This is a genomic window from Leisingera sp. JC11 (assembly GCF_040704725.1).
GTDB lineage: Bacteria > Pseudomonadota > Alphaproteobacteria > Rhodobacterales > Rhodobacteraceae > Leisingera.
Map to the genome: position 1 here is coordinate 54,678 of NZ_JBFCVS010000015.1, position 53,099 is coordinate 107,776.

The following is a 53,099-nucleotide window of genomic DNA, read 5'->3' on the forward strand; positions in this document are numbered from 1 at the left end:
GTTCGAGGCGGTTTCCCGCAAGTAACCCCGGATCGCGCGCTCCACCCGCGCAACCAGGGCGGCCCCGCCTTCCTCGCCGTTCAGGGCTGCGGCGTTGATCATGCCCTTGGCAATGGCCACCACGTCGCGCGCCTCCTGCGGCCCGGCGGCGGGGGCAAGCCGCCGGATGGTTTCCAGCACGATCTGCGCCATCTCCTGCGCCAGCGCCGCGGTCTCCGGCGCCAGTTGCAAGTGCTGTTCGGCATATTCCGCCTCCATCGCCAGCCGCGGCCGTTCGAATTGGTGCCGCATCCCGGCCTCCAGCAGCGCCCGCAGGGCCGCCGCCGGCGGCGCCTCCCGGCAACGCTCCGCGGCATCCCGCATCCAGCCCTGCAACTCCGCCCGTTTGCCGCGAAGCACGGCGGCCAGCACCGCCTCCTTGTTGGGGAAATACTGGTACAGAGAGCCGATGCTGACGCCGGCCCGCTCGGCAATCGCATTGGTGGTCAAGCCCTCCCGTCCCGCAGTCTCCAAAATGCGAGCGGCGGCCTCCACAATTGCCTCCTGCGTGGCGCGCGAGCGGGCCTGAAGCGGCTGTTTTCTTGGGTTGTGCATGGCAGCTCCGTGCCTTCCGGGAATGCGAGTTGCGAATATGAGCAATCCTTCACATTCTTTTGGGCAAAGGCAACATCCCGGAGATTTTCCGATGAGAATGACCATCTTCCTGCTGCTCAACGCCTCCCCGGGCTGGTTGCGCCTGGGTCGAAAAGAACGCAGCCGCCTGGCCGCTGACGGGCTGAAGCCCTTTGTCCGCAATGGCCTCTCGCTGCGCCATTTCGATGCCGAAGCCTTCCATGCGGATTACAGCGATGTTGCGATGATCGAGGCGGAAACGCCTGAGGCCTATTACTTCGCCATCGAGCAGCTCAGGGATACTGCGCTGATCACCGAGGGCTACTTCTCGGTGGCCGGGATCATCCCGTCTTATGAAAACGGCTTCCGCACCTATGAGGCCGCCCATGCGGTTTGACGGCAAACGGGTACTCGTCACCGGCGCCTCGCGCGGGATCGGGGGGGCGCTGGCATTGCAGCTGGCGGCAGAAGGGGCTGAGGTTCTGGCGCTGGCCCGCTCCACTGAGGCGATGGAGGGTCTGCCAGAGGGTGTGGAAAGGCTGGCCTGCGACCTGGCAGACAGCCGCGCACGGGCGGCGCTGATTGCCGGTCTGCAGGGGCAGCGGCTGGACGGTGTGATCAACAACGCGGGTATTCAGATCGCCGCCGATTTCGTCGAAGGCGGGGCCGATCCGCAGGATATCGAGCAGGAGCTGTCAGTGAACCTGACAGCGCCCATGCATCTCGCCGCCGGGCTGCTGCCGGTTCTGGCGCAAACGCCAGGCAGCTTCCTGGTCAATGTGACCTCCGGCCTTGCCCTGGCCCCGAAACGGCAGGCGCCGGTCTACTGCGCCTCCAAGGCGGGCCTGCGCAATTTCACCCGCGCCCTGCGCTATCAGGCTGAGGACGCAGGCCTGCCGGTGCGTATCTTCGACTGCGTGATGGCCCTGGCCGCGACGCAAATGACCGCCGGGCGGGGCCGCGGCAAGATCAGCCCCAACGCGGCAGCCGCCGCCTTGCTCGGCGGGATTGCTGCGGGCAAAAGCGAAATCTGGGTGGGGCAGATGAAGCTCTTGCGGCTGATCCATCGCCTCTCCCCGGCGCTGGCGGCCGGCATCCTGCGCGGCTGAGGTTTTGCAAACAACTTTGAAATCCAGCGCTTTCCCGCTACGCTTTCCGGCAGGGAGGGCGCGATATGGAACGCAGGCTGGCCGCCGTGCTGGCGGCGGATATGGTTGGCTACAGCCGCCTGATGGACGTCGATGAGCAGGGCACCCTGGCCCGTCTTCGCACCCACCGGATCGAACTGATCGACCCTGCAATCGCCAAGAACCGCGGCTCCATCATCAAGACCACCGGCGACGGGATGCTGGTCGAGTTCCCCAGCGTCTGCGATGCGGTGGCCTGCGCCGCCGAGGTGCAGGACCGGATGCGCCGCCGCAATGCCGATGTGGCGCCGGATAAACGCATCCAGTTCCGGGTCGGGGTGAATCTCGGCGATATCATCTTTGACGATGGCGACATCTACGGCAGCGGCGTGAATGTGGCGGCCCGGCTGGAACAGTTTGCCGGCACCGGGGACGTCTGCGTCTCTGCCGCCGTTTACGATCAGGTCCGCCGCATGGGCGAGCTGCAGTTTGAGGATCTGGGGCCGCAGCATCTCAAGAACATTGCAGAACCGGTGCAGGTTTACCGGCTGATTCTGGAGGGGGAGGCTGCCGGTGCGGGGCCGGACCAGGATGACAGCGCGGCTGAGCCTGTTGCCGTGGTCAAACCCTCCATCGCGGTGCTGCCCTTTGCCAACATGAGCGGCGACCCGGAGCAGGAGTTTTTTGCTGACGGGCTGACTGAGGACATCCTGACCGAACTTAGCCGCCGCCATGAGTTGTTTGTGATCTCCCGCAACTCGTCCTTTGTCTACAAGGGGCAAGCGGTGAACATCCGCGAAGTGGCGGAAAAGCTGGGCGCCCGCTACATCGTCGAGGGCAGCGTGCGCAAAGCGGGCAACAGGCTGCGGGTCACCGTGCAGCTGATCGACAGCTGCAACGATTCCCATATCTGGGCGGAGAAATACGACCGCACCCTCGACGACATATTCGAGATCCAGGATGAGGTGACCTCGGCCATTGTCGCCACCCTCCCCGGGCGGATCGAGGCAGCGCAGCAGGATGAGGTCTCGCGCAAGAAACCCTCCAGCCTGGCGGCCTATGAATGTGTGCTGGCCGCGAAGGTCCTGCACCACCGCAGCACCCGCGAGGACAACGCAGCGGCGATGAAGCTCATCGACCGGGCCGTGGAGCTGGACCCGGAGTTCGCCCATGCCCACGCATGGCGCGGCTGTATCCGCGGCCAGGCCTGGGGTTACGGCTGGTGCGATGATGTCGAGGCAATGCTCGAGCTGGCGCTGGCGTCGATCCAGAAAGCCGCGTCGATGGATGACAACGATGCTGACGTGCACCGGCTTATGGCTGCGGTTTCCATCCTGCAGGACAATCTGGATCAGGCGCAGTACCATCAGGAACGCGCTCTGTCGCTGAACCCGAACTACGATCTGGTGGTGGTGCAGATGGGTGAGCTCTTGACCTGGCAGGGCAGGCCGGAGGAAGGCGCGGAATGGATCGAGAAGGCGATGCGTCTCAATCCGCATTTCCCGGTCCGCTTCTGGAGCCACCTCGGCAAAGCGCATTTCACCGCCCGCCTGTATGAGGAGGCGCTGACGGATTTCAAACGCCTGCCTGTATTGGACGCGGTGCAAACCGCGCTGGTGGCGGCCTGCCACAGCTGGCTGGGCAACGCGGAACAGGCGCAGGACTGTGTGGCGCAGATCCGGGCGATGCAGCCGGACGCCACGGCAGAGGCTTTGCTGGCCGGGCTGCACTACGGCCGCAGCGAGGACAAGGAGCATTTCACCGAAGGGCTGCGCAAAGCCGGTCTGGACTAGGCAGCAACGAAAAAGGGCGCCGCAGCAGGCGCCCTTTCCCGTTGAATGGAGCTAGGCTCAGGCCAGGTCCTTATAGGAAATTTCCTTGGTGTCGGCGCCTTCGCCAACCCGGCCGCGGCGCACGATCAGCCGGTTCAGCGCGTTCACATAGGCTTTGGCCGAGGCCACAACCGTATCGGTGTTGGCGCTTTCGCCGGTGGCGATGTTGCCATCCTCTTCCAGGCGTACCGAAACCGTCGCCTGCGCGTCGGTGCCTTCGGTCACCGCATGCACCTGATAAAGCTGCAGGCGGGCGGTGTTCGGGTAAATCTTGCGGATCGCCTTGAAGGTGGCATCCACCGGCCCGTCGCCCTCAGCGGTTTCTGTGACGTCCTTGCCGTCGATCTCCATCTCTACGGTGGATTCCGCCGGGCCGCCGGTGCCGCAGACCACTTTCATCGAGACGATCTTGAGATGATCATTCTCCGCGTCAGTGCCAATGCGCATCAGCGCGATGAGGTCGTCGTCGAACACCTCTTTCTTGCGGTCGGCCAGCTCCTTGAAGCGGACAAAGACGTCCTTCAGCTGGTTGTCGCCCACGTCATAGCCGAGGTGCTCCAGCTTGTCGCGCAGCGCCGCGCGGCCGGAGTGTTTGCCCAGGGGCAGCGAGGTGCCGGAAAGGCCGATGTCCTCGGGGCGCATGATCTCGAAGTTCTCGCGGTTCTTCAGCATGCCGTCCTGGTGGATGCCGCTTTCATGGGCAAAGGCGTTCTTGCCGACAATCGCCTTGTTCGGCTGCACCACAAAGCCGGACACGGTCGAGACCCGGCGCGAGATGTGCATGATCTTGGTAGTGTCGATGCCGGTGTGCCAGGGCATGATGTCATTGCGCGTCTTCAGCGCCATCACCACCTCTTCCAGCGCGGTGTTGCCCGCACGCTCGCCGAGGCCGTTGATGGTGCATTCGATCTGGCGCGCGCCGCCGGCCACCGCGGCCAGCGCGTTGGCGGTCGCCATGCCGAGGTCGTTGTGGCAGTGGGTGGCAAAAACCACCTCGTCGGCGCCCGGCACGGTCTCGATCAGGCGCTTGATCAGGTCGGCGCTTTCCGCAGGGGCGGTGTAACCCACGGTGTCGGGGATGTTGATGGTGGTGGCGCCGGCCTTGATGGCGATCTCGATCACCCGGCACAGGTAATCCCATTCGGTCCGGGTTGCATCCATCGGCGACCACTGCACGTTGTCCACCAGGTTGCGGGCGTGGGTCACGGTCTCGTGGATCTTGTCGGCCATCTCGTCCATGGTGAGGTTCGGGATGGCGCGGTGCAGCGGCGAGGTGCCGATAAAGGTGTGGATGCGCGGCTGCGCGGCCTTACGCACCGCTTCGGCACAGCGGTCGATGTCTTTGAAGTTTGCACGCGCCAAGCCGCAGATCATCGCGTTCTTCGAGCGTTCCGCAATCTCGGACACGGCCGCAAAGTCGCCTTCGGAGGCAATCGGGAAGCCCGCCTCGATGATGTCCACACCCATCTCGTCCAGAAGCTCGGCAATCTCCAGCTTCTCGTCGTGGGTCATGGTGGCGCCGGGGCTCTGCTCGCCGTCGCGCAGGGTGGTATCGAAAATCAATACACGGGATTTGTCGCCGGAAATCGGGGATGCGTTTGTCATTTTGGTATCTCTTGTCTCTGTCCTAGGCCCTCAGGGGCAACATAAGCCTTCAATGGCGCGCGTGCGGCAATCCTCTGAGCGGGCGCGCCGGAAGGGCACGCTCAGAGGCGGGCTAGGATCAGTAGGGCGCGCAGAGCGGCACCGCGGGGGGCGGTGGCTGCAATTGTGATATCTGCGCAAATGGTCATGGCAGGGATTTATACAGAGGTGCTGCCGAATGGAAAGAGGGATTCTGCCCGCCGCGGTTGCCGCAGTTGCCGTTGCGGCACGGCACCGCTGCGGCGGGCAGCATTCGGCGGTTCGCGGCAAGTGCAAGACAGTATTGAAAAAGGCATATAGTATAAGTTAGGGCCTGCCGCAGTTTCAATGCGGCAGTTTGTCCGCACTGCGCCTTTTTTAAAGGCAGGAACGGCAATGGGTCTTGCGCTGGCAGGTTTTCCGGCGTTGACACCCCGGATCCGGCGCTCTCGTTGAGAAATGCGCCATCGATAGGAGGAAAAAGTGTCGAATAAAATTGTCCTTGGATATGACGACAGCGAGGCCGCCAAATCGGCGCTTGCTTTTGCCGTCAGCCTTGCCAAAGCACAAGGGGCAGAGCTGGTGATCGCGCATGTGCTGGAATGGTCGCCCTATTCTTTCCTCACCCCGGAGGAGATCGAGCAGCGCCACAAGCGCCGCGAGGATGAACTGAAGCGCGCAGAGGATGCTTTGCTGGCACCAGTGCGCAAAAGCCTGGAAGACAGCGGTGTCACCGTTTCCACCGAGCTGAAGTACGGCCATATCGCGGAAACCCTGATCGATGTGATCAAAGAGAGCGGCGCCAGCCACCTGATCATCGGCCGCACCGGCCATTCGGCGCTGTCGTCGCGGCTGTTCGGCTCCGTTGCGGGCAGCCTGGCACAGGCGGCACCGGTTCCGGTCACCATCGTTCCCTAAAGATAAACTCAGAGGACAGTCATGAGGAAATCAATCAAGGCGGCAGCCCTGTCTGCACCGCTGCTGCTGGCGGCAACCGCGCCGGCGATGGCACAATCCGTCGATGAGCGCGTCAATGAGCTGTTTGCCAGCTCCACCGGCTGGTTCGTCAACCTGATCTTCAGCCCGTTCCCCGGCACCAGCTTCCCCTGGATCGTGGCCTGGCTGGTGATCGCGGCAACCGTGTTCACCATCTACTTCGGCCTGATCCAGTTCCGCGCCTTCCCGCATTCCATTGCGCTGGTCAAAGGCGACTACGCCGACCCCAATGACGCGGGCGAGGTCAGCCACTTCCAGGCGCTTGCAACCGCGCTGTCGGGCACCGTCGGCCTCGGCAATATCGCCGGCGTTGCGGTGGCAGTCGGCATCGGCGGTCCCGGTGCAACCTTCTGGATGATCCTGGCCGGCCTGATGGGCATGGCTTCGAAATTCACCGAATGCACCCTGGGCGTCAAATACCGCAACGAGTTCGCAGACGGCCACGTCTCCGGCGGCCCGATGTATTATATGACCAAGGGCTTTGCCGAACGCGGCCTGCCGATGGGCAAGTTTCTGGCGGTCATGTTCTCGGTGTTCTGTATCCTTGGCGCCCTGGGCGGCGGCAACATGTTCCAGGCCAACCAGGCGCACGCGCAGATTTCCGGCGTCGTGGGCGCGTATCCGGGCTGGATCACCGGTGTGGTGTTCGCTGCGGTGGTGTTCGCCGTGATCGTGGGCGGCCTGAAATCCATCGCCCGCGTGACCGAAAAAGTGGTTCCTTTCATGGGTGTCATGTATGTCGCGGCCGCGATCGTGATCCTGGCGATGAACGCGGACCAGATCGGCTGGGCCTTCGGCCAGATCTTCGAAGGCGCCTTCACCGGCCTCGGCATCGCCGGCGGCATGGTCGGCGCGCTGATCCAGGGCTTCAAGCGGGCGGCCTTCTCGAACGAGGCCGGCGTCGGCTCGGCAGCCATCGCCCACTCCGCCGTGCGCACCAAGGAACCGATCACCGAAGGCTTCGTGTCGCTGCTGGAACCCTTCATCGACACCGTGGTGATCTGCACCATGACCGCGCTGGTGATCATCATCACCGGTCAGCTGATCCAAGACCCGAACACCGGCCTGTACCTGCTGGACGAAGGCGCAAGCACCATCCAGACCATCGACGGCAACAAAGGCGTGGCGCTGACTTCGGCGGCCTTCTCCTCGGCCTTCGGCTGGTTCAAGTACGTGCTGGCGCTGGCAGTGATCCTGTTCGCCTTCTCCACCATGATCAGCTGGTCCTACTACGGCCTCAAGGCCTGGACCTTCCTGTTCGGCGAAGGTGAGACCACCGAACTGGTGTTCAAGGTGATCTTCTGCATCTTCGTGGTGATCGGCGCAGCCGCAAACCTCGGCCCGGTGATCGACTTCTCCGACGCGGCAATCTTTGCCATGGCGGTGGTCAACATCATCGCGCTCTACTTCCTGATGCCGATCGTCAAGAAAGAGCTGAACAGCTACATGTCGCGCCTGAAGTCGGGTGAGATCAAGAAGTTCAGCTGACAGGCCCATGCGTGATCAAAGCTGAGAAATTCAGGCCTTCCCGGGCATCCGGGGAGGTCTTTTCTTTGGCCCGGCTCTAAATGCCGTCCTCCACGAACCGGCGCAAGCCCGCGATCTGGCCGGGCAGTTCCTCGGCTTGCGACTGGCAGAACCCGATCAGCAGCCCCTGTGCTGCGCCATCCGGGTCATGCGGCGTCAGCGGCCGGACGCCATAGCCCGCCACGGCTGCGCGGCGGCAGATGTCCGCGTCCTTCCGGGGCCCCTTCAGGTGAAAGGCGATCTGCATGCCGGCATTGTGACGGTGGAAGGATCCCAGCGCCTCCGGCCACTCCGCCAGTGCCTCCGACGCCGCGGCATAACGCTCGGCATAGAGCCTCCGGGCGCGGCGGATGTGGCGGTCGTACTGGCCCGACGCCATGAACTCTGCCAGCGGCCGCTGCGCGGTGATGGCAGCGCCAGCGCTGGGGTGGATGAACTGCGTCCGGAACTGCGGCACCAGCGCCGGCGGCAGGATCGCATACCCCAGCCGAAGCGCATGAGAGAACGTCTTGGAAAAGGTTCCCACGTAGATGCAGCGCCCCTCCCGGTCGAGCGCAGCCATGGCAGGCACCGGCTGGCCGCCATAGCGGAATTCGCTGTCGAAATCATCCTCGATGATCCATCCGCCGCGCGCCTTGGCGGCTTGCAGAAAGGCTTGCCGCTGCGGTACCGGCAGGGTGCCGCCCAGCGGAAACTGATGCGACGGAGTCAGCAGCGTGACCTTGGCCATCTGCCGCGGCACCTCAGCGCCGCGCGTGCCCGCCTTCAGCCAGCGCACCGTCCAGCCGCGCGACAAGGCAAAGCGCCGGGTGGGGGTGAAACCGGGGGCTTCCAGCGCGATATCCTCGCCCTCCACCAGAAACTCCATCGCAAGCTCCAGCGCCTCCCGCGCGCCGCTGGTCACCAGCACCTGCTCGGCACTGCACCCGATGCCCCGCCAGCGCGCGGCATAGGCCGCGATTTCTTTGCGCAGCTCCGGGTCGCCAAAGCCGTCCTCCTGGTGGCTCAGGCTCAGCGGGTCCATCCTTGCCACACGTGAAACACAGCGCGCCCAGGGCCGGGCCGGGAACACCTCCGGGTCAGGCGCGCCCGGCACCAGCATTCCGGGCGCGGGCGGCGGCGCCGCTGCAATCGGCTTGGCCGGAACCTGCGGCGGCCGGATCGGCGCCACGTCGCAGACAAACACCCCTGCACCCTGCCGGGTTTCGGCAAAGCCTTCCGCCACCAGCTGGTCATAGGCCGTCACAACGGTGGAGCGCGCCACCCCCAGATCCTGCGCCAGCGCCCGCGAGGACGGCAGCCGGGTGCCGAGCCCCAAGCTCCCCTCGCTGATCCGGCTGCGCAGTGCTTCGACGATCTGCAGATACAGCGGCTCAGCTTTGCTGTCAGAAATCATGCCGGAGAGGTCAATCATACTGGACTGTTCTTTTTGCTAGAAACTGGAAGTTAATCTCAAACCAGTTTGCGCGTAGCTGTTACGGGAAACAACAAGAAACATGAGGTCAGCCGATGCGCCAGCCCGAAGACGAAACCGCCCTGAAATCCGGCCGCAGCCGCCTGCGCCGCGCTCATGAGCGCGGTCATTACGACCGTGAGAGCCTGTATCAGGTGCTCGACGCCATGCCGCTGGCCCATATCGGTTACCAGATCGACGGCGCCACCTCGGTGCTGCCTACCCTGCAATGGCGCGAGGGCGACCACGTCTACTGGCACGGTTCCGCTGCCAGCCGGGCGATCCGCGCGATGGAGCGGGCAGAGGTCTGTCTTACCGTCACCTGCATGGACGGCTACGTGCTGGCGCGTTCGGCCTTCCACCACTCTGTCAACTTCCGCTCCGCGATGCTGTTCGGTGTGGCAGAGAAGATCACGGATGAGGACGCCAAGGCGGCTAGCCTCAAGGCGATGGTGGATCATATCTTCCCCGGCCGCTGGGAGACCCTGCGCCCGATGAATGCGCAGGAGCTGAAGGCAACCGCGGTGCTGCGCATGCCGATTGAGGAGGGCGCCGCCAAGATCCGGTCCGGCCCGCCCAAGGATGACGAGGAGGACTACGCCCTGCCGATCTGGGCCGGCGTGGTGCCGATGGCAATGGAGCTGAAGCCGCCGCAGCCCGATCCGGCCAATTTGGAGGGCGTCGCGATGCCCGACCACCTGAGCCGCATCCGTATCGGCTGAAACGATAAGGCGCGCCGCCCTGGCGCGCCTTCTGATCTTTCCGGCTTACTCGGTCTGGCTGGTGTCCCCGGTTCCTTTGCTGACCAGCGCGCCGTTTTCCCAGGTGCCGTCCGCCTGCTGGCCGCTGGCGTATTTCATCGTGCCAGGCCCCTGCCGCTTGCCGTTGACAAAGCTGCCCTCGTAGACATCGCCATTGGCATAGGTCGCCACGCCCTGACCGTAGATCTTGCCTTCCTGCCATTCGCCCTCATAGGTGAAGCCGTCGGGCATCACGATCTTGCCCTGCCCGTGGCGCTGGCTGTTGGCGAACTGGCCGGTGTAAACAGAGCCGTCGGCATAGGTCACCGTGGCCTCGCCGTGGCGCTGCCCGTCCTGCCAGCCGCCCTCGTAGCGGTAGCCGTCGGCGTAGGTCATCACCCCCTGGCCGTGGTTCTTGGCGTTCTTGAAACCGCCGGTATAGGTGATGCCGCTGGGATAGGCGGCGGTGCCTTCGCCTTCGATCACCCCGGCCACCCACGCGCCTTCATAGGTGGAGCCATCGGGGTATGTGATCTTGCCCTGGCCCTCGGCCAGATCATCGCGGAAATCACCCTCATAGACCGAACCGTCGGGGTAGACTGCCTTGCCCTTGCCCTCGATCTGGCCCTTCACCCATTCACCGGTATAGCTGTAGCCGTCCTTTTCGGTGAAGGTGCCGGTGCCGTGGCGCTGGTCATCGCGGAAATCGCCCGCGTAGACATCACCATTGCCATAGGTCTGCGTGCCGGTGCCATGGCGGCGGCCTTTTTGCAGCTCGCCTTCGTAGATGTCGCCGTTGGGCTGCGACAGCCTGCCGGTGCCGTGCATCTGGCTGGCCTGCCATTCGCCCTCGTAGACCAGCCCGTCGGAGGTCTCCAGCTTGCCCTGGCCCTGCAGCTGGCCATCGGCAACGGCCCCCTCGTAAACGGTACCTTCGGCATAGGTGATCCTGGCAAGGCCCTGCTGGCGGCCCTCGACCCAGTCGCCGTCATAGGTATAGCCGTCGGGGGAGGACATCACCCCCTGTCCGTGCCGCTTGCCATCGGCAAAACTGCCCTGGTAGCGCACGCCGCTGGCATAAACAGAGGTGCCGTCGCCGTGGATCTGCCCGTCCTGCCAGCCGCCCTCATAGGTGCTGCCGTCGGCGCGGGTCAGCTTGCCCAGCCCGTGCGGCTTGCCTTGCGCAAATTCGCCTTCATAGACCGAACCGTCGGGGAACCGCGCCACCCCCTGGCCGCGCACTTCGCCTTCGACCCACTCGCCGGTGTATTGATAGCCGTTCGGCAGCGTATAGGTGCCGGTGCCATGCTGCAGCCCGCCCTTGAAAGTGCCTTCATAGACACCGCCGATCTCGTCCTGGGTGGTGATGACCTCGCCTTCCTGCGCCAGCGCGGGGGCGGCCAGTGCCAGGATGGTGGAAAGCGCGAATGCGGTGCCGAAACGGGTCATTGAAAACCTCTGCCTGCCCAGGGATTACGGTGCTGCTGCCATATTGGGTTGCTCGCCCGGAAACTAAGCTACCGCAACACTGGCCGCAATGTCTTTTCCCGGGCTTCAGCCCCTTGCCCTTCCCCTTGGCCGTCAATCTGGTAAATGGCTGAGGAAGGATATTTGCAAAGGGCCCAAGCAGCATGGCAGACCGTTTCCGCGTGACACTGGCGCAGCTGAACCCCACCGTCGGCGACCTGGCGGGCAACGCCGCCAAGGCACGTGCCGCCTGGGAGGAGGGGCGCAAGGCCGGCGCCGACCTGGTGGCGCTGCCGGAAATGTTCATCACCGGCTACAACACTCAGGACCTGGTGATGAAGCCGGCCTTCCACACCGCCGCAATTGCCGAGGTGGAGAAACTGGCGGCCGACTGCGCAGACGGCCCGGCGCTGGCCATCGGCAGCCCCTGGGTTGAGGGCGCACAGCTGTATAATGCCTACCTGATCCTGAAAGGCGGCAAGATCGCCTCCCGCAGCCTCAAGCACCACCTGCCGAACGAGACCGTGTTCGACGAGGTGCGGATCTTCAATGCCGGCCCGTTGGGCGGCCCCTACGCGGTCGGCAATACCCGCATCGGATCCCCCATCTGCGAGGACGGCTGGCACGAGGATGTCTCCGAGACGCTTGCCGAGACCGGCGCCGAGTTCCTGCTGATCCCCAACGGTTCACCCTATTTCCGCGACAAGATGGAGGTGCGCTTCAACCACATGGTGGCTCGCTCCGTCGAAACCCATCTGCCGGTGATCTACCTCAACATGGTGGGCGGCCAGGACGACCAGGTCTTTGATGGCGGCTCCTTTGTGCTGAACCCCGGCGGCGCCCTGGCATTGCAGATGCCGGTGTTCGACGAGGCCTATGCCCATCTCGATCTGGAACGCACCGACGACGGCTGGCGCGCGGCAGAGGGCGAAAAGGCGCATCTGCCCGACGCCTGGGAGCAGGACTACCGGGTGATGGTGGAATCCCTGCGCGACTACATGGGCAAGACCGGTTTCAAAAAGGTGCTGCTTGGGCTGTCGGGCGGCGTCGACTCGGCCATCGTGGCGGCCATTGCGGTGGATGCGCTGGGTGCAGAAAACGTCCGCTGCGTGATGCTGCCGTCCGAGTACACCAGCCGGGAATCGCTCGACGATGCCGAGGCCGTGGCCAAGGCGCTGGGCGTGCATTACGACTATGTCCCGATCTCCGAAGGCCGGGCCGCGATTACCAATACCCTTGCTCCGCTGTTTGCCGGCCGTGATGCCGATATCACCGAGGAAAACATCCAGTCCCGCTTGCGCGGCCTGCTGCTGATGGCGATGTCCAACAAGTTCGGGGAAATGCTGCTGACCACCGGCAACAAGTCCGAGGTCGCGGTCGGCTATGCCACCATCTACGGCGACATGAACGGCGGCTATAACCCGATCAAGGATCTCTACAAGACCCGCGTGTTCGAAACCTGCCGCTGGCGCAACGCCAACCACCGCCCCTGGATGAAGGGGCCGGAAGGTGAGGTGATCCGTCCCAATGTGATCGACAAGCCGCCCAGTGCCGAGCTGCGCGAGGACCAGAAGGACAGCGACAGCCTGCCGGATTATCCGGTGCTGGATGCAATTCTGGACATTCTGATTGATCAGGATGGCTCAATCTCAGATTGCGTCGCGGCAGGATATGACCGCGATACGGCCAAGCGGGTGGAGCATCTGGTTTATATCAGCGAATACAAGCGCTTCCAGTCCGCGCCCGGCGCCCGCCTGACCCGGCGCGCGTTCTGGCTGGACCGCCGCTACCCGATCGTGAACCGCTGGCGCGACCCGTCCTGAAGGTCGTATTAACCCTTTGAAGCCACAGGTTTTTATGCCCCTTCAGCAGCGTGTCTCACGCCATATCGGTGCCGGTAACGCCCTGATATGCGGCGGAAAAAACACATTGGCGGAATGCGGCGCAACCGGTGTCGCATGCACGCTGGACCAGCGGTTTTGCACCGGGCATAGATGCCTTCATGCCCGGACCCAGACTGCCTCATTTCCAACCTGATCTTGCCTTGCCCAAGGCCGTCGACGCCGTGGTGATCGGCGGCGGAATCATTGGCGCCAGCACCGCGCTGGAACTGGCCGAACGCGGCCATTCCGTGCTGCTCTGCGAAAAGGGGCAGATCGCGGGGGAGCAAAGCTCGCGCAACTGGGGGTGGGTGCGGATCGCTTGCCGCGACCCGCGGGAACTCCCGCTGATGGCAGAGTCGCTGCGCCTGTGGGAGGGGCTGGCGGAACGCACCGGGCATGAAACCGGATTCACCCGATCCGGTATCCTCTACACGGCCGAGACCGCCAAGCGGGAAGCCCAGCTGGAACGCTGGCTGCGTAATCTCGACGGCTGGGGGCAGGGCGCCCGCATGGTCCGCGGCGAACAGCTGGCCCTGCTGATGCCGGGGCATCAGACGGCGGCTCGCGCGGCGCTGCACACGCCGCTGGACGGCCGGGCCGAACCGCAGCTGGCGACCCACGCAATCGCTTCCGCCGCCCGTGCGGCCGGGACGAAAGTGATGACCGACTGCGCCGTGCGCAGCGTCGAGACCTCCGCGGGCCGCATCAGCGGCGTGATGACCGAACGCGGCCGGGTGGCCTGTTCCGCGGTTGTCACCGCCGGCGGCGCCTGGTCGCGGCTGTTCCTGGGCAATGCGGGCGTGAACCTGCCGCAGCTCATGGTGCTGAACTCGGTCCTGCGCACTTCACCGGTGCAAGGCGGGCCGGAAACCGCGGTGCGCAGCGGCAACCTCGGCCTGCGCAAGCGGGCAGACGGCGGCTACACGGTCTCGGACGCGATGGAGAATGTGGTGGACATTGTCCCTGACAGTTTCCGCCTCGGCTGGAAATACCTGGCCAGCCTGCGCCAGGAATGGCGGGCGCTGCAGTTCCGCGTGTCCGGCCGCTGGGCAGAGGAGGCAGCGCAGCCCCGCCGCTGGGGCCCGCAGGACACCACGCCGTTCGAACAGTGCCGCGTTCTGGACCCGGCGCCCTCGCAAAAGGCGCTGAAATGCGGCTGGGCCGCCGCGCAAAAGGCTTTCCCGGTGCTGCAGAACGCCGACGTGGTGCAAAGCTGGGCCGGGCTGATGGATGTGACCCCGGATGCGATCCCGGTCATCTCGCAGGTGGACAGCCTGCCGGGGCTGTTCATTGCCACCGGTTTTTCCGGCCACGGCTTCGGCATCGGCCCCGCCGCAGGACGGCTGACCGCCGATCTGGTCACCGGCAGCACCCCGGTCGTGGACCCGCGCGCCTTCCGCTTGTCCCGGTTCACCGACGGCAGCAAATACGGGCCGCAAACCGGCTATTGAGCGATCCGTCCGGCAGGCGGCCCGGGCTGTCAGAGCGCAGGCTGTGCACTATCATTACGGCAGGAGGGCTGGCGGATGAGCCGGAACAAGACAGCCCCGACGGGCGCAAGCGTCGAAGAGTTTCTGCAAGCGGTGGAACCGGAGCGCAAATCGGTCGAGGCGCAGGAGCTGGACCGGCTGTTCCGCGAGGTGACCGGTTTCCAGCCGCAGATGTGGGGCCCGTCCATCATCGGATACGGCCGCTACCGTTACCGCTATGCGACGGGCCGCGAAGGGGAATTCCTGGCCACCGGATTCGCCCCGCGCCGGGCGCGCCATTCAATTTACATCATGCCGGGCTATCAGGATTACAGCGCCATCCTGTCCCGCCTGGGCAAGCACAAGCTGGGCAAAAGCTGCCTCTATGTGAACAAGCTCGCCGATGTCGATCTGGAGGTTCTGGGGGAACTGGTCAAAGCGGGTCTCAAAGACCTGAACGCGATCTGGCCGGTGCAGCCGGAGTAATTGCCGGGCTTTCATCTTTCCCGAAATACTCGCGCCGCAGGCCCGCGCCGAAGGCGCGTTAACACTGCCGAAACTGGACAATCCGGCGCCCATGTGACAAGGGGCAGGGCAACAGGAGACTCGTGATGACCACCACCCGTTTTGCCCCGTCGCCGACCGGCTATATCCACGTCGGCAACCTGCGCACCGCGCTGATGAACTACCTGATCGCCCGCAAGGCCGGCGGCACCTTCATTCTGCGCATCGACGACACCGACCCGGAGCGGTCCAAGGAAGAATACGTCGATGCCATCAAGCAGGACCTGGAATGGCTGGGCCTCACCTGGGACAAGGTGGAGCGCCAGTCCGAGCGGCTCGACCGTTACGTTGCTGCTGCCGACAAGCTGCGCGAAATCGGCCGCTTCTACGAGGCTTTCGAAACCCCGACCGAGCTGGACCTGAAGCGCAAGAAGCAGCTGAACATGGGCAAGCCGCCGGTCTATGACCGTGCCGCGCTGAACCTGTCCGAGGACGAGAAAGCCGCCCTGCGCGCTGAGCGCGGCGACGGCGTCTGGCGCTTCAAGCTGGACCATCAGCGCATCGAGTGGACCGACGGCATCCTGGGCGACATCTCCATCGACGCGGCCTCGGTCTCCGACCCGGTGTTGATCCGCGGCGACGGCCAGTTCCTTTACACCCTGGCCTCGGTGGTCGATGACACCGAAATGGGCGTGACCCATGTGGTGCGCGGCTCCGACCACGTCACCAACACCGCCACCCAGATCCAGATCATCGAGGCGCTGGGCGGCTCCGTGCCCTCCTTCGCGCACCACTCGCTGCTGACCGGACCGCAGGGCGAGGCGCTGTCCAAGCGCCTGGGCACCCTGGCGCTGCGCGACCTGCGCGAGGCCGGTGTGCAGCCGATGGCGCTCCTCAGCCTGATGGCGCGTCTGGGCTCCTCCGACCCGGTTGAACTGCGTACGGAGCTGGCAGAGCTGATCGACGGCTTCGACATCAACCGCTTTGGCGCCGCGCCGACCAAGTTCGATGTCGAGGATCTCTATCCGCTGACCGCCCGCCACCTGCAGTCGCTGCCGCTGGAGTCGGTGCAAAGCCATGTGGACGCACTGGGTGTTCCGGCAGACAAACAGGCCGCCTTCTGGGATATGGCCAAGGAAAACATCACCACGCTCAAGGATCTGGCGGGCTGGTGGGAGCTGTGCCGCGACGGGGCTGAGCCGCTGGTCGCGGATGAAGACAAAGAGTTCATCGCTGAGGCGATGGCGCTGCTGCCCGAAGGCCCCTATGACAGCGAAAGCTGGGGCAAGTGGACCGCTGCGGTGAAAGAGGCGACGGGCCGCAAGGGCAAGGGCCTGTTCATGCCGCTGCGCAAGGCCGTGACCGGCATGGAGCGCGGCCCCGACATGTCCGCCCTGCTGGCGCTGATGGAAACCGTGCGCGCCCGCGGCTGACACCTGAGACATCCTGTTGCAAAAGGCGGTGCCTCCGGGTGCCGCCTTTTCCGTTTCCGGACGGTCTCTATCAACCCCAGTTGCCGTCCCGCACGTCCTGGCACATCTCCCTGGCGGCCTTGGCCATATCCGGGTTCGGATGTTCGCCAAGCGCATTCAGCGACTTTTCCATCCAGCGCATCACCGATGGCGAGTCGCTGCCGCAGCGGGCAATCGGCGGGAAGGTGCAGTGCAGCAGATGCCGCGCTGTGACCGGCGGGACATTCACCTTCGGGTATTCGGCCCCGCGGGCGTCGCTGCTTTCGTCCTCCGGGGTGTTCTCCCACAGCAGCCGCTCCAGCCGCCCCATCACTTCCACTGCGGTGCCGGGATCATTGACGCCGGGTGACAGCGCCCGCTGCGCGGTCTCCGCCAGCAGGGTCAGGCCAAAGGAGGGGTCCTGATCGAAGCTGCGCACGTCGCCGATGTCGATCGCGGCAGACGCCGCCTTGCAGAAATCCTCGTCCCCGCCCGTAGCCCAGGCCACCGGCTGGCCGCGCAGGATGTACTCCCCCGGCGCCCGCGCCAGGGTGATCTCGGTGCCGGCCTCATCCGCCAGCTCGCTCAGCCGCGCCAGCCCGGCATAGCGGACAAAACCGCTCTTGGCGGCGGGAATATCCACGGCGTCCGCGGGTTTGGCGTCTTCGCGCGCGCACAGGCCCCCAAGGCAGGGTTTTTCCATCCGCGCCCGCAGGCTGGCGCGGCTGCGGTTCTCGATCAGCCGCAGGGTGTGGTCCATGCTTCCCAAGCCCGACAAATGATCGATCCAGCGCAGGATGGCGCCGACAATCAGAACCACCACGATGACGGTCAGGCCGAAAACGACAAACGCGCCTTCCGGCGTGAAATAGCCCGCGCGGAACAGGATCACCGCGCTCAGCGAATAGATGAAGCCGCTGACGAATGTCGCCAGCACCCGGTGGGTGACGGTGTCCTCCAGCAGCAGCCGGTAGACCCGCGGTGTCGCCATCGAGGCGGCGGTGCGGTAGGCGCTGACCATGACGTTGAGCGAAAAGGTGGTGACCGCCAGCATGCCCGACGCCAGGATCGTCAGCACCGGCAGCACCGCCTCGCGCCCGAAATCCTCGCTCAGGTTGTCGGGCAGCCAGGGTTTTGCCAGCGGTGCCAGCAGCAGTGCCAGCACAGAAATCAGGGAAATCAGAACAACCCTGAACCAGAGCTGCCGCGCAATCCGGCCCAGGTGCAGCAATATCTTTTCGATCATGCCTTCCAGACTATGCGGCGGGCGCCGGTGCTGTCGATCAGATCGTCAAAGATTTTGCGCTCGGCTGCGGTGATCGCCTGATGGCGCGGGTAACGCGGCGCCGCGTGGTCGTCCAGAATGGGCGACTCCCAGCCGTCGGTGGTCTCCACGAACCCCTTCAGGCCCTCGGCGCCGAACACCTGCAGGTAGCCCTGTAAAACCACATCCAGATAGCTCAGCAGGATCGGGTGCCGTTCGCTGACGCCGTTCTGCTTGTCCGCCGCTACGGCATAGACGGAGATTTCAGGGCTGCCCGCCAGACTGTGCTGCACCCGGTCCGAGGCCGGCAGCCGCTCATAGGCGAACTCCCGTTCGTCCAGCGCGGCCCAGTCGGCGCCCGGCACCTCCGCAATCAGCCCGTCGATTTCGCTGTTTTCGCAGGGCACCGCCGACAGGAACGCCACCTCGCGCAAGGAAGTATGCACCCAGGCGCGCCGCCAGCCGCTGAGCCGGGCAGGTGCCGCACCGCCATAGGCATGGGTCGCAGTGTTCACCAGGCTGCCGTAGCCAAAGAAGTAAGGAGCCGTCATCTGTGCGCCCTTCTGCCGCATGTTCTCTTATTGATGTATGTCAAACCGCTTTTTCCGCTCTTGTGCAATAAGCGATGCACCATAGCTGCGGGAGCTGACCCATGCGCATTACCAAAAGGACCAACATTGCCGTGCGGCTGCTGATGTATTGCGCCGCGCATGAAGACCGCCTGGTGACCAAGGCCGAGATCGCAGAGTGCTGTAATATCTCGGAAAACCACCTGGCGCAGGTGATCAACCAGCTGAGCCAGCTGGGCTACCTCGCCACCCAGCGCGGCCGTAACGGCGGCATGAACCTGGGCAAGCCCGCGGCGGAGATTCGCATCGGCGATGTGTTCCGCGATGTCGAGGGCAACCTGCCGATGGTGGAATGCTTTGCCGACGCGGACAACACCTGCCCGCTGTCCGATGCCTGCCGGCTCAAGGTGGCGCTGGCGGATGCGGCACAGGCCTTCTATGCCTCGCTGGACGATATCACGCTGGAATCCCTGGTCTGCGACAACCATGACCTGATGCGCCTCTTGCAGCCGGTCTCCTGCGGCGCCCGCTAAGCCAGGCCGCCGCAGGCCAGGTCATTCGCGCGCGCGCAGGATGCGGGCGGGCTTGGCGGCCAGCGGCCGCAGCGCAAATGCCAGCCCCGCCAGCAGCGTCGTCAGCACCCCGCCGGAAATCACCATCACCGCATTGGGCCAGATCACCGCATAGCTGGTCTCAAACACATAGGCGTTGATCGCCCAGGCCCCGGCAATGCCGGCCGCCAAGGCAACCATCCCTGCCGCCGCGCCCAACAGCGCAGAGCGCAGCGCAAAGCTTGCCAGGATCTGCTTGCGCGGGGCGCCCAGGGTTTTCAGCAGCGCCGCCTCATACCGCCGCGCAGGCTCGCCCGCAGCCGCGGTGCCCAGCAGCACCAGGAACCCGGTCAGCAGTGTCGCCGCGGCGCCATAGGCAGTGGCCGCCGCCAGCTGCCGCAGAATGTCCGACACCCGGTCGATGGCATCGCGCATCCGGATCGCGGTGATATTCGGCATCTCCCGCGCCAGATCGCGCAGGATCGCCGCCTCCGCCTGTTCCTCGGCATAGACGGTGGCGATGAAGCTGTGCGGCGCGCCCGCCAGCGCGGCCTCGTTCAGCACCATCACAAACCCCATGCCCGCGGTGGAGAAATCCACGTTGCGGAAGCTGGTGATGGTGCCGGTGATGTCGCGGCCCAGGATGTTCAGCGTCAGCGTGTCGCCCAGCTTGAGGCCCAGTTCCTCCGCCTCCTCGGCGGCAAAGCTGATCTGCGGCTCGCCTGAATAATCCTCCGGCCACCACTCGCCCGCTGTGACCTCTGTTGCCTCCGGCTGTGCGGCGGCATAGGTGATGCCGCGGTCGCCGCGCACCACCCAATGATCGCCCGCGACCTCTGTCGCGGGCTGGCCGTTGATGCGGGTCAGCACCCCGCGCAGCATCGGCGCGTTCTCCACTCGTGTCACCGACGGGTCGTTCTCCACCCGCTCCAGGAAGGCAGGCATCTGGCTGCGCTGGATGTCGACAAAGAAATAGCTCGGCGCCACATCCGGCAGGTTGCCCGCAATGGCGCGGCGCATGTTGCCGTCGATCTGGCCGATTGCGGCCAGCACTGTCAGGCCCAGCCCCAGCGCCAGTACCGCGGGCACGGCACCGTCGCGGGCGCTGCCGATGGACGACAGCGCCCACCGCAGGGCAGGGCGTCCGCGCGAGGCGCCGGTGCCGCGCCGCGCCAGGAATCCGATCGCCAGCGCCGCAACCAGCAGCACCATCAGCGCCCCCATCAGCCCGCCCGCGGTCCACAGCGTCAGCTGCGCCGAGCCGCTGAACCAGGCCGCCAGCCCCACCAGCGCCGCCAGCGCCACCCCGGTCGCCAGCAGATAGCGCGGCGCGGGCAGCCTTGTGCGGCTCGCAAAGGCATCCCGGAACAGCGAGGCCGCGCGGATGCGTTCCGCCCGCGCCAGCGGCCACAGGGCAAAGATGAAGGCGGTCAGCACGCCATAGACAGCGGCCTCCGCCAATGCCGAGGGGTAGAGCGAGAACACCGCCGGGAACGGCAGCTGCGCCGCAATCAACGGCCCCAGCAGCAGCGGCCCCAGTCCTCCCAGCACCAGCCCGATGCCCACCCCGATCAGCGTCAGCGCACCGATCTGCAGGAAGTAGGTCAGGAAGATCGTCTGCCGCTCCGCCCCCAGCGTCCGCAGGGTTGCGATGGTCGCGGTCTTGGTGGCCAGATAGGCGCGCACGGCGGCCGAGACGCCGACGCCGCCGACCGCCAGGCCGGACAGGCCCACCAGCACCAGGAAACCGCCCAGCCGCTCGACAAAGGAGGTGATCCCCGGCGCGCCGTTCCTGGCATCGCGCCAGCGCATGCCGGTGGTCTCGAACTGTTCTTCGGCCTCGGCTTGCAGGGCGTTCAGGTTGCTGCCCGCAGGCAGCTCCATCCGGTATTTAGTGTCAAACAGGGTGCCAGGCTCCAGCAGGCCGGACTCTCCCAGATCCGCCGTCCGCACCATGGTGCGCGGCCCCAGCTCAAAGCCGGAGGCCGCGGCATCCGGTTCCAGCACGATCATCGCCATCAGGCGGAAATCCTGGGTGCCCAGCCGGAAGGTATCCCCCGGCTGTAATCCCAACCGGTCCGCCAGAACCCTGTCCATCACCCCGCCGGGTAAGCCCCCAGCCCCTGCCAGCGCCGTCTCCAGCGGCATTTCCGGGCTCAGCTTCATCTCGCCCTTCAAGGGATACAGCCCGTCCACCGCCTTCACCTGGGTCAGCCCGCGCTCCTCGCCGACGGTGGCCATGGAGCGGAACTCGGCAATCTCGGAATGTCGCAGCGCGGTCCGGTCCAGCCAGGCGCGCTCGTCCTCATTGGCAAACCGGTAGGTGAAATTCAGTTCGGCATCGCCGCCCAGGATCGTCGCGCCCTCTTGCGACAGCCCGGCCTCGATCGAGGCCCGGATGGAGCCAATGGCGGCAATCACCCCGACCCCCAGGGCAAGACAGGCCAGGAAGATGCGGAACCCCTTCAGCCCGCCGCGCAGCTCCCGCAGGGCAAACCGCCAGGCGAGGCGGATAGAGGCGGCATTCATTCCGCGGCCTCGCGCGCCGCCGCGTCGTCCACGCGCCCGTCACGCAGCCGCACCACCCGGTCGCAGCGCGCTGCCAGCTCCGGCGCGTGGGTGACCATCACCAGCGTCGCGCCATAGCGGTCGCGCAACCCGAACAAGAGGTCCATCACCGCGGCGCCGTTTGCTTCATCCAGGTTGCCGGTCGGCTCATCCGCCAGCAGGATCGCGGGCCGCGGCGCCAGGGCGCGCGCCAGCGCCACCCGCTGCTGCTCGCCGCCCGACATCTGCGCCGGGAAATGGCCCGCCCGGTGGCCGAGACCCACCGCCTCCAGCTCAGCCTGGGCGCGGGGGAAGGCATCCTTGACGCCTGCCAGCTCCAACGGCGTTGCCACGTTTTCCAGCGCCGTCATGGTCGGGATCAGGTGAAAGCTCTGGAACACCACGCCCATGTTATTGCGGCGGAACCGTGCCAGCGCGTCCTCGTCCATTGCGGTCAGATCCTGGCCCAGGGCGGTCACGGTGCCGCCGGTTGCCTGCTCCAGCCCGCCCATCAGCATCAAGAGCGACGACTTGCCCGACCCGGACGGCCCCACCAGGCCCAATGTCTCCCCCTGCCGCACGTCCAGCGAGATGCCGTGCAAAATCTCCACCGGGCCGGTATTGCTATTCAGGGTCAAACTCGCATCTAAGAGATGCAGAACGGGGCTATTTTGATCGGTCATCGGGCCTGCCTGTTGGATGCACCTAACGGATATGGAGTGTTTGCGGCGATGCGCAAGACATTGGCACTGCTGAGTTTGCTGCTTTTTACCACCCCCGCCTGGGCGGAACCGCTGCGGATCACCGCCCTGGGCGACAGCCTGGTGCAGGGCTACGGGCTGCCGCAGGGCCAGGGTCTGGTGCCGCAGCTGGAACGCTGGCTGAACGGGAACGGCGCCGATGTCACGCTGCAAAACGCAGGCGTCTCCGGTGACACCACCGCCGGCGGGGCAGAGCGCGCCGAATGGACCCTGTCGGACACTCCAGACGGGCTGATCGTGCTTCTGGGCGGCAATGACATGCTGCGCGGGCTGGCGCCTGAGGAGGCGCGCGCCAATCTGGAACGCATCCTGCAAACGGCACAGGCCAAGGGGATCAAGGTCCTGCTGATCGGCATGAAGGCCCCGCGCAACTATGGCCCGGATTACAAGCAGGCCTTTGACGCGATCTATCCGGAACTGGCGGCTGTATACGGCGCAGTGCTGCACCCGGATGCCTTTGCCGGCATCGCGGCTGAGGCGGGCAACGACCCCGCTGCGGCGCAGGCGTTCATGCAGGACGACGGCATACACCCCAACGCCCGAGGCGTTGCGCTCAATGTGGCCGCGATCGGCCCGGCTGCGCTGCAGCTGGTGGCGGCCATAGACCGCTGAAAACAGCCCCGGCCGTCAGGGCTGTTTGAAAATTTCGGTACAGATCAGAGGGTCAGGAGACCAGCGCGATATCCACTGCGGATTCACGGCCGTCGCGGCCTGCGCGCAGCTCGTAGGTCACTTTCTGATTGTCTGCCAGGCCGGTCAGCCCGGAACGCTCCACAGCGGAAATATGGACAAATACGTCCTTGCCGCCTTCTTCGGGTGCAATAAAGCCATAGCCTTTGGTGGTGTTGAACCATTTGACGGTGCCAGTGGCCATCGTCGTGTACTCCTAAGTCGTCTCAGTTCTCTGCCCGCTTATGCGGCAGTCCGGCAAGGTTTGCAGATGGTCATGACCGCGCCGGGTAAGGTACAGTGATGGCATTCGCGTAACATCGCCGTGACAGAATTGGGTACGAATCCCCCTCAGCGCAAGAAAAATGCGCGGTGACGCGGGGTTCTGGAGCAGATTCCGGCGGTTGTGCGCCTAAGGAACTGTTACTTGTGCGGCTATAGCACAGTCACCACCGTGCCCAGCGGCACCCGCTCGTACAGGTCCACCACATGCTCGTTCATCATCCGGATGCAGCCGTTTGACACCGAATGGCCGATGGTCTGCGGCTGGTTGGTGCCGTGGATGCGGAAATAGGTGTCGATCCCGTTCTGGAACAGGTACAGCGCCCGCGCCCCTAGCGGGTTGTCCGGCCCGCCCGGCTGGATGTAGTCGTTGTCGATGAACTTGGCATAGGCCCGCGGATCGCGCTCGATCATCTCGTCGGTGGGGCGCCAGGTTGGCCAGACCTTCTTGCGTTCGATCACCGCCTTGCCGGTGAACTCCAGCCCGGCCTTGCCGACACCGACGCCATAACGGATCGCCTTGCGCTTGTCGGTCACGAAGTAGAGGTAGTAGGACCGCGGCAGCACCAGGATCTGGCCGGGGGCAAAGCCCTTGCGGATCCGCACTTCCTGCGGCGTGGGGTCAAAGGGGGCAGGCTCTTTCTTGCGGGCCAGCGCCGGCAGCGGAAGCAGCGCCGCAGCGGCGGCTGCGGTGCCCGCGGTCAGAATTTTCCGGCGTGAAAACATGGCCAAACCTCCGAACGTCAATTGCAACTCCCCTTCATCTTCCGGCGGCGGCGGCAGGCGGTCAACGGGTTTCGGCGGATGCGATGCAAACTGTTGCGCGGGCGGCCGCCGCGGCTATACCGGGGCAAACAGCCAAAGGAGCCGTCATGGGCGCCAAGACCCTCACCTGCCTGACCTGCGCCCAGCTCAACCGGGTGCCGGAGGAAAAACTGGGCAGCGGCCCGAAATGCGGCAGTTGCGGCGCGGCGCTGATGCCGTTCAAGCCGGTGGATGTGGACCCGGCCACGCTGCAGAAGGCGGTGCAGAACGACGATGTGCCGCTGGTGGCGGATTTCTGGGCGCCCTGGTGCGGCCCCTGCCGGATGATGGCGCCGGAATATGCCAAGGCCGCCAAGGCGCTGGCAGGCCGCGCGCGTCTGGTCAAGCTCAACACCCAGGACCACCAGTCCACAGGCGCCCGTTACCGCATCCGCGGCATTCCGGCGCTGATCGCCTTTGAGCGCGGCAAGGAGAAGAAACGCCAGGCCGGCGCGATGCGGTCGGGACAGATCATCAGCTGGCTGCGCGGCTGATCCCTCGGGGCTTCAGCCACCGGGTCCCGCCCTGTTCCGCGCCGGTGTCAGAACCGGCCCGGCCCGGGGCCGCAGCGGGCCTTGGGGCCTTTGCCCGCGCCCGCGCCGTGCCCGCGGCTGCCGATACTGCCGCTCCGCCACAGCTGAAAGGCAAGCATTCCCAGCATCAGGACCACGGCTGCCACAGGGTACAGGAGCACAACCAGCCACACCGGCCAGGCGCCGATCATGATGGCGGCAATGGCCAGCACAAGGCTGCCCAATGCGCCGAATAATGCGCTGATCCAGGCCATGCAGCCCTTTCCCCTCATGTCCCCTACCCCCAGAAAGTAGGGCGCAGCCTGCAGGCAGGCAACAGTGCAAGGGATACTTCTGCGCGATCTGTCCGGAGTTTGTTATATCAAGGGTGGTACGTCAGGCTGCTGTCCGGATGCGCTGCCGCCCGGTTCAGGCGGCTGCCAGCCGGCCGCCAGGGGGCATCCCGCCGCCGGGCCCCGCCGCCCCGCTGCGCCAGTACAACAGGGCAGTGGCCAGCAGCGCCGCCGCAGAGCCCGCCGCGGGATAGATCAGCAGGCAGGCCCACAGCGGCAGCCCGGCAACGGCATAGCCCGCCACCGCGGCGCACAGGCCCGCAACCATACCCAGAAAGACACCTGCCCAGGCCATGACGCCTCCACAATTCCGCAACCCGGGCCCAAGCGCCCGCTGCCTCCGCGCCCATCATCCGGCGAACTGTGTTATCAAAACGTTAAGATCGCGGCGGCAGCGGCAAACCAGCGCAAATAATGGGTGCGCAGGCGTTATTTCGAAGTCAGCGCGACCCCGTCCTTGGCCTTGGGCATCTTGCCCTTGCCCTGTTCCAGCACATGCGCCAGTTCATGCGCCAGCAGCTTGGAATCCTTGGCAAAGGCCGGCTTCGCCACATAGATATGGTTGCCCACGGTAAAGGCGCGGGCCTTCAGTTCCTTGCAGACGTCCTTGGCGTTGCCGCCCATATGCACCCGCACCTTGCCCAGATTGCCGCCGAAATGCGCCTCCAGCCCTTTGCGCAGATCGCCGGGCAGTTTCTTCTCCGTGGTGCCTTCCGGCGCGGTCTTCAGCTTCTTGCGCTTGGCCTTCCGGCCTTTGGCCGCCTCGACCTCCGCCTTCACCTCTTCCGGTTTCAGAGCCATGGGGGATCCTTTCCAACGCTTTAACCAACACAAGGCGCAGGGCGCCTGCGGTGAGGGTAGCGCAGGTTGGCGGAAAGGCGAAACCGAGGACGGGGACACAGTGCCGTCAGCAACAGATCAGTCAAACGGTTCAGGAGCAATTTTGCGCTGCCGGACTCAAACCGCCCGGGCCGCTTGAGGCCCGGGCTGCGCCTGCCTGCCCCCCGGCAGGCGCAGTCGCGCCCGCCCAGGCAGCCGGAGCCCTGGTGTTTCGATAGCAGGCAGTCCAAAAAGGAAGGGCGGCCAAAGGCCGCCCAACATCAAAGGAATATTCCGATGATCGTCAGCAAGAGTGCAATGGTTCCAATTAAGTCACCATAGGTCACTCGCCCTTCCAATTTGAACGAAAACCGCATTGAGATAGCCTCTAGCGATGCTCGATCGATCGAGCGTTTAGATACGCTCAGTATTTATAACCCGCCCCTAAATCGGCGGCTCGGTCAGCTCCTATGGCCACTTGGAGCAACCTGTCGGCGGTTGTCCCATCAGCTTCCCGCTTCAAGGGCCACCTTAGCAAAGCCAGGCTAAGGCTTCACATAGCGCCGCTAAGCGCTGACCGAGCTTATGGTTTGGAGTTTGGTCAACTCCACCCGGCTGCAGCTATAGTGGGATTGGGTGAGCGGAATTTCAAGCTCCGCTCACAATTTGCAGTAGATTTACCGCACAAACTTCTTGTGCTTCAAGCGCTTGGGCTCCAGCGCGTCGGGACCCAGGCGGCGCTTCTTGTCCTCCTCGTAGTCCTCGAAGTTGCCCTCGAACCATTCCACATGGGCATCGCCCTCGAAGGCCAGGATGTGGGTGCAGATCCGGTCGAGGAAGAAACGGTCGTGCGAGATCACCACGGCGCAGCCGGCGAAATCGACCAGCGCGTCTTCCAGCGCCCGCAGCGTTTCCACGTCCAGGTCGTTGGTCGGTTCGTCGAGCAGCAGCACGTTGCCGCCCTCTTTCAGCAGCCGCGCCATGTGCACGCGGTTGCGCTCACCGCCGGACAGCAGCGACAGTTTCTTCTGCTGGTCGCCGCCCTTGAAGTTGAAGGAGGAGCAATAGGCGCGGGAATTGACCTGCGCGTCGCCCAGCTCGATGATCTCGGCACCGCCGGAGATCGCCTCCCACACGGTGTCGTTGTCATTCAGGTCATCGCGCGACTGGTCGACATAGGACAGCTTCACGGTGTCGCCGTATTCCACCGAGCCCACATCGGGCTGCTCCTGGCCGGTCAGCATCCGGAACAGGGTCGATTTACCGGCGCCGTTGGGGCCGATCACGCCGACGATGCCACCCGGCGGCAGCGAGAAGTCGAGGCCTTCGATCAGCTGCTTGTCGCCGTAGTGCTTGGCGAGGCCGTTGACCTCGATCACCTTGGAGCCGAGGCGCGGGCCGTTCGGAATGACGATCTGGGCGCGGCCGACCTTTTCGCGCTCGGACTGCGACGCCATCTCGTTATAGGCGGCAATACGCGCCTTGGATTTCGCCTGGCGGGCTTTCTGGCCCTGGCGCATCCACTCCAGTTCGCGCTCCAGCGTCTTCTGCTTGGCCTTGTCCTCGCGGGCTTCTTGCTCCAGGCGTTTCGCCTTCTGTTCCAGCCAGGCCGAGTAGTTGCCCTCGTAGGGAATGCCGCGGCCGCGGTCGAGTTCCAGGATCCAGCCGGTGATGTCATCCAGGAAGTAACGGTCGTGGGTGACACACAGGATGGTGCCCTTGTAGTCGATCAGGTGCTGCTGCAGCCAGGCGATGGTCTCGGCGTCCAGGTGGTTGGTCGGTTCGTCGAGCAGCAGCATGTCGGGCGCTTCCAAGAGCAGCTTGCACAGCGCGACGCGGCGGCGCTCACCGCCCGAGAGGTTTGCCGGCATTGCATCATCCGGCGGGCAGCGCAGCGCCTCCATCGACACGTCGACCTGGCTGTCCAGGTCCCACAGGTTTTCCGCATCGATAGCGTCCTGCAGCTCGGTCATCTCGGCCATCAGCTCGTCGGTGTAGTTCTCCGCCATCTCCACCGCGATCTGGTTGAAGCGGTCGACCTTGTCCTTCTTGGCCTGCACCCCCAGCATGACGTTTTCGCGCACGGTCAGGCTCTCATCCAGCTGCGGCTCCTGCGGCAGGTAGCCGACCTTGGCGCCTTCCGCGGCCCAGGCCTCGCCGGTGAAATCCTTGTCGAGTCCGGCCATGATCTTCATCAGAGTGGACTTACCGGCGCCGTTGACGCCGACCACACCGATCTTCACGCCGGGCAGAAAGGAGAGGTGGATGTTTTCAAAGCATTTCTTGCCACCCGGGTAGGTCTTGGAGACCCCCTGCATGTGGTAGACGTACTGGTAGGAAGCCATGGGATCGCTCCGTTAAGGGGGGAATTTGCTGGCGGGAGTGATAGCCGAAGGGCGGCGGCGGGGCAATGCGGGATGCAGGCCTGCGCGAGGGGGTGCCATCCGTACACCCCCTGTGCACCCCCTGTGCACCGGGTGGTGCTGTTTGTGTGTTTTCAGATCAGGGGCAACGAGCGCCCGGGGACGTGGCGCGCAGCGGCACGTCCCGCGCCTGACCTTCCCCCGGTCAGGCGCCTTCGCGCCCTCCCAAGGTCAGGCCCGGGCCTCGTGTTGTGCAGTTACTCTCCAGCACATTGATCAAGCGCAACAAATGCCCCGTGCCCGTGCCTTAGACAGGGGCCAGGAACAAGGCACCCGAAGGGCAGGATCACCCGTGACGCAGTGGCACAGATACAGGACAGGGCTGGCGCTGGCGGCGGCGCTCTGTTTTGCGCTGCTGGCGGGGATCCATGCGGCGCGGCCGGTTGCGGCGGATCCGGGGTTTGCGGCCTTTGGCTTTGCCGCCTCTGACATCTGCGGCTTTGGCGGCGGTGAAGACAGCCAAGGCTGCCCGAACTGCACCCTGGCGGCGGGGGCGGTGCTGCCCCAGGCCAAGGCGCCCGGAACCCCTTGCCTGTTCCGCCGCACTGCCACTGCCGGGCGCGGCGGCTGGATCGCTGCGCCGGGCGTTGTTCCGACCTACCAGGCCCGGGCCCCGCCGGCCTTCACATGACAGCAAACCGCCGGCACCTCCCGGCACACCTGACATGTGAACAAACGGACCAGACTTATGAAACTCATGAACATCGCTTCGGCGGCGCTGCTGGCGGCTGCCCTTGGAACCTCGGCCCAGGCCCATGCCACCCTGGAACAGCAGGAGGCGGCCACCGGCAGCTTCTACAAGGGCGTGATGCGGATCGGCCATGGCTGCAGCGGCGAGGCCACCCTGAAACTGCGGATCGCCATCCCCGAGGGCGTGATCTCGGTTAAGCCGATGCCCAAGGCGGGCTGGACGCTGGAAACTGTCTCTGGCGATTACGCAAACAGCTACGACTACTACGGCAAGACGCTCACCTCCGGCGTCAAGGAGATCATCTGGACCGGCGAGCTGCAGGATGACTTCTACGATGAGTTCACCTTCCGCGCAAAGCTGGACGGGTCGCTGGAGCCGGAGACCATGCTGTTCTTCCCCACCGTGCAGGAATGCGCCACCGGCGAAAACAGCTGGAGCGAAATCCCGGCAGCAGGCCAGGACCCGCATGATCTGGCGCATCCGGCGCCGGGGCTGCATCTGACCGCGCCCGCCGCGCATACCCACTGACGCGCAGGTTTGCGGAACGCCGGCTGGGGCTGGCGGCTCTGGCCCCCTGGCGTTCCGCGGTGCAGCTGTCCGTCCCATGACGGCTGCACCAACTGCAGGTTTCACGGGCAGCGAAAGCGCCGCCCGGGTCCTGGCCCTACAGCTTCCACTTCTTCTTGATGTTGTCCGGCACCGGGTAGATCAGTTTGCGGTTGTCGAAGTGGTGGCACTTGATGCCTTCGCTGTTCCTCTCCGCCAGGTAGCGCAGGCAGGTGGCCAGCGCCTTGATGATCTTGGGGTCGGTGCGGGTGGTCACATCCACGGCCTGGCCCGACAAATGGCGCGAGATGTATTTCCACTTTGCCTTCTTGAACATGCACTCGATGAAACCCTTCTTGTCCTTGGCTTGCACGAACCCGTCCAGTTCCAGCCGCAGATCCTCGTTGTTTTTCAGGTAGGAATAGATCCTGCCGCGCTTCAGATGGCTGTTCCAGCCGCCGTACATGGCGCTGGCCTGGCCCTTCTTGTCGCGCAGGCCGGAGACCACATGGATGGTCTCGCCGTAGAATGACGAGACCTCGTAAAGCACATCCAGGATCTTCTTCTGCACGCCCTGGGTTTTGCCGGTCAGCCGCCCGGGCTTGCGCAGCCCCTCGGTCTCGACGGTCTTGACGACGGTCTCCGCAGCTTTCTTCTGGGCTGCCTTGGCAGCCTTCTCCGCCGCCTGCTTGGCGGCTTTCTGCGCATCCTCGCCCTTCTTCTCGCCCTTGGAGAAATAGCTTTCGTAGAGCGAGGTGGCGTACTCCTCGATCTCATCCAGAAGCGCGGCCCAGCCGCCCTTGTCCAGCGACTTGGCCTTGGCTTCCTTCACCAGGGTGTCCTTGGCGGCCTTCACCGCCTTGGCCTTGGCTTCCTCCTTGGTCTTTTCATCCTGTTTTTCCTTGGCCTTCTGCTCGGCCTTGGCCTTGGCCGGGCCCGCGTTCAGCTTCTTGATGGTGTTCTTGCCGGGGTCGATGCGGTAGTCGGGCTTGAAGCCGCAGACCTCCTGCTGGAACTGGCCGATCATCTTCTCCAGCACCGGTGACGGGGTGCCGTCGGTCTTGACCTTCTTGATCCCGGCATTGCCGGCAAAGGCATTCAACAATTGCTGTACGGTTTTGACGTCTTCGGGCAGGTTCTTGCCCTTGCGCCCGACGGAGGCGGAAAGCTTGGCAACCATGGTAAACTCGCAAACTGGAAACAGCGGGCTGCAAACAACGCCCGCGCAATAAAATTCTACACCCAAAGCAGCGGTTCAGGCAATCTGCGCAGGGTTGCGCGCGCCGGCTGCGGGCGGCAATTGATCTCTTGCAAAAACTATGCGCATCAAGGCGCTCATGGTTTGCAAGCTGCCGCATATCCGCCCGGGCCAGAGCGTCGGGCTGCTCGGGGGGTCGTTTGATCCGCCGCACCGCGGCCACGCGGCGATTTCCCATGCGGCACTGAAACGCTTCGGGCTGGATCACCTGTTCTGGCTGGTGTCGCCCGGCAACCCGCTGAAGGCCCGCCAGCCGGCATCGCTGGGGCGGCGGATCGCAGCGGCAGAGGACCTGATCCGGCACCCGCGCATCCACATCACCGGCATCGAGGCCGCGCTGGGCACCCGCTACACCGCCCAGACCCTGCGGCATCTGCGCCGCCGCCATCCCGGCGTGCGCTTTGTCTGGCTGATGGGGGCCGACAACCTGACCCATTTCCACCGCTGGAAAGACTGGCAGCAGATCCTGGACACGGTGCCGGTGGGGGTGCTGGCGCGACCCGGCGACCGGATCTCGTCCCGGTTCTCCCCGGCCGCCCGGGTTTACCGCCATGCCATGCTGAAAGGCAGCGAAAGCCATCTGCTGGCGCAGGCCGAAAGCCCGGCCTGGTGTTTCGTCAACCTGCCGATGGTGGATGTGAGCTCCACCGCGCTGCGCGCCCGCGGCACCTGGTTAGCGGCGCAGGAGGGCTGAGGCCAGCCCGGCGCTGAGCACCACCGCCAGCCCGCCCCAGGTCCAGGCGTCCGGCAGTTGGCTGAACACCGCCCAGCCCAGGCCGACCGCGGCCACCAGCTGGAAATAGACCATCGGCGCCAGTTTCACCGCCTGCACCCGGCCATAGGCAAACAGCAGCAAGAGGTTGCCCGTCATCGAGAACGCCGCGCTCCCCACCGTCAGCGCCGCGGTAGAGGGGGTGAACTCCGGCAGGCTGGCCAGGCCCAGCGGCAGCATCAGCAGCGCCGACAGCAGAAGCTGTGTCAGGCTCAGTTCCAGCGGCGTGCCGACATGCGCCAGCCAGCGCGAACTGGTCAGGAAGCCGCCGTAGAAACAGCCCGCCAGCACCGCCCACAACAGGTTCACGGAGCCGCCAAGGCCCGGCCGCACCACCATCAGCACGCCAACGAACCCCAGCGCCATCAGCAGGCTGCGCAGCGCCGTCGCCTGCTCGCGCAGCAGCAGCACCGACAGCACGTAGCTGACCACCGGCCCGATGAAGAAGGCGGCAAAGACATTGGCCAGCGGCTCGCTCTGCAGCGCCAGCTGGATCGAGAAGATGCCGCCGGTCAGCAGCCCGGCGCGCAGCCACAGCCGCCAGTCGCCCAACAGGGAGAAGGCGCGGCGCGGCACGAAGGGCAGGATCAGCGCGGTGCCGATGGCAAAGCGCGACCAGGCGACAAAGGCGGGCGTCGCCAGCCCGGCGCCGGTCAGCAGTTTCCCGCACAGGTCGCCTGCGGGGATCATTGACATGGCCGCGAACATGAGGATGAGTGCCTGCAACATGGCTGCCAGCGGTAGCAGGACTTGCCCGTGTGAAAAAGCCCGGACCTTGCGGCGCAAAGCTGCGGATCGGGGATTGAAGTAGAGCCGCTCCTGACCCTAAAATTGAATAAGATGACTTCACGCCGGACATTCCTCCTTTCCGGGCTTGCCGCTTTGGCAGGCACCTCGGCGCTGGCCAATGCGCCGGCCGTCTCGCTGCGGCCTGTGGCCCGCAAGGTCAGCTCGCTTGCGGCCGGTGCCGATGGCCTCAAGGCGCTGATTGAACGCGCCGGCCTCAGGGGGGAGGCGGTCTGCGCGGTGGCCGATGTGAAGACCGGCAAGCTGCTGGAAGCCTCCGGCGGCTCCCAGGCCTTGCCGCCCGCCAGCGTCGCCAAGGCGCTGACAGCGCTTTATGCGCTGGATGTGCTGGGCGCGGACCACCGGTTCGAGACCCGCATCCTGGCCACCGGCGGCGTGTCCGGCGGTGTGGTCAAGGGCGACCTGATCCTGGCCGGCGGCGGCGATCCGCTGCTGAACACCGACCATCTGGCGCTGCTTGCGAAAGCGCTGAAAAACGCCGGCGTGCGCGAGGTGCGCGGCAAGTTCCTGGTCTGGGACGGCGCGCTGCCCAGCGTTAAAACCATCGACCCGGACCAGCCCGACCATGTCGGCTATTCCCCTGCGGTGTCCGGTATTTCGCTGAACTTCAACCGGGTGCATTTCGAATGGAAGCGCGCGGCGGGCGGCGGCTGGGCGATCACCATGGACGCCCGCACCGAGAAATACCGCCCCGAGGTTGCCACCGCCCGGATGGCGATCCAGTCCCGCGCGGTGCCGGTTTACACCTATGCGGAGAAGGGCGGGGTGGATCACTGGACCGTCGCCTCCAAGGCGCTGGGCAAGGGCGGCGCCCGCTGGCTGCCGGTGCGCAACCCGGCGGCCTATGCGGGCGATGTGTTCCGCACCCTGGCACGCGCTCACGGCATTAAACTCTCCAAGCCCAAGGAGACCCGCGCGCTGCCCTCTGCCACGCTGCTGGCCCAGCACCACAGCCCGCCGCTGGATGTGCTGCTGAAGGCGATGCTGAAATACTCCAACAACCTGATGGCCGAGATGATCGGCATGTCCGCCACCGCCGCCCGCGCGGGCCGCCCGGCCTCGCTCAAGGCGTCAGCCGCGGAGATGAGCCGCTGGGCCGCGGGCAAATACGGGATGTCCGGCAGCCGGCTGGTGGATCACTCCGGCCTCGGCGGCGACTCGCGGATGACACCGGCGGATCTGACCGGCGCGCTGGTGGCGGCCTATAAGGCGGGCCAGCTGAAACCGCTGCTGAAACCCTTCCAGATGCGCGACGCCAAGGGACGCACCGTCAAGGGCCACCCGATCAAGGTCGCCGCCAAGACCGGCACGCTGAACTTCGTCTCCGGCCTTGGCGGGTTCATGACCGCGGCGGACGGCACCGTGCTGGCCTTTGCCATCTTCACCGCGGATGAGAAGACCCGCGGCCGCCTGACCCGGGCGCAGCGCGAACGGCCCCAGGGCGCCCGCAGCTGGAACCGCCGCGCCAAGCAGCTGCAGCAGCAGCTGATCGAACGCTGGGGCGCGGTTTACGGCAGTTAGGGCCTGACTGGTCTGGGGAAATTTCCGCTTTCTGGACGTTTCCGCAGGGCCGGTTTGCAGGCACAGCGGCATCGGGCAGGGGCCGCCGGCCCGCAGTGCAAAGGACCAGACAATGACCGACCGCATCAACGAACACGGCCAGCCCATCGGTGCTGCGCTGCCGGGCTGGCAGGGCGCGCGCCTGCCCGGCCACGAGGGCATGGCGGGCCGCTATTGCCAGGTGGAGCCGCTGGACGCCGCCCGCCACACCGCGGAACTGTTTGCCGCCTTCAGCCAGGACCCCAGCGGCGCGATCTGGACTTATATCCCCTGGGGGCCGTTTGGCACGGAAGCCGAGCTGCGCAGCTGGATCCAGGGCGCCAGCGGTGTCGATGCGCAGCCCTATTTCGCCATCGTCAACGGCGCTAGCGGCCGGGCCGAAGGTGTGGCCAGCTATATGCGGATCAAGCCCGAACATGGCGTGATCGAGGTCGGCGGCATCACCTATGCGCCCGCCCTGCAGCGCACACCCGCTGCGACGGAGGCGATGTTCCTGATGATGGCGCGGGTGTTCAACGACCTGGGCTACCGCCGTTATGAGTGGAAATGCGACGCCCTGAACGCGCCCTCCTGCCGCGCGGCGGAGCGGCTGGGTTTCACCTATGAGGGCCTGTTCCGCCAGGCCGTCGTCTACAAGGGCCGCAACCGCGACACCGCCTGGTATGCGGTGCTGGACAGCGAATGGCCGCGGCTGGAGGCGGCCTATGCCGAATGGCTCGACCCCGGCAATTTCGACGCGCAGGGACAGCAAAAACAGAGCCTAAAAAGGCTGATTGCAGCCCACAGGGGTTAATCCGCCTCTGCCACCGTCTGTCCGGATTGCGGATCAAACAGCCCGCCGCCCAGATGCGCGTGGCCCCAGCCCATGACCTGCAGCAGCAGCGGCTCCAGGCTGCGGCCCTCCTCAGTCAGCGCATAGCGGTAGCGCACCGGCCGGTCCTGATAGGCCTCCCGCGCCACCAGCCCCAGCGCCATCAGCCGCTTCAGCCGCTCCGACAGGAGGTTGGCGGCAATATGCTCCTCGCTCGCCTGCAGCTCCTGGAACGTATGCTTGCCGTGCCACATCAGGTCGCGCACCACCAGAAGCGTCCACTTGTCCCCCAGCACATCCAGCGTGCGGGCAATCGAGCAGCGCGAGCGGAAATTGGTTTGCGGCTGGGGCATGGCGCGGCTCCTGCGGGTTCTGGCACTCCCCCAGATTAAGCGGCTTTCAAAATGAAAGCCACTGGCGCATAGTGACTTTAATTTTGAAAGTGAGTCGCGCAGCAAGGGAGAGCCGCCACATGAACGCCATCGGAAACACGCCGCTTGTGCAGCTGAAGCACCTGACCGCACCGGACATGGCCGAGGTCTGGGTGAAATGGGAAGGCGCCAATCCGACCGGCAGCATGAAGGACCGGATGGCGCTGTCGATGATCGAAGGCGCCGAGCGGCGCGGCGATCTGAAGCCCGGCGGCAAGGTGGTGGAATACACCGGCGGCAGCACCGGCAGCTCGCTGGCGATGGTCTGCGCCACCCGCGGCTACCGGGCGCATTTCGTCTCTTCCAACGCGTTCTCGGAGGAGAAGCTGCAGACCATGCGCGCCTATGGCGCCGAGGTGGAGATCATCCATGCCGAGGGCGGCATCCTGACCGCCAGCGTGATCGACCGCACCATTGCGCGGGCCAAGGAACTGGCGGCGGAGCCGGGCGTGTTCTGGACCGATCAGGTCAACAACATGGACAACAAGCGCGGCTATCACGGCATGGCGCGGGAGATCCTGGCGCAGCTGGACGGTGTGGTGGATGAATTCGTGATGGCGACCGGCGGCGGCGGCTGCATTTCCGGCAATGCCGAGGTGCTGAAGGAGGCGAACCCCGCAACCCGCATCATCGCCATTGAGCCCTACCACGTGCGCAACCTGTCGGGCGGCGACACCAGCGGCACCCACCAGCTGGAGGGGATCGGTCTGTCCTTCCTGCCGAAAATCCTGCGCCGCGACCTGATTGACGCGGTGGTGCCGGTCCGGGACGAGGACGCCTTTGCCGGTGCCCGCATGCTGGCGCAGCAGGAGGGCTTGCTGGGCGGCATCACCTCCGGCGCCAACATCTGGGCGGCGCTGCAGCGGGCGCGCGAACTGGGGCCGGGCAAGCGGGTGGTTACCGTGGTGATCGACACCGGCCTGCGCTACCTGAATTCCGCGCTGTACCGGTGACGTTGCCGGGGGCGCTCCGCATTCCGGCAGTCTCCTGACATGCAACGGCCGGCGCGGAGTGCGCGCCGGCCGGGTCCCCGGAAAGCACTGCTCAGGTGCCGGAAGTTTCCAGCGCGCCGGCCTCGCGGCGCATCATTTCCCCAGCCAGGCCGCTGAGGATCTCCATGCTGAAGCCGCCCAGCTGCCGGTGCCGTTCCTGGACCGCAGCCCAGACGTCCTCGCGGCGGATGTTGTCCAGCAGTTCATGGCCGCTCCAGGTCAGGCCGCGCACATGCCAGTTGCCGTTGGACAGCCGGCTGAACCGCGCCAGCCCGGCGCTTTCCAGCAGGCTCAGGTGATAGGCCAGCTTGCGGGCCTCGGCATCGGGCAGGCAGTCCTCCGCGGGCAGCATCATCGCTTCGGCAGCGGACCGCGGCAGGGCGCAGAACGCCTCCCTGCCGCCCTCGATCTCGAGCAGCAGCCTGCGGATTTCACTGATGTCTCTTTGCCACGTGACCATGACCCGTTTCCCGATAGGCGTCGAACTAGCGCCAAATGGGAATGGGTCAAATCTGTTGCAAGCTTGCGTTGTGCAACCCTGCCATGCAATGCGGGCAAGGGCAGCTGCCTGAAGCGGCCGCCGTCAGACCATGTGCCGGGCCCGCGCGCCGCGCTCGATCGCGGCGGCATGCAGCCGGTCGATGTTCAGCTCGTAACGGACCTCCGCCAGGAATTCGAGCTCGGTCTCGCCCAGCACCCCGTCGGCCGCCGCCACGTCGCAGGACAGCGCGTAAGCCGTTTCGAACAGCCGCTCCGGCAGGTCGCCGCGGATCAGCCCGAACAGCGCCTCCAGCCCGTCCTCCTGCTCGAACAGGTCGAACACGGTGCGGGAAATGCGGGCCACCCGGTCGATGTCGTAGTCGGCAAACACCGGCAGCATGTTGACCGCCGACTGGATCTTGACCAGCTCAGCGGTGCGGATGTTCTCGTCCGAGGCCGACACCGCCACCATCAGCGCCACCAGGCAGTCCTGCGGGGACATCGGGTGCGGGGTTTGCTCACTCATCGAGGCATCCTTTTCATGCTGCATGCTGCTGCAATCAGGATAGGTACAGGGCGGGGCAGGTTCAACTGCTGCCCGCGCCAAAGCCGCAAAAATCCGCCTCGTATTCAAGCTTGTGCGGAAAACCGGTACTGGATCTGCTCAAAGCTCGGTTCGGCAAACCCATAGGCGAAGCGCAACCCGTCCCGGCCCGCCACGGTGCCGTGCTCGGCGCCGCCGGGCACATAGATGGCCACGCCGGGGCGAATCTCATGCGGGATGCCGTCGATGGTCACCACCCCGGACCCCTCCAGCCCGAAATAGAACTCTGCCGGGTCATGGCGGTGCGGCAGCAGGCGGCCGCCGGGGCCGAACTCGGCAATCCCCAGCACCATGTCGCGCGGGGCGTCCTCGCTGCCGTTGATCAGCGTGCGCCAGCGCACCTCGCCATAGGCCGGATCGGTGCCGCCCGCCAGCGGCACCTGCGCGGCATCCACCGCCAGCGGCGCATGCGGCAGGTTGGAGGGCTGATGCAGCTGTTCCGCATCGCCCAGATCGGCAGCCAGGGTGGTCAGTTCTGCAGTCATCGCGGGTCTCCTCATCCTGCCGCCCAGTTAGAGGCCTTCCCGGGTTTCGCTCAATAGGGTAAAGCTGCACAGTAATATACGCTGAGGTTATGATAGATGGAGCGCCTTCCCAGCTTTTCCGGACTCACCGCCTTTTATGCCGCGGCGCGCCACGGCACCCTGACCGCCGCCGCGCAGGAACTGAATGTCTCGCAGCCCGCGGTGTCGCGCCGGATCGCGGCATTGGAGGCGGACCTGGGCTGCGCCCTGTTCGACCGCAGCCGCAAGCCCGTGCGGATGACCCCGCAGGGCAAGGATCTTCTGCAGGCCCTGCACAGCGGCTTCGGGCAGATAGAGGCCTCGGTGGCCCGTTTGCGGCAGAGCGCGCAGGGGCGGGTGGTGACGGTTTCGGCCCCCGCCGGATTTGTCGCCTTCTGGCTGATCCCGCGGCTGGGCGCGCTGGAGGACGCCTTTCCCGGGGTGACCATCCGTATCCTAAGCCAGGAGTATGGAGAGGCGGTCCGGCCCGGCGATCTGCTGATCCGCTTCGGGCTGCCGGAAACAGGCGCCGGGCAGGAGCAGCGGCTGCTGGGGGATGAGGTCTTTCCGGTGGCCAGCCCGTTGTATCTGACGCGCCTGGGGATGGCCGCGGACCGCCATGATTTTGCGCGTATGACGCTGCTGACGATGGAGGCCGCCCGCAGCCAGTGGCATGACTGGCCCAGCTGGTTTCAGGAGGCGGGCCTGGCAATGCCGTCCGGCGCCCGCGCGCTCGACTTCAACTCCTATGCGATGCTGGTCAACGCTGCGCTGGCCGGGCAGGGGGTGTGCCTGGCCTGGGGCGGGGTGCTCGACAGCTTTCTGGGCACCGGCGCGCTGGTGCGGCTGGAGGGGCCAAGCGCCAGCTCCGCGCGCGGCTACTTTGCCTCTGCCCGCGATGGCCTGGCGGCCGGGCGCGACGTGCGGGACATCCTGGCCTGGATCACCGAAAAGGCGGCCTAGCATACGCCGCCCGGGCCAGTGATCATTGACTCATGCTGCACAGGCACAATAGAGGGAAGGGCCGGGTGCATGGGGCATCCGGGATGATCACGCGGCACCCCGATCGCTGACAAAACTGCCGCCGATGGAGAACACAAATGTCTGATGTGCGCGAAGAAGCTCTGAAGAGCAAAGCCTGGCCGTTTGAAGAAGCCCGCCGGGTTCTCAAACGTTATGCCAAGGGCGCGCCGGAGAAGGGCTATGTGCTGTTCGAAACCGGCTATGGCCCCTCCGGCCTGCCGCATATCGGCACCTTCGGCGAGGTCGCCCGCACCACCATGATCAAGAAGGCGTTCGAGACCATCTCGGACATCCCCGCCAAGCTGATCTGCTTCTCCGATGACCTGGACGGGATGCGCAAGGTGCCGGGCAACGTCCCCAACCAGGAGGCGCTGGCAGAGCATCTGCAGAAGCCGCTGACCTCGGTGCCGGACCCGTTCGGCACGCATGAGAGCTTCGGCCACCACAACAACGCCATGCTGCGCCGGTTCCTCGACACCTTCGGGTTCGAGTATGAGTTCTATTCGGCAACCGAATTCTACGGCTCCGGCCAGTTCGACGAGGTGCTGAAGCGCGCCGTCGACAAGTACGACGACATCATGGAGATCATGCTGAAGTCTCTGCGCGAAGAGCGCCGCCAGACCTATTCGATCTTCCTGCCGATCCATCCGGAAACCGGCCGCGTGCTTTATGTGCCGATGAAGAAGGTCTGCGCCGAGACCTATACCATCACCTTTGACGACGAGGACGGCAAGGAATGGACCCTGCCGGTCACCGGCGGCAACGTGAAGCTGCAGTGGAAGCCGGATTTCGGCGCCCGCTGGGCCGCGCTCGAGGTCGATTTCGAGATGTACGGCAAGGACCACTCCACCAACACGCCGATCTATGACGGCATCTGCCGGGTGCTGGGCCAGCGCGCGCCGGAGCATTTCACCTATGAACTGTTCCTGGATGCCAATGGCCAGAAGATCTCCAAATCCTCCGGCAACGGCATCTCGATCGACGAATGGCTGACCTATGCCTCGACCGAGAGCCTGGCGTACTTCATGTACCAGAAGCCGAAGACCGCCAAGCGGATGCATTTCGACGTGATCCCCAAGGCGGTGGATGAGTACCACCAGCAGCTGCGCGCCTACCACGGGCAGGACCTGAAGGCGCAGCTCAACAACCCGGTCTGGCACATCCACGGCGGCGATGTTCCGCAGTCGGACATGGTGGTGCCGTTCTCGATGCTGCTGAACCTGGCCTCCGCCTCCAGCGCCGAGGACAAGGAAACCATGTGGGGCTTCATCAACAAATACGCCCCCAACGCCACCCCCGACACCCATCCGGGCATGGATCAGGCGGCGGGCTTTGCGGTGGCCTATTTCAATGACTTCGTGAAACCCGCGAAGGAATTCCGCCTGCCCACCGATCAGGAGCGCGCGGCGCTGCAGGATCTGGCGGACGCGCTGAAATCGGCAGACGCAGCCCTGGCCGCGATTGCCAAGAAGAACGAGATTGCCGGCAACGACGACCCGCTGCCCGAGGCCGACTTCGCGGATGAGGAATTCCTGCAATCCGTGGTTTTTGCCATCGGCAAGATCCACGGGTTCGAGCCGCTGCGCGCCTGGTTCTCGGCGATCTACGAGGTGCTGCTGGGCGCCTCCCAGGGCCCGCGTTTCGGCGGTTTCATCGCGCTGTACGGCGTCGAGGACACCATCGCGCTGATCGACAAGGCGTTGGCGGGCGAGCTGGCGTAAGCCGGCACAGTCTTTAGCCAAGACAGGGCGCGGGTTTCCGCGCCCTTATTCGTTTTCAGCAATGCTGCGCACAGCGGCCTGCGGCCTTGCCCCGCGCAAAAAAATTACCAGATCGCAAAAAAAGTTTTGACGCAACGTCACTCTGTTCTAACTTATGAGAACGGACCGGGAGGGACAGATGCGCAGTGTTCTGTTTGCGGGGGTTAGTGTTTTTCTTCTGACCTTCCCGGCATTAGCTCAGAAAGAGCCGGTCACCGCCGTGATCGGCTCTCAGTTTGAGGCCTTCCTGAACAACGATACCGAGACCGCGTTCTCCTACGCCTCGCCGAATATCCGGCGGATTTTCGGCACGCCTGAGCGGTTTGCCGGGATGGTGCGCCAGGGCTACCCGATGGTCTGGCGTCCGGCCGAGGTGCGCTATCTGGACCTGCGCGAGGTCGCGGGCAGCCTGTGGCAGCGGGTGATGATCACCGACCAAACAGGCGCCGTGCACCTGTTGGATTACCAAATGGTTAATCTGGAAAACGGTTGGAAAATCAACGCGGTACACCTGCTGAAAGGGCAGGCTGACAGCGTCTGAACCCAGGACAGCGTACGCACCGCTGGGCGGAATTTAACGCCGCTCCTGTACTTCCTTTTCCCCGAACGCGAAATGCGCAGCATGAAAGGAAGCTTCCATGAACAAGGCAATCACCGAAGGTCTGCAGCTGATGCCCCCCGCCTTTGCGGACGGCCTCGATGTCTGGTCCAGCGGCGACGGCACCCCGGGCTCAGACACCTATGACGGCGCCGCCAATGCGGTCTTTGTGGCGGCGGACGCGGATTTCGGCGGCTGCCTGGAGATGCAGAAGACCGAGAACACCCAGAAGCTGCGCTTCATGGGCCAGACGCCGCTGCAACCGGGCTGCTATCTGCAGATCAGGATTCGCATCAAGGCCGTCAGCGGCGCGCTGCCCTCGGTCCGCATTGCCGGCTGGGCGGCGGCAGCGGGCGGCAGCCACATCAGCGGGGTCACCGAATTTGCGCCGCAGGTGGCGCTCACCGCCTATGGCGATGTGGTGGAAGTGGCCGGCATCGTCGGCAGCGGCAGCCGCGGCGGCGTGGACATGCCCTGGGGCCGCGATGCGGCCTACGGCCATTTCGGCCTCGACCTCACCGGCGCCAACGGCGGCGTGGTGCGGATTGACGATATCGAGATCACCGATATCACCAGCGCCTTCCTGCGCGATATGCTGAGCGTGGTGGACGTGACCGACTACGGCGCCATCGGCAACGGCAGCTTTGACTGCGCCGCGGCGTTTGAGGCCGCAGATGCCGCCGCGGACGGCCGCCGCATCCTGGTGCCTGCGGGCGAATACTACCTTGGCAGCACCGTCTCGCTGAACCACGAAGCGGTGTTCGAAGGAACGGTAGAGATGCCGGACAGCGCCATGCTGCTGTTGACCAAGACCTACAACTTCCCCGCCTATGCCGCCGCCTTCGGCAATGAGGAGCTGGGCTTCAAGAAGGCATTTCAGGCGCTGATCAACAACTCCGACCATGAATCGCTCGACCTGATGGGCCGCAAGATCACCGTCACCGGACCCATCGACATGGCCGCGGCGGTGCCGAACAAGTCCTCCTACGCCACCCGCCGGATCATCCGCAACGGCCAGCTGGAGGCCGCCGACAGCGCCGCCTGGGACACCGATGCCGTGACCTCGCAGGCGACCTACAGCGCGTCGGATTCCAAGAAGCTGACCAATGTCGCCAATATCGCCAACATCGCCGTCGGTTCCCTAGTCGAGGGCGCGGGCGTGGGCCGCGAGGTCTATGTCAGATCCAAGAACACCGGTGCCGGAGAGCTCACCCTCAGCGCCGCGCTTTACGATGCCGAGGGCACCCAGACTTTCACCTTCCGCGACTTCAAGTACCTGGTGGATTTCAGCGGCTTCAGTTCGCTCAGCAAATTCGGGCTGCAGGATATCGAGTTCCAGTGCAACGGCCGCTGCAGCGCTGTGCGGCTGTCGCCGTCCGGATCGGTCAATACTTTCGACAGCTGCTTCATTTCCCGCCCTCTGGACCGCGGCATCACCTCCATCGGCACCGGTTGCCAGGGCATCCTGGTCGACAACTGCCAATTCCTGTCGGACGAGGACCCGCTGGACGTGCCGGACCGGGTCAGCATCGGGCTCAACGTCAACAACAACGACGCCAAGCTGCGCAGCAACCGTGCCACCCGCTTCCGCCACTTCGCGATCCTGGGCGGCAGCAACAACACGGTGACCGGCAACCACTTCTTCCAGGGCGACAGCGTCCCGAACGGGGTGCGCACCGCGGGGCTGGTGCTGACCTCCAACAACTGCACCTCCACCGTGTCCGACAACTATGTCGACAACTGCTTCATCGAATGGACCAACGAACGCGACGCGTCCCCGGACTACACCAGTGGCTTTTCCTTCAGCGCGCTGTCGATCAATGCCAATGTGTTCCTGTCCGGCGATGTCGCGCCCTGGTTCAGCTATATCGTGGTGAAACCCTACGGCAGCGGCCACTACCTGAACGGCGTCTCGGTGACCGGCAACAAGTTCCGCTCCACCAATGGCAGCATCGACCGGGCAGAGCGGGTCGATACCAGCTTTGCCGGCCTGGATTTCAGCCGCTCCAAGAACGTGGTGGTCACCGGCAACATGTACCACAACGTCACTGCCCAATCGGCCAACCCGCTGCGGGTGCTGCATGATCAGTCTTCGGCGTCGTCCTCCTGGACCGTGGATTCAGACGGGGAGCTGCCGTTCCAGGGCTACGCCCGCTTTGCCGACAGCGTGGTGGCGCTGGGGCCGCTGCAGACCAGCGGCAACAGCACCCGCTACATCACGCCCTATGCCGAGGTGCTGCAGGGCACGAACCAGGACGAGATCCGCCTGCACTGGCAGGAGGCAGTCAAGGGCGAGGTGCAGGTGCTGATGCGGATGGACAGCTGATGTCAGCCGCCGGGCAGCAGATCAGCGGCGGCAAGGCGGAAGGCCTTGCCGAAGCCGCCGTTCAGATGCGCCGCCGTGACGGCGAAGCGGACAAAGCTGAAATCGGCAAACTGCAGGTACAGCCTGGCCTTGGGCTGATGCCGCAGATAGGCCCCGGCCAGGACCTCATGCGCGGGGTCCTGGCGCGGCACAAACTGCGCCTCCGCCATCAGGCTCAGCCTCGGATGGGTCAGCGCATCGCCCTTGGCGCCCGGCTCCCCCACCATCAGCGAGCAGGCCGGGTGCCGCCGCAGCGCCCCGGTGTGCTGCGCCAGGTCCGAGACCAGGCTGACCGGGCATCCGTCGGGGGCCAGCCCGAAGGCCACCCGCGTCACCAGCGGCTGGCCGCCCTCCAGCAGCACCCCAAGCGCGGCAAAGCGCGCGCTCTCCATCAGGCCGCGGGCCAGCTCACGGGCTTCATCATCGGTGGGGCGGATCACATCGGCCATGGCGCGCTTTCTGTCCGGGGCGTTATTACTGGGGCAGGGGTTCAGAACTTCTGCCACAGCCCCAGTTTCAGGCCAAGGCTGCTGTCGCCCGCGTTGCGGTGCTCCAGCCCCAGGATCAGCTCGTGCCCGGATGGCAGCGGATAGCGCAGCGCAGGCGTCAGCGTATAGGAAAAACGCCCGCCCTCCGGCTTTGCGGTCTCGATCTGCAGCATCGGCGCGGCTTTGCCGGGCCGGTTCAGCCCCAGGGTGGCGTCCAGTTTCCAGATCGCAGTCAGTCCGCTGTTGCGCAGCTCATAGGCCGCATCAATCGCCAGCCAGCCGCTGGCCCTGGCCGTTTCGAACCCGCGGCCGTAAGACAGGGTGGCCTTCTGCATTATCATCCACAACCCGCGGTCGTGATTGCCGCCAAAAGCCGCCTCCGCCGCCAGCCTGTAGCGCGCGCCTTCGCGCAGCGGCAGCCGGGCAAAGACCAGCGCATGGCCGGACTGACCGCCGGTCTGGTTCAGGTCCACCCCCAGCGTCAGTTTCGGCGTGATCCCATAGGCGCCGTAATAGCTCAGCTCATGCTGCGCGCCGCTGGCGGTCTGCCGGAAAGTGGCGCTGGCCGCGGCAAAGCCCTGGCCCGGCACCTCCAGCCAAGCGCCGCCATCCGCCGGCGGGGCCAGCAGCACGGCAAGACAGGCGGCATAGGCAGTTCTCATCCCTTGGCCTCATCGCGGGTGCATCAAGGGTTCGGCTTTATGGTTAAGGTTGTGTTAACCATCTTCCGCGCCGCCGGGGGGCGTTCCGTAAAAAATGTCGTGCGCTTTCCGCGTGAACGGGCGTAGGCTGGGGTCACGTCAACGGAGGAGCCAATGCCGAAAATAGCAAAAACCGCGGACATCCAGACCGTTATCACCACATTCGAGATGACGCCGGGGACATGCCAGGACCTGCTGGAGGCGCTTGAGGACGCCTATTCGGAGTTCATTTCCAAGCAGCCGGGCTTCATCTCGGCCGGCCTGCATGTGAACGACGCCCAGACCCGGATCGCCAATTATTCGCAATGGCGCCGCCGCGAGGATTTCATGGCGATGCTGCGCAGCCCGGAGATGCGCGAGCGCAACCGCAAGATCAACGAGCTGTGCCGCAGCTTCGAGCCGGTGATGTATGACGTCGCCGAGGTGTTCGGGGCCTGAGGCCCCGCTGGCTAGGGGCAGAACCTCAAATGAACCGGCGCAGGGTCATCAGCCCGGAGCGGATGACGGCCTTGGCCGAGTCCGCCGCCGCGGCGATGCGCGCGCAGTGCGCCTTCATCGGCTTCGGGGAGCGCAGCAGGAGCGTCACCGCCCGGGCGCAGGCGCGCGGGAGGACCACTGCCGCCAGGCTCCGCCCTTCCGGCTTGACCGCCCTGACCCTCCGGCCAGCGCCGGCAAGGCTGCAAGGAGGGGGTCGGCAATCCTCCGGCCGCCTGTCAAAGAAGATGCCAGCGTGCCGCCGGGCGGGTCCTTGTCTGGAACCCTGCGGGACCTGCGGCGTTCCGGACAAGGCGTTGCCGCCGCGGTCCGGATTGCACGCCGCGGATGATCCGGATCAAGCAACAGAGCGGAAAAATGGTGTAGACTGCCAGCGAAGGGAGAATTGCGATGTATCACAATATTCTGGTGCCGATCTCATTTGATCCGGAACGCGACGTGACCGGGCCGCTCAAGGTGGCGCGGCTGCTGTCGGCGCCGGGGGCCAAGGTGACGCTGCTGCATGTGATCGAACAGGTGCCGGCCTATGCGATTTCCTACATCCCGGCGGATTTCATGGAGGACACCCGCAATGCGCTGCAGGCAGAGCTGGACGGGCTGGCCAAGACCCTGCCCGATGCTGAAGGGGTGCTGGTGGAGGGCCACTCCGGCCGCACCATCCTGGACTGGGCAGAGCAGAACCAGCCCGACCTGATCATCCTCGCCTCGCACCGCCCGGCGATGCAGGACCTGATCTGGGGGTCGACCTCAGGCCACGTGGTGCGCCACGCAGCCTGCGCCGTGCATGTGGTGCGCTGAGGGGCGGGCCGCGGCCTAGGCCGGAACCGCCGTTTTCAGCAGGCTCCAGGCCAGCCGGATCATGCCCCCGGGCAGCAGGGCGGAGCGCAAGAGCACCTTGTTGGAATTCACCGCCTCGGCGATGCGGGCGTAATGCACCTGCTTGTTTGCGGGCGAGCGCAGCAGGATGGTTTCCGCCTGTTTCATCGCCGATTCCGCCTGCCGCTTGATCTGCGGCACCGCTGCCGGTTTCACCGCACGGTAAAGGTTCAGCCCCTTGCGCTTGGGGGGCTGGGCCGGGTCCAGGTTCTGCTTGACGGACCGCGTCAGGGTTTCCTCGACCAGCACCAGCGCCTTGTAGGCCTCGGCATAGGCCTGATTGCCGTTCAGCTTCTGGGCTGCCAGCTTGTAGGTGTGACGGTAGCAGTCGAATTTGTAGACCTGGGGCAGGGTGCCGCAGCGCTCAAAGCCGCTGGTCAGGGTTTTCACAACTGCCTGAGTGGCCTTGGAGCTGAGGCCGCTGCGCTGGCCGCCGCCGCTGTCCATTCCGTCCCGGCTGCCGCCGCCGCCGCCGTCCGCCAAGGCCGGCACGCAGGAGAGGATCAGGGCCAGAAGCCCGGCGAGGATGGTCTTGCTGCTCATGTAAGCCTCCGTGATTTGCAGGCAGCTTACCATGGGTCAGCTGTCTGGAAACGGGCGGAAACCCGCAAATTGCGCGTTTTTGCACTGGCTTTGCCTTGCAGAGCGCGGGGGCGGTTCCCACGTCAACTGCAGAAGTTGTGCAAGGAGAAGCGAATGCAGTGCCCGATTGACGGAACCGAACTTGTCATGTCCGACCGCGCCGGCGTCGAGATCGACTATTGCCCGCGCTGCCGCGGGGTGTGGCTGGACCGGGGGGAATTGGACAAGATCATCGAACGGTCGGCACAGCCGGTGCAGCCGGCGCCGCAGCCGCAGCGCTATGACGACCGCGGCCGCGATCATGAGCCGCGACACGAGAAGAAATACTACAAGAAGAAAAAGAAGAATTTCCTGGAAGATCTGTTCGACTTCTGACAGCCGGTGGCGCCGCCCCGGCAGCATTGGGGCGGCTGGCCGCAGGCATCAGTGCATGGTGCAGAAGGAGCCGTGTTTGGCGTCCTTCATCAGGGTGTCGAAATCGGAGCCCTTCATCTCCACCAGCGTCTTGTGATCGCCGGCCTCGAACCAGACCTTGTCGAGCCCGGTGAGGCTGTCGTCGATTATCGTGGGCACCATATAGGCCGCGCCGACGCAGGGCGCCGCGCCCGGGTCGCAATCGTCAAAGACCTGGTCCAGCTCAATCTCCGGCGCCAGCCCGAGACGGCGGTCGACCATCGACTGCAGCTTGTGCAGATCGACCTTCTGGTCGGACGGGATCACCGCCAGGAAGGGGCCTTCCTCCATGTGAATCAGCACCGATTTGGCCAGGTGGCCGCCCGGCACATGCGCGGCTTCGGCGCATTCGGATGCGGTGGCGGTATAGGGGTGACGGACGGTGGCGAAGGGCAAGCCCTGTGCCTCCAGATGATGTTTCAGGCGTGAGGCAATCATCGAAGGTCCTCCTGTCTGGGGCGCGGGCCCCGGCGGCGCGTGGCTCAGGTCCTGGGCGCCGCGGGAGCATCCTGGCTCACTGATCTGGCGGCGGCATCAGATCTGGGCGCAGCAAGCGGCAAGCCGGGGCGCGCGCAGGTTTCTGGTGCCCTCCAGTCTGCGCCCGAAGGGGTGAGTCGGGCAAGAGGCAGGCCGCGGGGCTGCGGCAAGCGGCTGAAATCCTTTTGGAACCGCGGGCGCAGTCTGGCCGTTATCCCTGCGACGCACCGCTGTGGTGCAGGGTAATCGAGAGGGAATGAACCATGAAGACCGGATCTGCCGTTGCCATCGGGGTGGCCGCCGTTATCGCCGTTGCCGCCGCGTTCTACATGATCGACGTCGACCAGACCGAAGAGGCCCGCCTGCCGGACGTGGAAGTGAACGTCGAGGGCGGGCAGCTGCCCGAGTTCGATGCCGAGGTCGGGTCGGTCGAACTGACCGGGGAAACCGCCACCGTGAAGGTACCGGAGGTGGACGTGGAGATGAAGGACGCCGAGATCACCGTGCCCGGCATCGAAGTGACCCCGCCGGAAGATGCTGGCACCGAGACTGCCGCAGACAACTGATTTTGGCTGTCTGGTGAAGAGTGGCCCCCCTCCGGAATTTCCGGAGGGTTTTTTTGGCTTGGGGCTGGGGAGCAGTGGCTAGGCACAGGTGTAAATGAAACGGGGTTTCGCTGCGAAACCTTGTTTGTTTATAAATTGTTAATGGGTTTGCGGTGACCTTGCACGGCTTTGCCGTGCATCGCGCCCGACCCGCCCCCGTCGCACCAAAGGTGCGCCAACTATGCGTGGCACGCCTTCGGCTTGGTGGCGGACGCGAACCCCCACCCTCGGGATCGGGCGCTGGGGTGCTATTCGAAGTTGGCGACACCGCATTGGGAGGCTAGCGAACGGAACATGCTCCAGTGCTCCGGTCGCTTCGCCACAAAAATCAATGTGTGTCGTTTACTTTGCGTGGTCTCACTGCCGTCGCATCTAATCTGTCTCTTTCCAGACGTAAGCTTGGCGCCTTCCAGAAGGTCATCGGAAGCTTCGGTGTAGTCTTGAAATGCTTCCTCTATCGGTTTGGGTAAATGATTGGCGAGCGCTTCCAGCCGATTTGGTTTGGGCACACGATAGTGAAAGCGGATGTGCGGCCGCGTTTCTTGCACCAAACTTTGGATTGCAGACACTTCACGCAGGTCTATCACCTGCTCAGACATGCGCAGAGTGCCGCCATCTTCACAGGAACCTGCGGGCGACCTGCGAAAATGCATAGTGCAGTCGTCAATGGAAAGGGAAAGCCTGCTGCCGGCACCAAAAGGATCCACTTTCTCCCAGGCGGTTTCGACTTTACGGAGGTCTTCGTGGGTAAGGTTTTCCGAAAAGGCCAAGCTAGGGATCGTGGCTAAGAGGAAAATGAGAAGTTTTTTCATGCGGTTATGAAGAAAGCCATTGGCTGAATAGTGGTCAAAGTAAACATGGTCTTGTCTGAAACAAGACCAATGGGAATGGGGTTTGTGTCTGCAAAAAAGGCCTTTGTCATACTTCGATATCTCACGAAAACTTCTTCTGCGATTTCCCCCTATAGGCCCGCGTCCCGGCCTTGCCGGCCGTTGACCGGCCCCGCGATTTGACCGCCGCCTCGGACGCTGCCTCCACCGCCGACTGCCGGGCCAGCGGGTCGTCGGAGATGGCGAGGTCCACCGCCTCCAGCCGTTTGATCTCGTCGCGCAGGCGGGCGGCTTCTTCGAACTCCAGGTTCTCCGCTGCCTTGCGCATCTCGTCACGCAGGCCCGACAGATGCGCCTCCAGGTTGGCGCCGTGCATCGGCTTGCCGATCTGGGCGGTGACGCGGTTCATGTCCACGTCGCCCTCGTAAAGGCCGGCCAGCACGTCCTCGACGTTTTTCTTGACCGTTTCGGGCGTGATGCCGTGTTCGAGGTTGTAGGCGATCTGTTTTTCGCGGCGGCGGTTGGTCTCGCCGATGGCGCGCTCCATCGAGCCGGTGATCTTGTCGGCATACATGATGACGCGGCCGTCGGCGTTGCGGGCGGCGCGGCCGATGGTCTGGATCAGCGAGGTCTCGGAGCGCAGGAAGCCCTCCTTGTCGGCGTCCAGAATGGCGACGAGGCCGCATTCGGGGATGTCGAGCCCCTCGCGCAGGAGGTTGATGCCGATCAGCACGTCGAAGGCGCCGAGGCGCAGGTCGCGCAGGATCTCGATCCGCTCCAGCGTGTCGATGTCGGAGTGCATGTAGCGGACCTTTATGCCCTGTTCGTGCAGGTATTCCGTCAGGTCCTCGGCCATGCGTTTGGTCAGCGTGGTGACCAGGGTGCGGAAGCCGTTGGCGGTGACTTTGCGGATCTCGTCGAGGAGGTCGTCCACCTGCATGCCGACGGGTCGGATTTCGACCTCCGGGTCCAAGAGGCCGGTGGGGCGGATCACCTGTTCGGTGAAGACGCCGCCGGACTGGTCCAGCTCCCAGCCCGCGGGGGTGGCGGAAACAAAGACCGACTGCGGGCGCATGGCGTCCCATTCCTCGAACTTCAGCGGGCGGTTGTCCATGCAGGACGGCAGGCGGAAGCCGTGTTCGGCCAGGGTGAACTTGCGCCGGTGGTCGCCGCGGTACATGCCGCCGATCTGCGGGACGGAGACGTGGCTTTCGTCGGCAAAGACGATGGCGTTGTCGGGAATGAATTCGAACAGGGTCGGGGGCGGCTCGCCCGGGGCGCGGCCCGTCAGGTAGCGGGAGTAGTTTTCGATGCCGTTGCAGTGGCCCGTCGCTTCCAGCATTTCGAGGTCGAAGTTGGTGCGCTGCTCCAGGCGCTGCGCCTCCAGCAGCTTGCCGTCGTTCACCAGCTGGTCGAGGCGCTGTTTCAGCTCCGCCTTGATGGAGACCACGGCCTGGTTGAGGGTGGGCTTGGGCGTCACGTAGTGGGAGTTCGCATAGACGCGGATCTGGTCGAAAGTGCCGGTCTTTTCGCCGGTGAGCGGGTCGAATTCGGTGATCGCCTCCAGCTCCTCGCCGAAGAAGGAAAGTTTCCAGGCGCGGTCTTCCAGGTGGGCGGGGAAGATTTCCAGCGTGTCGCCGCGGACCCGGAAGGAGCCGCGCAGGAAGGCCTGGTCGTTGCGCTTGTACTGCTGGGCGACCAGATCGGCCATGATCTGGCGCTGGTCGTACATCTCGCCCGCTTTCAGGTCCTGGGTCATCGCCGAGTAGGTTTCGACCGAGCCGATGCCGTAGATGCAGGACACAGACGCGATGATGATCACGTCGTCGCGTTCCAGCAATGCGCGGGTGGCGGAGTGGCGCATCCGGTCGATCTGCTCGTTGATCTGGCTTTCCTTCTCGATGTACGTGTCCGAGCGCGGCACATAGGCCTCCGGCTGGTAGTAGTCGTAGAAGGAGACGAAGTATTCGACCGAGTTCTCCGGGAAGAAGCCCTTGAATTCGCCGTAGAGCTGGGCCGCCAATGTCTTGTTGGGGGCAAGGATGATCGCCGGGCGCTGGGTCTCCTCGATCACCTTGGCCATGGTGAAGGTCTTGCCGGTGCCGGTGGCGCCCAGCAGCACCTGGTTGCGCTCGCCCTCCAGCACGCCCTGCGACAGTTCCTGGATCGCGGTGGGCTGGTCGCCCGCGGGATCGAAGGTGGTGTTCATGACGAACCGCTTGCCGCCCTCCAGCTTGGGCCGCTGCTGCGGCGCGCGCTGGGTCATCATCGGCATGGTTTTGTCGGAATGGGCATAGGGCATCAGGCGACTCCGTTGGCGGCTGGGGCCGATTTTGGTCTGTTTTTGTTCCGGTGCAAGGGGGGCTGGCGGCCAATCCGGGATATGGTGTCAGATTTTGTCAGCAGGGGCGGGGCGCAGCAGCTTCCCCAGCAGCTCTGCCAGCCGCCGCGCCTCGCCCGGGCTGAAATGCGGGGTGACGGCCTGCTGCATGGCGTCCGAGTAAACCGCCCACATCTGCGCGCGGGTCTCGGCGCCTGCGGCGGTGAGCAGCAGGATCTGGCCGCGGCCGTCGCCGCTGCACTCCTGCCGGGTGAGGTATCCGGCCTTGGCCAGCCGGTCCGCCAGCCGGGAGACGCCGTATTGCGGCAGCAGCAGCTTCTCCTGCAGCTCAAAGGGGCGCAGGCCCGTATCGCCGGCGCATTCCAGCTCCCACAGCAGGTCGTACCAGTCGAGCCCGGGCAGGCCCGCCTGCTTCAGCGCAGTCTCCACCGAGGTGAGGATGGATTTGTGGGCGCGGGCGAGCGGCAGCCAGATGTCGAAAGGGTCGGGTGTCTGCATGCGGGATATTTAGATGCAGGTGCATTGACATGCAAGACGGGGCTCTTATCTGATGTGAATGCAACTGCATCTAAATGAGGATCCCATGAGCGACCTGCATCTGATCAGCCACCACCTGTGCCCCTATGTGCAGCGGGCAGTGATTGTGCTGAGCGAGAAATCCATTCCGCACCGCCGCACCTATATCGACCTTGCGGACAAGCCTGACTGGTTCCGGGTGCTGTCGCCGACGGGCCGGGTGCCGGTGCTGGAGACCGGCGGGCGGGTGCTGTTCGAAAGCCAGGTTATCGCGGAATACCTGGATGAGACCACGCCTGGCAGCCTGCATCCCGCCGATCCGCTGGAGCGGGCGCGGCACCGGGCCTGGATCGAATACGGCTCGGACACGCTGGCGGCCATCGGCAAACTGTACAATGCGCCGGATGAGGCGGCGTTTGCCGAGGCGGCCGCAGCCCTGCGCGGGCGGCTGGAGCGGATCGCGCCGGAGGTGGCGGGGCGGTTCTTTGCCGGAGAGAACTTTCACATGGTGGACGGGGTCTGGGGCACCATCTTCCGCTACTTCGATACGTTTGATGCGATCGGGGATTTTGCCCTGATGCCTGCGCAGGGGCGCCTGGCGGACTGGCGGGCGGCGGTTGCGGCCCGCCCGTCGGTGCGGCAGGCGCCGCCGGAGGGGTATTCGGCGCGGCTGATGGCGTTTCTGGCGGCGCGGCCATCGCATCTGGGGAGGCTGGCGCAGGCGGCCTGTGGCGGTGCTGCAAAACCCGGATAACCCTGCTCAAAATGCCACCTTGCCGCAGAACCGCATCCGGCGCATAAAAGCGCTGGATTGAGACTCAAGGAGAGACAGCCCATGCAAGCGCGGATTTACCGGCCGGCACGCAACGCCATGACATCCGGCATGGCCAAGACGCGGAAATGGGTGCTGGAGTTTGCGCCTGCCTCGGCCCGGGAAGTGGACCCGCTGATGGGCTGGACCTCCTCCACCGACACCCAGGCGCAGGTCAAGCTGCGGTTCGACAGCAAGGAAGCGGCGGTGGAATATGCCGAGGACCACGGCATCGACGCGGTGGTCGTCGAGCCGAAGGAGCGCAAGGCCAACATCCGCCCCGGCGGCTATGGCGACAACTTCGCCACCAACCGCCGCAGTCCCTGGACCCACTGATTTTTGCCGCTATCGCCTGGGCTGCTGACTTGCCGGCCCGGCGGGGAAACAGAAAAGGCGCCCGATGGGCGCCTTTTCTGTTTCCTGGGGCTGCGGCATTGCGCGCCGGGCGGCCTGGGCTGCCGCGGCGGCTGGGCTACATGGCCTGC

The 53,099-nt window shown here is 65.1% G+C and carries 59 protein-coding genes (3 of these 59 running past the window's edge); 30 read left to right on the plus strand and 29 right to left on the minus strand.

The window, feature by feature from the left end:
• Window positions 1-25 carry the 3' end of a 23S rRNA (adenine(2030)-N(6))-methyltransferase RlmJ gene (gene rlmJ, locus AB1A62_RS16210; protein WP_366662500.1) on the plus strand. 770 nt of this gene lie to the left of the window's left edge, so only the last 25 of its 795 coding nucleotides appear in the window; its start codon lies beyond the left edge, outside the window; it ends in the stop codon at window positions 23-25.
• Here rlmJ and AB1A62_RS16215 read toward each other — a convergent pair.
• A protein-coding gene (locus tag AB1A62_RS16215) for a helix-turn-helix domain-containing protein (protein ID WP_366662501.1) crosses the window boundary here: on the minus strand, window positions 1-594 show its 5' portion. Its footprint begins 39 nt before the window's first position; the window shows 594 of its 633 coding nt (coding positions 1-594); its start codon is at window positions 592-594; the stop codon falls past the left edge of the window. The genes rlmJ and AB1A62_RS16215 overlap by 64 nt on opposite strands.
• Before the next feature lie 91 nt (window positions 595-685).
• Here AB1A62_RS16215 and AB1A62_RS16220 point away from each other — a divergent pair, with 91 nt between their 5' ends.
• From AB1A62_RS16220 to AB1A62_RS16230, 3 genes are all read left to right on the plus strand, one after another.
• Window positions 686-1,009, plus strand: a complete 324-nt coding sequence (locus AB1A62_RS16220; protein WP_366662502.1) for a darcynin family protein — start codon at window positions 686-688, stop codon at window positions 1,007-1,009.
• On the plus strand, window positions 999-1,721 hold the full coding sequence (locus AB1A62_RS16225; protein WP_366662503.1) for an SDR family NAD(P)-dependent oxidoreductase: 723 nt from the start codon (window positions 999-1,001) through the stop codon (window positions 1,719-1,721). The genes AB1A62_RS16220 and AB1A62_RS16225 overlap by 11 nt, the downstream gene beginning before the upstream one ends.
• Before the next feature lie 65 nt (window positions 1,722-1,786).
• On the plus strand, window positions 1,787-3,532 hold the full coding sequence (locus AB1A62_RS16230; RefSeq protein ID WP_366662504.1) for an adenylate/guanylate cyclase domain-containing protein: 1,746 nt from the start codon (window positions 1,787-1,789) through the stop codon (window positions 3,530-3,532).
• A 57-nt stretch (window positions 3,533-3,589) separates the two neighbouring features.
• Here AB1A62_RS16230 and AB1A62_RS16235 read toward each other — a convergent pair whose 3' ends face one another.
• A complete protein-coding gene (locus AB1A62_RS16235; RefSeq protein ID WP_366662505.1) occupies window positions 3,590-5,176 on the minus strand; it encodes a 2-isopropylmalate synthase in 1,587 nt (528 codons plus the stop codon).
• Window positions 5,177-5,677: 501 nt separating this feature from the next.
• On the opposite strand from AB1A62_RS16235, the gene AB1A62_RS16240 reads away from it, so the two are divergent.
• Both AB1A62_RS16240 and AB1A62_RS16245 read left to right on the plus strand, forming a co-directional pair.
• Entirely contained in the window at window positions 5,678-6,112 is a 435-nt protein-coding gene (locus AB1A62_RS16240) for a universal stress protein (RefSeq protein WP_174147313.1), read from the plus strand.
• 21 nt (window positions 6,113-6,133) lie between these two features.
• Window positions 6,134-7,678 carry an alanine/glycine:cation symporter family protein gene (locus tag AB1A62_RS16245; protein ID WP_366662506.1) on the plus strand — a complete coding sequence of 515 codons (1,545 nt, stop codon included), beginning with the start codon at window positions 6,134-6,136 and terminating at the stop codon, window positions 7,676-7,678.
• Window positions 7,679-7,754: 76 nt separating this feature from the next.
• Here AB1A62_RS16245 and AB1A62_RS16250 read toward each other — a convergent pair whose 3' ends face one another.
• Window positions 7,755-9,131 carry a PLP-dependent aminotransferase family protein gene (locus tag AB1A62_RS16250; RefSeq protein WP_366662507.1) on the minus strand — a complete coding sequence of 459 codons (1,377 nt, stop codon included), beginning with the start codon at window positions 9,129-9,131 and terminating at the stop codon, window positions 7,755-7,757.
• 95 nt (window positions 9,132-9,226) lie between these two features.
• Between AB1A62_RS16250 and AB1A62_RS16255 the strand changes: the two genes are divergently transcribed.
• Window positions 9,227-9,892: a pyridoxamine 5'-phosphate oxidase family protein gene (locus AB1A62_RS16255; protein ID WP_366662508.1), complete on the plus strand. Its 666-nt coding sequence runs from the start codon at window positions 9,227-9,229 to the stop codon at window positions 9,890-9,892.
• A gap of 45 nt (window positions 9,893-9,937) precedes the next feature.
• Here the strand turns inward: AB1A62_RS16255 and AB1A62_RS16260 are convergent, their stop codons facing one another.
• Complete coding sequence (locus AB1A62_RS16260) at window positions 9,938-11,359, minus strand: 2-isopropylmalate synthase (RefSeq protein ID WP_366662509.1); 1,422 nt, start codon at window positions 11,357-11,359, stop codon at window positions 9,938-9,940.
• A gap of 182 nt (window positions 11,360-11,541) precedes the next feature.
• On the opposite strand from AB1A62_RS16260, the gene AB1A62_RS16265 reads away from it, so the two are divergent.
• The 4 genes from AB1A62_RS16265 (at window position 11,542) to gltX (ending at window position 16,666) form a co-directional block, all read left to right on the plus strand.
• The gene (locus AB1A62_RS16265; protein ID WP_366662510.1) at window positions 11,542-13,200 is read left to right on the plus strand and encodes an NAD+ synthase; all 1,659 of its coding nucleotides are present in this window, start codon (window positions 11,542-11,544) and stop codon (window positions 13,198-13,200) included.
• Window positions 13,201-13,379: 179 nt separating this feature from the next.
• Window positions 13,380-14,711, plus strand: coding sequence for an FAD-binding oxidoreductase (locus AB1A62_RS16270; protein WP_366662511.1), 1,332 nt, complete (start codon window positions 13,380-13,382; stop codon window positions 14,709-14,711).
• 75 nt (window positions 14,712-14,786) lie between these two features.
• Window positions 14,787-15,215 carry a DUF1801 domain-containing protein gene (locus AB1A62_RS16275; protein WP_366662512.1) on the plus strand — a complete coding sequence of 143 codons (429 nt, stop codon included), beginning with the start codon at window positions 14,787-14,789 and terminating at the stop codon, window positions 15,213-15,215.
• 125 nt (window positions 15,216-15,340) lie between these two features.
• Window positions 15,341-16,666: a glutamate--tRNA ligase gene (gene gltX, locus AB1A62_RS16280; protein WP_366662513.1), complete on the plus strand. Its 1,326-nt coding sequence runs from the start codon at window positions 15,341-15,343 to the stop codon at window positions 16,664-16,666.
• 70 nt (window positions 16,667-16,736) lie between these two features.
• Here gltX and AB1A62_RS16285 read toward each other — a convergent pair whose 3' ends face one another.
• Entirely contained in the window at window positions 16,737-17,930 is a 1,194-nt protein-coding gene (locus AB1A62_RS16285; protein WP_366662515.1) for a DUF2254 domain-containing protein, read from the minus strand.
• Window positions 17,927-18,499, minus strand: a complete 573-nt coding sequence (locus AB1A62_RS16290) for a gamma-glutamylcyclotransferase family protein (RefSeq protein WP_366662516.1) — start codon at window positions 18,497-18,499, stop codon at window positions 17,927-17,929. The genes AB1A62_RS16285 and AB1A62_RS16290 overlap by 4 nt, the downstream gene beginning before the upstream one ends.
• 101 nt (window positions 18,500-18,600) lie before the next feature.
• On the opposite strand from AB1A62_RS16290, the gene AB1A62_RS16295 reads away from it, so the two are divergent.
• Window positions 18,601-19,050 carry an Rrf2 family transcriptional regulator gene (locus AB1A62_RS16295; RefSeq protein WP_366662517.1) on the plus strand — a complete coding sequence of 150 codons (450 nt, stop codon included), beginning with the start codon at window positions 18,601-18,603 and terminating at the stop codon, window positions 19,048-19,050.
• Window positions 19,051-19,071: 21 nt separating this feature from the next.
• Here the strand turns inward: AB1A62_RS16295 and AB1A62_RS16300 are convergent, their stop codons facing one another.
• Window positions 19,072-21,597 carry an FtsX-like permease family protein gene (locus tag AB1A62_RS16300; RefSeq protein WP_366662518.1) on the minus strand — a complete coding sequence of 842 codons (2,526 nt, stop codon included), beginning with the start codon at window positions 21,595-21,597 and terminating at the stop codon, window positions 19,072-19,074.
• Entirely contained in the window at window positions 21,594-22,298 is a 705-nt protein-coding gene (locus tag AB1A62_RS16305) for an ABC transporter ATP-binding protein (RefSeq protein ID WP_260016398.1), read from the minus strand. Before AB1A62_RS16305 ends, AB1A62_RS16300 begins: the two co-directional genes overlap by 4 nt.
• 48 nt (window positions 22,299-22,346) lie before the next feature.
• Between AB1A62_RS16305 and AB1A62_RS16310 the strand changes: the two genes are divergently transcribed.
• Window positions 22,347-22,988, plus strand: a complete 642-nt coding sequence (locus tag AB1A62_RS16310; protein WP_366662519.1) for an arylesterase — start codon at window positions 22,347-22,349, stop codon at window positions 22,986-22,988.
• Window positions 22,989-23,040: 52 nt separating this feature from the next.
• Here AB1A62_RS16310 and AB1A62_RS16315 read toward each other — a convergent pair whose 3' ends face one another.
• Together AB1A62_RS16315 and AB1A62_RS16320 are read right to left on the minus strand one after the other, a co-directional pair.
• On the minus strand, window positions 23,041-23,250 hold the full coding sequence (locus AB1A62_RS16315; protein ID WP_027236435.1) for a cold-shock protein: 210 nt from the start codon (window positions 23,248-23,250) through the stop codon (window positions 23,041-23,043).
• A gap of 230 nt (window positions 23,251-23,480) precedes the next feature.
• The gene (locus tag AB1A62_RS16320) at window positions 23,481-24,053 is read right to left on the minus strand and encodes a L,D-transpeptidase (RefSeq protein ID WP_366662520.1); all 573 of its coding nucleotides are present in this window, start codon (window positions 24,051-24,053) and stop codon (window positions 23,481-23,483) included.
• Window positions 24,054-24,199: 146 nt separating this feature from the next.
• Between AB1A62_RS16320 and trxC the strand changes: the two genes are divergently transcribed.
• Window positions 24,200-24,625 (plus strand): thioredoxin TrxC, encoded by a 426-nt coding sequence (gene trxC, locus AB1A62_RS16325; RefSeq protein WP_366662521.1) that lies wholly within the window; start codon window positions 24,200-24,202, stop codon window positions 24,623-24,625.
• 47 nt (window positions 24,626-24,672) lie between these two features.
• Here trxC and AB1A62_RS16330 read toward each other — a convergent pair whose 3' ends face one another.
• The 4 genes from AB1A62_RS16330 to ettA form a co-directional block, all read right to left on the minus strand.
• Window positions 24,673-24,918, minus strand: a complete 246-nt coding sequence (locus tag AB1A62_RS16330; protein WP_366662523.1) for a hypothetical protein — start codon at window positions 24,916-24,918, stop codon at window positions 24,673-24,675.
• A 154-nt stretch (window positions 24,919-25,072) separates the two neighbouring features.
• Complete coding sequence (locus AB1A62_RS16335; RefSeq protein WP_366662524.1) at window positions 25,073-25,291, minus strand: hypothetical protein; 219 nt, start codon at window positions 25,289-25,291, stop codon at window positions 25,073-25,075.
• Window positions 25,292-25,425: 134 nt separating this feature from the next.
• A complete protein-coding gene (locus AB1A62_RS16340) occupies window positions 25,426-25,797 on the minus strand; it encodes a DUF4157 domain-containing protein (protein WP_366662525.1) in 372 nt (123 codons plus the stop codon).
• A gap of 695 nt (window positions 25,798-26,492) precedes the next feature.
• Window positions 26,493-28,160 carry an energy-dependent translational throttle protein EttA gene (gene ettA / locus AB1A62_RS16345; protein ID WP_366662526.1) on the minus strand — a complete coding sequence of 556 codons (1,668 nt, stop codon included), beginning with the start codon at window positions 28,158-28,160 and terminating at the stop codon, window positions 26,493-26,495.
• A 370-nt stretch (window positions 28,161-28,530) separates the two neighbouring features.
• Between ettA and AB1A62_RS16350 the strand changes: the two genes are divergently transcribed.
• Together AB1A62_RS16350 and AB1A62_RS16355 are read left to right on the plus strand one after the other, a co-directional pair.
• The gene (locus tag AB1A62_RS16350) at window positions 28,531-28,869 is read left to right on the plus strand and encodes a hypothetical protein (RefSeq protein WP_366662527.1); all 339 of its coding nucleotides are present in this window, start codon (window positions 28,531-28,533) and stop codon (window positions 28,867-28,869) included.
• A gap of 57 nt (window positions 28,870-28,926) precedes the next feature.
• Complete coding sequence (locus AB1A62_RS16355) at window positions 28,927-29,457, plus strand: DUF1775 domain-containing protein (protein WP_366662528.1); 531 nt, start codon at window positions 28,927-28,929, stop codon at window positions 29,455-29,457.
• A 136-nt stretch (window positions 29,458-29,593) separates the two neighbouring features.
• Here the strand turns inward: AB1A62_RS16355 and AB1A62_RS16360 are convergent, their stop codons facing one another.
• A complete protein-coding gene (locus AB1A62_RS16360; RefSeq protein WP_366662529.1) occupies window positions 29,594-30,655 on the minus strand; it encodes a peptidoglycan-binding domain-containing protein in 1,062 nt (353 codons plus the stop codon).
• Window positions 30,656-30,812: 157 nt separating this feature from the next.
• On the opposite strand from AB1A62_RS16360, the gene AB1A62_RS16365 reads away from it, so the two are divergent.
• Window positions 30,813-31,427, plus strand: a complete 615-nt coding sequence (locus AB1A62_RS16365; protein WP_366662530.1) for a nicotinate-nucleotide adenylyltransferase — start codon at window positions 30,813-30,815, stop codon at window positions 31,425-31,427.
• On the opposite strand, the gene AB1A62_RS16370 is transcribed toward AB1A62_RS16365, so the two are convergent.
• The gene (locus AB1A62_RS16370) at window positions 31,407-32,234 is read right to left on the minus strand and encodes a DMT family transporter (RefSeq protein WP_366662531.1); all 828 of its coding nucleotides are present in this window, start codon (window positions 32,232-32,234) and stop codon (window positions 31,407-31,409) included. The genes AB1A62_RS16365 and AB1A62_RS16370 overlap by 21 nt on opposite strands.
• Window positions 32,235-32,345: 111 nt before the next feature.
• On the opposite strand from AB1A62_RS16370, the gene dacB reads away from it, so the two are divergent.
• Entirely contained in the window at window positions 32,346-33,833 is a 1,488-nt protein-coding gene (gene dacB / locus AB1A62_RS16375) for a D-alanyl-D-alanine carboxypeptidase/D-alanyl-D-alanine-endopeptidase (RefSeq protein ID WP_366662532.1), read from the plus strand.
• A gap of 112 nt (window positions 33,834-33,945) precedes the next feature.
• Complete coding sequence (locus AB1A62_RS16380) at window positions 33,946-34,665, plus strand: GNAT family protein (protein ID WP_366662533.1); 720 nt, start codon at window positions 33,946-33,948, stop codon at window positions 34,663-34,665.
• On the opposite strand, the gene AB1A62_RS16385 is transcribed toward AB1A62_RS16380, so the two are convergent.
• Entirely contained in the window at window positions 34,662-35,036 is a 375-nt protein-coding gene (locus AB1A62_RS16385; RefSeq protein WP_366662534.1) for a helix-turn-helix domain-containing protein, read from the minus strand. The two genes, AB1A62_RS16380 and AB1A62_RS16385, sit on opposite strands and share 4 nt — an antisense overlap.
• A 119-nt stretch (window positions 35,037-35,155) precedes the next feature.
• On the opposite strand from AB1A62_RS16385, the gene AB1A62_RS16390 reads away from it, so the two are divergent.
• Window positions 35,156-36,067: a cysteine synthase family protein gene (locus tag AB1A62_RS16390; RefSeq protein WP_366662535.1), complete on the plus strand. Its 912-nt coding sequence runs from the start codon at window positions 35,156-35,158 to the stop codon at window positions 36,065-36,067.
• Window positions 36,068-36,158: 91 nt separating this feature from the next.
• On the opposite strand, the gene AB1A62_RS16395 is transcribed toward AB1A62_RS16390, so the two are convergent.
• The 3 genes from AB1A62_RS16395 to AB1A62_RS16405 form a co-directional block, all read right to left on the minus strand.
• On the minus strand, window positions 36,159-36,566 hold the full coding sequence (locus AB1A62_RS16395; RefSeq protein ID WP_366662536.1) for a DUF2513 domain-containing protein: 408 nt from the start codon (window positions 36,564-36,566) through the stop codon (window positions 36,159-36,161).
• A 123-nt stretch (window positions 36,567-36,689) separates the two neighbouring features.
• Window positions 36,690-37,112, minus strand: coding sequence for a tellurite resistance TerB family protein (locus AB1A62_RS16400; protein ID WP_174147283.1), 423 nt, complete (start codon window positions 37,110-37,112; stop codon window positions 36,690-36,692).
• 104 nt (window positions 37,113-37,216) lie between these two features.
• Window positions 37,217-37,675, minus strand: coding sequence for a cupin domain-containing protein (locus tag AB1A62_RS16405; RefSeq protein WP_366662537.1), 459 nt, complete (start codon window positions 37,673-37,675; stop codon window positions 37,217-37,219).
• A gap of 96 nt (window positions 37,676-37,771) precedes the next feature.
• Between AB1A62_RS16405 and AB1A62_RS16410 the strand changes: the two genes are divergently transcribed.
• The 4 genes from AB1A62_RS16410 to AB1A62_RS16425 all read left to right on the plus strand — a co-directional run bounded on the left by AB1A62_RS16410 (window position 37,772) and on the right by AB1A62_RS16425 (window position 43,400).
• Window positions 37,772-38,656, plus strand: a complete 885-nt coding sequence (locus AB1A62_RS16410; protein WP_366662538.1) for a LysR substrate-binding domain-containing protein — start codon at window positions 37,772-37,774, stop codon at window positions 38,654-38,656.
• Window positions 38,657-38,793: 137 nt separating this feature from the next.
• A complete protein-coding gene (locus AB1A62_RS16415) occupies window positions 38,794-40,437 on the plus strand; it encodes a lysine--tRNA ligase (protein ID WP_366662539.1) in 1,644 nt (547 codons plus the stop codon).
• A 178-nt stretch (window positions 40,438-40,615) separates the two neighbouring features.
• The gene (locus AB1A62_RS16420) at window positions 40,616-41,017 is read left to right on the plus strand and encodes a DUF4864 domain-containing protein (protein WP_366662540.1); all 402 of its coding nucleotides are present in this window, start codon (window positions 40,616-40,618) and stop codon (window positions 41,015-41,017) included.
• A 97-nt stretch (window positions 41,018-41,114) separates the two neighbouring features.
• The gene (locus tag AB1A62_RS16425; RefSeq protein ID WP_366662541.1) at window positions 41,115-43,400 is read left to right on the plus strand and encodes a right-handed parallel beta-helix repeat-containing protein; all 2,286 of its coding nucleotides are present in this window, start codon (window positions 41,115-41,117) and stop codon (window positions 43,398-43,400) included.
• A gap of 2 nt (window positions 43,401-43,402) precedes the next feature.
• On the opposite strand, the gene AB1A62_RS16430 is transcribed toward AB1A62_RS16425, so the two are convergent.
• Window positions 43,403-43,888, minus strand: a complete 486-nt coding sequence (locus AB1A62_RS16430) for a pyridoxamine 5'-phosphate oxidase family protein (RefSeq protein WP_366662542.1) — start codon at window positions 43,886-43,888, stop codon at window positions 43,403-43,405.
• Window positions 43,889-43,929: 41 nt separating this feature from the next.
• Window positions 43,930-44,589, minus strand: coding sequence for a hypothetical protein (locus AB1A62_RS16435; protein ID WP_366662543.1), 660 nt, complete (start codon window positions 44,587-44,589; stop codon window positions 43,930-43,932).
• A gap of 153 nt (window positions 44,590-44,742) precedes the next feature.
• On the opposite strand from AB1A62_RS16435, the gene AB1A62_RS16440 reads away from it, so the two are divergent.
• Window positions 44,743-45,066 (plus strand): antibiotic biosynthesis monooxygenase family protein, encoded by a 324-nt coding sequence (locus AB1A62_RS16440; RefSeq protein WP_174147275.1) that lies wholly within the window; start codon window positions 44,743-44,745, stop codon window positions 45,064-45,066.
• A 25-nt stretch (window positions 45,067-45,091) separates the two neighbouring features.
• On the opposite strand, the gene AB1A62_RS16445 is transcribed toward AB1A62_RS16440, so the two are convergent.
• Window positions 45,092-45,244 (minus strand): hypothetical protein, encoded by a 153-nt coding sequence (locus AB1A62_RS16445; RefSeq protein ID WP_366662544.1) that lies wholly within the window; start codon window positions 45,242-45,244, stop codon window positions 45,092-45,094.
• Window positions 45,245-45,513: 269 nt separating this feature from the next.
• On the opposite strand from AB1A62_RS16445, the gene AB1A62_RS16450 reads away from it, so the two are divergent.
• A complete protein-coding gene (locus AB1A62_RS16450) occupies window positions 45,514-45,921 on the plus strand; it encodes a universal stress protein (protein ID WP_366662545.1) in 408 nt (135 codons plus the stop codon).
• A gap of 15 nt (window positions 45,922-45,936) precedes the next feature.
• Here the strand turns inward: AB1A62_RS16450 and AB1A62_RS16455 are convergent, their stop codons facing one another.
• Window positions 45,937-46,542: a hypothetical protein gene (locus tag AB1A62_RS16455; RefSeq protein WP_366662546.1), complete on the minus strand. Its 606-nt coding sequence runs from the start codon at window positions 46,540-46,542 to the stop codon at window positions 45,937-45,939.
• Window positions 46,543-46,695: 153 nt separating this feature from the next.
• On the opposite strand from AB1A62_RS16455, the gene AB1A62_RS16460 reads away from it, so the two are divergent.
• The gene (locus AB1A62_RS16460; protein WP_366662547.1) at window positions 46,696-46,956 is read left to right on the plus strand and encodes a zf-TFIIB domain-containing protein; all 261 of its coding nucleotides are present in this window, start codon (window positions 46,696-46,698) and stop codon (window positions 46,954-46,956) included.
• 48 nt (window positions 46,957-47,004) lie between these two features.
• Here AB1A62_RS16460 and AB1A62_RS16465 read toward each other — a convergent pair whose 3' ends face one another.
• Entirely contained in the window at window positions 47,005-47,472 is a 468-nt protein-coding gene (locus AB1A62_RS16465; protein ID WP_366662548.1) for a YbaK/EbsC family protein, read from the minus strand.
• 302 nt (window positions 47,473-47,774) lie between these two features.
• Between AB1A62_RS16465 and AB1A62_RS16470 the strand changes: the two genes are divergently transcribed.
• Complete coding sequence (locus tag AB1A62_RS16470) at window positions 47,775-48,077, plus strand: hypothetical protein (RefSeq protein WP_366662549.1); 303 nt, start codon at window positions 47,775-47,777, stop codon at window positions 48,075-48,077.
• 287 nt (window positions 48,078-48,364) lie between these two features.
• Here the strand turns inward: AB1A62_RS16470 and AB1A62_RS16475 are convergent, their stop codons facing one another.
• From AB1A62_RS16475 to AB1A62_RS16485, 3 genes are all read right to left on the minus strand, one after another.
• On the minus strand, window positions 48,365-48,928 hold the full coding sequence (locus AB1A62_RS16475; protein ID WP_366662550.1) for a hypothetical protein: 564 nt from the start codon (window positions 48,926-48,928) through the stop codon (window positions 48,365-48,367).
• Window positions 48,929-49,049: 121 nt separating this feature from the next.
• Window positions 49,050-51,248 (minus strand): excinuclease ABC subunit UvrB, encoded by a 2,199-nt coding sequence (uvrB, locus tag AB1A62_RS16480; RefSeq protein ID WP_366662551.1) that lies wholly within the window; start codon window positions 51,246-51,248, stop codon window positions 49,050-49,052.
• Window positions 51,249-51,335: 87 nt separating this feature from the next.
• Window positions 51,336-51,785, minus strand: coding sequence for a MarR family winged helix-turn-helix transcriptional regulator (locus AB1A62_RS16485; RefSeq protein WP_366662552.1), 450 nt, complete (start codon window positions 51,783-51,785; stop codon window positions 51,336-51,338).
• An 85-nt stretch (window positions 51,786-51,870) separates the two neighbouring features.
• Here AB1A62_RS16485 and AB1A62_RS16490 point away from each other — a divergent pair, with 85 nt between their 5' ends.
• Entirely contained in the window at window positions 51,871-52,557 is a 687-nt protein-coding gene (locus tag AB1A62_RS16490; protein ID WP_366662553.1) for a glutathione S-transferase family protein, read from the plus strand.
• An 81-nt stretch (window positions 52,558-52,638) separates the two neighbouring features.
• Window positions 52,639-52,950 (plus strand): ETC complex I subunit, encoded by a 312-nt coding sequence (locus tag AB1A62_RS16495; protein WP_366662554.1) that lies wholly within the window; start codon window positions 52,639-52,641, stop codon window positions 52,948-52,950.
• Window positions 52,951-53,086: 136 nt separating this feature from the next.
• On the opposite strand, the gene AB1A62_RS16500 is transcribed toward AB1A62_RS16495, so the two are convergent.
• Window positions 53,087-53,099, minus strand: the 3' portion of a protein-coding gene (locus tag AB1A62_RS16500) for a PqiC family protein (protein WP_366662555.1). It continues 545 nt past the right edge of the window; the window shows 13 of its 558 coding nt (coding positions 546-558); its start codon lies beyond the right edge, outside the window — the gene reads right to left on this strand; it ends in the stop codon at window positions 53,087-53,089.

Coding starts and splice junctions, on each gene's coding strand:
- AB1A62_RS16450 (WP_366662545.1), top strand. CDS start 45,514: ATGTATCACAATATTCTGGTGCCGATCTCATTTGATCCGGAACGCGAC.
- dacB (WP_366662532.1), top strand. CDS start 32,346: ATGACTTCACGCCGGACATTCCTCCTTTCCGGGCTTGCCGCTTTGGCA.
- AB1A62_RS16435 (WP_366662543.1), bottom strand. CDS start 44,589: ATGAGAACTGCCTATGCCGCCTGTCTTGCCGTGCTGCTGGCCCCGCCG.
- AB1A62_RS16230 (WP_366662504.1), top strand. CDS start 1,787: ATGGAACGCAGGCTGGCCGCCGTGCTGGCGGCGGATATGGTTGGCTAC.
- AB1A62_RS16425 (WP_366662541.1), top strand. CDS start 41,115: ATGAACAAGGCAATCACCGAAGGTCTGCAGCTGATGCCCCCCGCCTTT.
- AB1A62_RS16330 (WP_366662523.1), bottom strand. CDS start 24,918: ATGGCCTGGATCAGCGCATTATTCGGCGCATTGGGCAGCCTTGTGCTG.
- AB1A62_RS16485 (WP_366662552.1), bottom strand. CDS start 51,785: ATGCAGACACCCGACCCTTTCGACATCTGGCTGCCGCTCGCCCGCGCC.
- AB1A62_RS16405 (WP_366662537.1), bottom strand. CDS start 37,675: ATGACTGCAGAACTGACCACCCTGGCTGCCGATCTGGGCGATGCGGAA.
- AB1A62_RS16440 (WP_174147275.1), top strand. CDS start 44,743: ATGCCGAAAATAGCAAAAACCGCGGACATCCAGACCGTTATCACCACA.
- AB1A62_RS16285 (WP_366662515.1), bottom strand. CDS start 17,930: ATGATCGAAAAGATATTGCTGCACCTGGGCCGGATTGCGCGGCAGCTC.
- AB1A62_RS16430 (WP_366662542.1), bottom strand. CDS start 43,888: ATGGCCGATGTGATCCGCCCCACCGATGATGAAGCCCGTGAGCTGGCC.
- AB1A62_RS16265 (WP_366662510.1), top strand. CDS start 11,542: ATGGCAGACCGTTTCCGCGTGACACTGGCGCAGCTGAACCCCACCGTC.
- AB1A62_RS16380 (WP_366662533.1), top strand. CDS start 33,946: ATGACCGACCGCATCAACGAACACGGCCAGCCCATCGGTGCTGCGCTG.
- ettA (WP_366662526.1), bottom strand. CDS start 28,160: ATGGCTTCCTACCAGTACGTCTACCACATGCAGGGGGTCTCCAAGACC.
- AB1A62_RS16235 (WP_366662505.1), bottom strand. CDS start 5,176: ATGACAAACGCATCCCCGATTTCCGGCGACAAATCCCGTGTATTGATT.
- AB1A62_RS16315 (WP_027236435.1), bottom strand. CDS start 23,250: ATGGCCACTGGCACCGTCAAATGGTTCAACACCACCAAAGGCTATGGC.
- AB1A62_RS16245 (WP_366662506.1), top strand. CDS start 6,134: ATGAGGAAATCAATCAAGGCGGCAGCCCTGTCTGCACCGCTGCTGCTG.
- AB1A62_RS16460 (WP_366662547.1), top strand. CDS start 46,696: ATGCAGTGCCCGATTGACGGAACCGAACTTGTCATGTCCGACCGCGCC.
- AB1A62_RS16255 (WP_366662508.1), top strand. CDS start 9,227: ATGCGCCAGCCCGAAGACGAAACCGCCCTGAAATCCGGCCGCAGCCGC.
- AB1A62_RS16470 (WP_366662549.1), top strand. CDS start 47,775: ATGAAGACCGGATCTGCCGTTGCCATCGGGGTGGCCGCCGTTATCGCC.
- AB1A62_RS16365 (WP_366662530.1), top strand. CDS start 30,813: ATGGTTTGCAAGCTGCCGCATATCCGCCCGGGCCAGAGCGTCGGGCTG.
- AB1A62_RS16220 (WP_366662502.1), top strand. CDS start 686: ATGAGAATGACCATCTTCCTGCTGCTCAACGCCTCCCCGGGCTGGTTG.
- AB1A62_RS16310 (WP_366662519.1), top strand. CDS start 22,347: ATGCGCAAGACATTGGCACTGCTGAGTTTGCTGCTTTTTACCACCCCC.
- AB1A62_RS16395 (WP_366662536.1), bottom strand. CDS start 36,566: ATGGTCACGTGGCAAAGAGACATCAGTGAAATCCGCAGGCTGCTGCTC.
- AB1A62_RS16370 (WP_366662531.1), bottom strand. CDS start 32,234: ATGTTGCAGGCACTCATCCTCATGTTCGCGGCCATGTCAATGATCCCC.
- AB1A62_RS16415 (WP_366662539.1), top strand. CDS start 38,794: ATGTCTGATGTGCGCGAAGAAGCTCTGAAGAGCAAAGCCTGGCCGTTT.
- AB1A62_RS16355 (WP_366662528.1), top strand. CDS start 28,927: ATGAAACTCATGAACATCGCTTCGGCGGCGCTGCTGGCGGCTGCCCTT.
- AB1A62_RS16390 (WP_366662535.1), top strand. CDS start 35,156: ATGAACGCCATCGGAAACACGCCGCTTGTGCAGCTGAAGCACCTGACC.
- AB1A62_RS16360 (WP_366662529.1), bottom strand. CDS start 30,655: ATGGTTGCCAAGCTTTCCGCCTCCGTCGGGCGCAAGGGCAAGAACCTG.
- AB1A62_RS16385 (WP_366662534.1), bottom strand. CDS start 35,036: ATGCCCCAGCCGCAAACCAATTTCCGCTCGCGCTGCTCGATTGCCCGC.
- AB1A62_RS16305 (WP_260016398.1), bottom strand. CDS start 22,298: ATGACCGATCAAAATAGCCCCGTTCTGCATCTCTTAGATGCGAGTTTG.
- AB1A62_RS16455 (WP_366662546.1), bottom strand. CDS start 46,542: ATGAGCAGCAAGACCATCCTCGCCGGGCTTCTGGCCCTGATCCTCTCC.
- AB1A62_RS16420 (WP_366662540.1), top strand. CDS start 40,616: ATGCGCAGTGTTCTGTTTGCGGGGGTTAGTGTTTTTCTTCTGACCTTC.
- gltX (WP_366662513.1), top strand. CDS start 15,341: ATGACCACCACCCGTTTTGCCCCGTCGCCGACCGGCTATATCCACGTC.
- AB1A62_RS16290 (WP_366662516.1), bottom strand. CDS start 18,499: ATGACGGCTCCTTACTTCTTTGGCTACGGCAGCCTGGTGAACACTGCG.
- uvrB (WP_366662551.1), bottom strand. CDS start 51,248: ATGCCCTATGCCCATTCCGACAAAACCATGCCGATGATGACCCAGCGC.
- AB1A62_RS16400 (WP_174147283.1), bottom strand. CDS start 37,112: ATGAGTGAGCAAACCCCGCACCCGATGTCCCCGCAGGACTGCCTGGTG.
- AB1A62_RS16320 (WP_366662520.1), bottom strand. CDS start 24,053: ATGTTTTCACGCCGGAAAATTCTGACCGCGGGCACCGCAGCCGCCGCT.
- AB1A62_RS16410 (WP_366662538.1), top strand. CDS start 37,772: ATGGAGCGCCTTCCCAGCTTTTCCGGACTCACCGCCTTTTATGCCGCG.
- AB1A62_RS16225 (WP_366662503.1), top strand. CDS start 999: ATGCGGTTTGACGGCAAACGGGTACTCGTCACCGGCGCCTCGCGCGGG.
- AB1A62_RS16490 (WP_366662553.1), top strand. CDS start 51,871: ATGAGCGACCTGCATCTGATCAGCCACCACCTGTGCCCCTATGTGCAG.
- AB1A62_RS16465 (WP_366662548.1), bottom strand. CDS start 47,472: ATGATTGCCTCACGCCTGAAACATCATCTGGAGGCACAGGGCTTGCCC.
- AB1A62_RS16295 (WP_366662517.1), top strand. CDS start 18,601: ATGCGCATTACCAAAAGGACCAACATTGCCGTGCGGCTGCTGATGTAT.
- AB1A62_RS16260 (WP_366662509.1), bottom strand. CDS start 11,359: ATGACCCGTTTCGGCACCGCATTCGCGCTTTCCACCATCCTGGCACTG.
- AB1A62_RS16340 (WP_366662525.1), bottom strand. CDS start 25,797: ATGGCTCTGAAACCGGAAGAGGTGAAGGCGGAGGTCGAGGCGGCCAAA.
- AB1A62_RS16335 (WP_366662524.1), bottom strand. CDS start 25,291: ATGGCCTGGGCAGGTGTCTTTCTGGGTATGGTTGCGGGCCTGTGCGCC.
- AB1A62_RS16275 (WP_366662512.1), top strand. CDS start 14,787: ATGAGCCGGAACAAGACAGCCCCGACGGGCGCAAGCGTCGAAGAGTTT.
- AB1A62_RS16270 (WP_366662511.1), top strand. CDS start 13,380: ATGCCCGGACCCAGACTGCCTCATTTCCAACCTGATCTTGCCTTGCCC.
- trxC (WP_366662521.1), top strand. CDS start 24,200: ATGGGCGCCAAGACCCTCACCTGCCTGACCTGCGCCCAGCTCAACCGG.
- AB1A62_RS16250 (WP_366662507.1), bottom strand. CDS start 9,131: ATGATTGACCTCTCCGGCATGATTTCTGACAGCAAAGCTGAGCCGCTG.
- AB1A62_RS16475 (WP_366662550.1), bottom strand. CDS start 48,928: ATGAAAAAACTTCTCATTTTCCTCTTAGCCACGATCCCTAGCTTGGCC.
- AB1A62_RS16300 (WP_366662518.1), bottom strand. CDS start 21,597: ATGAATGCCGCCTCTATCCGCCTCGCCTGGCGGTTTGCCCTGCGGGAG.
- AB1A62_RS16495 (WP_366662554.1), top strand. CDS start 52,639: ATGCAAGCGCGGATTTACCGGCCGGCACGCAACGCCATGACATCCGGC.